Source organism: Bradyrhizobium sp. WSM2793, assembly GCF_000379585.1.
Taxonomy (GTDB): domain Bacteria; phylum Pseudomonadota; class Alphaproteobacteria; order Rhizobiales; family Xanthobacteraceae; genus Bradyrhizobium.
In genome coordinates, this window is record NZ_KB902803.1 from 1 (window position 1) to 57,671 (window position 57,671).

A 57,671-nucleotide genomic window follows, 5' to 3' on the forward strand; every position below is an offset into this window, starting at 1 on the left:
GTCAACAACTATGAAGGCGGCTGGCCACAGGGCAAAACGCATTTCGACGATGGTCGTCTCGGTGGCGTCATCGGTCTGGGCATCGAGCAAGCCGTTACGCCTGCATGGTCGGTGAACGTCGAGTATGACTATCTGCATTTTGGCGGACCGAGTGTCGCGGCCGCTGCGACAGTCCAGTTCCCGTCTGCAATTCTGCCGCCGAACACAACTAACCTGTCCAGCAACTATCACATCGGAAAGATTGGTCTGAACTACCATTTTGACGCCGACCGGCAGGCGGCGCAATGGTCCGATACGTCGCCATACACGAAGGCACCCGCCAGCGTGCCGCCCATTCCCTACGCGCCCGGCTGGTCCTTCGAAGGCGGCTCGCGGCTCTGGCTGAGCCGGGGACGATTCCAGTGGGATCACAGCGCATTTCCCTATGGCTGGCCTGAAGACCCCAGCGTACTGGGATCGAGGCTCACGTATCATGGACTGGACGGACTTTCGGGAGAGTTATTTGGCCGCCTTGATAGCCCTTGGGGAGTGTTCTTAAAGAGCAATATTGGCCTCGGGCAGTTCAACAAAGGAAACATGAACGATGAAGATTGGGGCGGCTCGTATGTCAACACGGTATCAGGGCAAGCAAATGGAAGGTTCACCTATTACACGGCCGACGTCGGTTACGATTTCCTGCGCGGTACCGACTACAAGGTCGGCGGATTTATAGGCTGGACCTATTACGGCCAAAGCTCGGACTCGAGGGGATGCGTGCAGATGGCAAACCCCCTTGCTTCATGTCTTAGGCCGGGTGACAACAGGGTCATCGGCGGCGAGGATACTCAATGGAATGCGCCCCGGATCGGCATGAGCGCCGAAACCATGTTGACCGAGCGTTGGCGCGTGAGCGCTGATATCGCGTACCTGCCCTGGACCGATTTCAAGGGCCGCGACTATCACCTCTTGCGCGACAAGACCACCTTTGCTGAACAACGCGGCAATGGTGGCGGCGGAATCCAGATTGAAGGCGTGCTGTCCTACTTCATCACCAACAACATCAGCGTCGGCGTCGGTGGCCGCTATTGGGCCATGTGGACCAAAGGGCGGGGCGAGTCTCTGTGCAGGGGTAGCGACAGCAAATGCGTCGAGGCCCCGCCGGCATTTGCGAAGTACAGCATGGACCGCTGGGGTACATTCTTTCAGGCCTCCTATAAGTTTGACTGAAAGGCTCCATCTTGGCCAACTCGAGACTTCCTCTCGAGCAACCAGGCCTGCTGGTGAGGACCGACGCCGGCGCCGGATTTGGCGCCGGCCCCTTAATGCCAGGCTCGCGCTTCGCAGCGTCAACCGCATCAGTGAGGACCCGATTGATCAGCATGGAGTTATTGTTTGAAGGTGCTGCGATCTACGGCGAGACATTGCAACCCGCAATGCGCTGAGCACGGCCAAATCATTCTGCGGCGAAAGGCTGGGCGACTGACGTTGTGAGGCTACAGCGTTCAGATCGATGGCCAGTGGGATACCACTACCAACCAAGCCGGGCTCTCAGCTTCCCAACGAACCGTTGGACCTGTCGCGCCGGCGCCTCGAGATTGGGTGTCACGCGCGAGGATCAGCAAGCGCATCACCGTAAATATCGCGGCCCAGTGATTGTGCTCGTAAGCGCCATCTCGCAACTTAGGACCGGCGGGGTGATCTCTGTGCCGGCATATCAGCCCGATCTGGATCAATTTTTTCTTGCTGGCCAACGCGCCGTTCATAATTGGCCGCCAGCTCCAACAAGCGCTTCTTGATGAACGGGTCAGCTTGCTCAGCAAGTTCTCGCATGGTCCGCGCCCTGTCTTTACAAAGCTCGTCGTCCACGGCAGCCCCTGAAACTGCCTCCAATAGCCGGTTGGGAAGTTGGGCTGCATATGACGCAGGTTACGTAGCAGCAGATTTTTTCCGCGGTTCCTTGGCCCTGGAAGCAAGCGCTCGCGTCACTCAGCAAGAGCATGATGCCTCTTCCTGCCCGTTCCACCCTGACGGCCTTGCACGAGCCGGTCCTGTTCGGCGGATTACAGTGAAGCGGTCAGGAGGAAATGCAGAGTTTCACCATGGCCCGTGATGTCTCACAGTGACAGGCAATCTGATCAGCGCGTTATCTAGCCGCGGATTACGTGCAGATTTTGCCGGTGCGAAAAGAACAATCATTACGAGCCAATCAACAACGAATGTAAGTTTCGTCGATGCTGCGAGAGAACCACCGTATTTTTAACCGACGCTAAGTGCGGCGCGCGCCTCGCACGCGGTCCGGGTGACAGTCAAGGCACCCCTGCTTCACCCCGGACATCGATCGGATCCGTCTTTTCTGCGGCGTCGCCGCGGCTTCTAACGGCGACTGCGCGGGGAAATAAGTGCTTTTGCGGCATGCGTGATCGCTCAGTGCAGCGACTTCGCTGGACGAGAGATCGACGGTTGATCGGGGCCGCTCTCTTTGAGAGAAGGCCTTTTCGAGCGCACAGAGGAATTGCCGCCCGTCTTGTGTAATTTCCCAGCCGAGAGCATCGCGAACACAAACTTCGCCGAAAAGATATTCAGGTCCGGCGCGTGCTCGGCCAACCGCTTCATGCGATCAGGCCAGTCATGGCCGCTGTTCATCAAGATCTCCACGGCGCGTCGGACTTCGGCAACGGAAGCCCGCCGGGCAGGCTGGCCGGCAACACTTTCAGGACGGTCAGCTGGAAGGACACTTGCCGTGTCTCCGATCGGCTGTGTGTTTGTGCAGTTCCCCTGTAGTGGATCAAGGTCAGGCGCGCATCGTCAACAACATGGCGCCTTTACCTCAACTATATTGGCTAACCCCGAGCGCTGGCGCCATGGGATTTTGACCTCGCCGCGCCGCATCAAGCCGATGCGGCTTTGTTTACACCGGCCCTCGAAGGCTCGCGGCATCAGCGTAGCAGAAATAGACCTGCAGCCGCAGCGCAGCCGGCCAGTATGGTCCATAACGGATGAACCCGATTGTGCGAGCACCTTCATGAGCTACATGCATCACGCCTGGACAGGGGAGCACCAGCCCGTCCATTGTTAGCTGCGACAAGGTGTGCGCGCACTTCCCGGGTTGGTCACGAGCGTGCGATTCGGACCGTTCGTGGCCCGCTGGCAGGAATATCTTGCCACGCTCACACTGCGAGCGGGCTGGCAACTCCTGTAACTCTGGCGGCGGTGATCGGTCGACGCTTCAGGAGATCAAGGCTGTCCTGCGGTTTGCGAGACAGTCTCATGGCTGCAAGAGACGGTCGAAAGGCCAAACGGTTCGGCGCGCCGTGACAAGGCATCGCCGGACAGGTGCGAGAACACGCTTTGCAGAGAGTAGTTTCCGGAGACTAATCGGATCAGCCAACCCGGAGATCCTCAGCTGACACCTTGCCCGAACGCCCGGCCTTGGGCTGATAACTTACCCGGGCCCCCTCTTCGAGGGTGGTGTAGCCAGCCTTTTCGACGGCACTGATGTGCACGAAAACATCGGGACCTCCGTCCTCAGGCCTGATGAACCCATAACCCTTGGTCGAATTGAACCACTTCACAATACCCATTGCCACGGCGGCATCTCCATAGTGAACCGTTGTGATCTAGCGAAGAGTCTCCCGTCTATCAAGACGGACGGCAAGAGACGCCCCGCGTCGCTGCGCAGATCACGTGCCTTTTTTATCGCGTGGCTCTAGCTGCCGCCGCATTGTGCAAACGACAGAAAGTGCCCTGACCTCGACGACACTTCTCTTCAAGGCTTCAGGATCCGGATGACGTTTTCACCTTTCGCTTCATTCGTCGCGCGCTACCGGCTTACAGAACAGTTGCGGAGCCTCGAACACGCCGCACTCATCCGGAGCCGAGCTAGAGCAGATGGGTCTGACCGACGTTGAACAACAGGACGGCCGTGAACTCCTTCGCGCAGCCTGGAGGCAGGATCATCAATCCGCTGCATGCCTGCATTGAAGATACGTGACATGCTTCCTCAAGCACGAAGACACTCGAAGGGCCGCGCTTTAGCTGTTCGCCTTTGGATGTCAGCCGCACGCCGGGGCCATTCTCGGACGACAGGGGTCTGCCGAGACAATCCTCAAGGAAGCGCATCTGACAACTTACCATCCGCTCGTCATGTTGTGTTTGGGAAGCCAGGAAACCCGCTCGCCACCGCTGGAGGCTGTTGAAACCGGTAACTTGCGCATCTGACGAGCTTCATCGCGCCGCCGGCGGCTCGTCAGCTCTCTCGCCTTGGGTTCGATGAATTCAGCTGAGCAACGTGAAGACGTTTGAGATAACCAATGGTCTCGATTTCATCTGCTTCGATCAGCCCGGCCATCGAATTTACTCAAAACAAAGCCGCCTCGATGCATAGGTGAATTCAAGGGCCAGTTCACGTGCATATTCCATGAGATTGGCCGCGGCGCTGTGTCCCCCGTCGATGTTCTCGTAATAGAAGTAAGGCTGGCCCAGCGCGGCGAGCTTCGCGGCAGCCTTGCGGCCGTGCGCTGGATGCACGCGGTCGTCCTTCGTGGAGGTCAGAATTAAGGGAACGGGATAAGTCTTGCCCGCCACCAGCTTCTGGTAGGGCGAGTAGCCTTTGATCCACGCACGCTGCTCGGCGATGGCGGGGTCACCGTACTCGCCGATCCAGGAGGCGCCCGCGCCCAGTTTGGTGTATCGAATCATATCAAACAGCGGCACCTGGATGATCGCCGCGTTGAAGAGTTCGGGGCGTTGGGTAATTGCGGCGCCAACGAGCAGGCCGCCCTGGCTGCCGCCAACCGCGCCTAGCCGGCGCGGACTTGTGATCTTCCGACGGATCAGGTCCTCGACAACGGCAATGAAATCATCCCATGTCGTCTGCTTCGTTGCCCCCTGGGCCGCTTGATGCCATTGTGGGCCAAACTCGCCGCCCCCACGCAGGTTTGCAACGACATAGGCATTGCCTTGTTCAAGCCAGAGCCGCCCCACCGGTCCCAGATAAGAGGGCAGAAGCGAAGCCTGGAACCCGCCATAACCATAAAGAAGTGTCGGAATGGCGCCGTCAAACCTTGCGTTCTTCGGTCGCACCAGGAAGTAAGGAATTGACGTGCCATCACGCGAAGTCGCTTCGAACTGCTCTACGACATGATTGGACGCATCAAAGGCAGTAGGTGTCGTCTTCAATTCCTCAAGGCTTTTGGTTTCGGCATCAAGATACCAGACTGACGTTGGTCTGAGATAGCTCGAGACGGTGAACATGGCCTGGTCCGCTTCATCGGAGGCGGCTGACACGCTGACATTTGTATGTTCCGGCAGCGGGATTGGCGTCGCCGACCAAGCTCCCTGATCGTACTTATAAACGAACGCTTTGCTCTGAACGTTCTCAAGCATCGTCAGGATCAACAAATTCTTTGTGGCGGCCAACTCGCTCAGGGCCTGGCGGGGCCCAGGTTGGAAGACAAGCGAGGCCTTGGCGCGCAGCGGATTCTGTTTCCATTCGGCCAGGTCATACGAAATCAGCGATCCGGCGGCGAAGCTGATATCGCCGGGCGTCGTCCATTCTTCGTCAAGCTTCACAAGCAGGCGACCACCCACTAGTCCTATCATCGCGGCCTTCTTCGGCAGATTGAGCTTGACGGGTCCAGCGGTGCGGAAGACCACATACTCGTACTCGAAAGAGCTGATCATGCGGGTCGCGCCGGTCACATGAATCTGACCCTCGCTGTCACGAAGCACGAAGGGGTGCGTCTGAACGTCGGTGGGTTCGCCACGAAAGATCTCGCGAGCCTCACTGAGCGGCTGAGCGCGTTTGAGCTCCTTCACGACAAAGGGTAGCCGGCTTGCGTCAAAGTCCCCTCGCCCCAGTCCCGTGCAACAAGGAGTGTGTCATCATCGACCCAGCTGACGTGCTGCTTGCCCTCTGGAAGATAAAAGCCGTCCGCAACGAAGGTCTTGGCGTCGCGGTCGAACTCTCGTATGGACGCGGCATCCTTGCCGCCATCGGAAAGACTAATGAGGCAGAGGCGCTCTTCAGGCGGAAGGCAGCTGGCACCTTGAAAGACCCAATTCCTCTTCTCGGCGACGGCCAAGGCGTCCACGTCAAGGATAGTCTCCCAGTCTGGGTCTTGGCTACGATAGCTCTCGAGCGTGGTGCGCCGCCAGACGCCGCGCACCTGGTTCTCGTCTTGCCAGAAATTCTCCAAACCGCGCCGTTCTAATGAAACATACGCGATCCGATCCTTGGCCTGCAGGATGGAGAGCGCCTGTTCGTAGAAGTGCCGATAGCGAGGATCTGACTGGAGCACCCCGAGCGTCTTCTCGTTCTCGGCGCGAACCCAAGCCAATGCGCCTTGTCCTTCGATGTCCTCGAGCCAGAGGAATGGATCATCAGTGGCGTATCCAGCCGTTTGCTCCTGTGAAAGCGCCGTGGAGGTGGCGCGGGCAGTCGAAGGCCGCGCGGCGGAGCGGGGTGACGTGTTCATGGACTTTCTCCCGAAGAGGTCGAAGGGCTGCGCTCGCAGGCCTGGCGCGTCAAGCACAAGCGGCGGAAAGCACGCAAGCGCATGACATAGCGCTTGCGCTATCTCGCGGACCACTCATTGCAAACTGCGTGCCGGCTAAAGTCGCAAGTTTCAGCCGCTCCGGCTGCAGCACCATGTCCGCTTCCCGACACTGGTTGCCGAGCAGATATCGACAGCGTGTCGGCCGGACAGTCCGTCAGACGGCACCGGTTTTTCGGTTTCAGCTGCCAAGAACGGAATGCGCCCCCGCCTCCAATCGCAATGCTTTTCGAGCGAGTTCATTTGGCAGACTTGTCCACGGGGTCGTCATGACAAAGAGCAGCGCGTTTCTCAGAGGATTGCACTCAAGACGATGAGGGCAAAAGCACCGACTACGGCTCTAAGTTCTTGAGCTCGAGCCTCTAGCCAAACGGGTTCAAGCGCCGGGTCAGGTTCTATGTTTCGATAAGATGACGAAACGAAGCTGTCATCAGCAGTTCTTATGGTCGCTAGGGTCAGGCTCAAATGATCCTGAATCCACCGGCGGCAACAGGCGCTCGAGCCCGTGGTCCTTCATCGAAGGCGTACCACGCGAAGGACGAAGAGGCGAGATGTCGATCGAGAATGCCCGCTGCTGGCGGAGCAGCTTGGCAGGCGCGAGGCGAGTGCGAGCCATGCTGCTCTGTTTTAACGGTGCTGTTGCGGCCCTCCATTGCAACAGGCAGCCGCCACTTTCCGGCGCGGAACGACCAAAGCTCGCTGATGCCGACGCCACTTGCAGAAGCGTCGTTTACGGGTACGGAACAACGCGTTGGCTGCACACCTCCCGTTCCATTATGGATCACTCGCGTGATACCTTGATGCAGCTCGTTCAACGTTCCCGGTCATCATCCAGGCTTGCGCAACCTGCAAGAACCGCGTCAGCGCTAAAGATCTGGATTGTTCCTCTGTGCTGCTGCAGAACAGCGTAATCTGCCGTGCTGCGCTCCTCGTCTGCTCAGTCCTCCCCGGCACCGGGCTCTTGTTCGGGACGACCGCTGAGCGAAGCTGTGGGTATCGGCAGATCCCAGAGTCTGCCCTGTGTATGCATCAGTCGGGCCTCTAACGCCTCATAGGCCTTCTTCTCGTCTGCATAGGCAGCCTCCTTCAGGACGACATCCGCGGGGTCGATCTCGTTATAGGTGGCCAGCGCCTCGGCATGGTTCCGGAACAGCGGCATCGAAGCCACGTTGGTCCAGCCGCGACCGAGAATAAGGCACTGATCAGCCGGAACGGTGACACGGCTTTTGTCCAGCTCCCGGACGTAGTCCGCCGACCAGTCGTGGATGGTATAGGATTCAATCTTATCCATCATCGACCGCCAGCGCCTGACACGCTCCTCAAGCGGCATGTTGGCCGCTCTTGAAATAGCGTCTGCGATTTCTTTGGGATCGTTTGGATCCACCAGCAGCGCCTCGTCCTCGTTGAAGTCTTCAGCCGCCCCCGCAAACTTCGATAGTACCAGAACGCCGGGATCCTTCGGGTCTTGGGCAGCAACATATTCTTTCGCTACCAAATTCATGCCGTCCCGCAGCGGCGTGACCACACCTATCTTTGCCGCGCGGTAAAGACGTACGAGCGCAGCCTGGCTGAACGAATCGTTCGTGTAGTGGATCGGCCTCCACTCGCCTGTGCCATGCTCGTCATTGACGTGGCTGATCGCATTCTCTACGTCCTCCTTGTACTTCTGATACTCGTCGACGTCGGCGCGCGAGGACGGGGCGATCTGTAACAGCGAGATGCTCTGCGGCTCCTTCGTTAAAAGCTGATTGAACGCTTCGACCCGTTTATCGATGCCTTTCGTGTAGTCGAGCCGGTCTACGCCGATGGCAAACTTGGCGCCTTGGAAGTTTTCCAATAATGACGAGACTTTTTCTTGCTCTGCAGGAGAGAGGTCTGCCGCAAGATACGCTGCGAACTGCTCGGGATCGATACCGATTGGGAACTTTTGAAGTCGCGTCTGGCCACGTTCCGTGGTTACAATGCCATCCTTGCTCTCCAGCCCGAAATGGGTTCGCAGGCAGGCCAGGAAATTGTTCAGATCCCGGTTCGTCTGAAAGCCGAGCAGATCGTACTTCAGCATCGATTTCATCAGTTCGCGATGGTTGGGTACGCACTCTATCATGTCGGGCGTGGGCCATGGCGTATGGAGGAAAAAGCCGGTTGGCCGCTCAATGCCGAGGTCATTCAGCTCGGCCCCAAGCGGGAGCAGATGATAATCATGCACCCAGAATGCGTCTCGATCTCGCACGTCGAAAGCCGCGCGCGCGATGAAGTCGTTGATCCTTCGATAGCTGCCATAATCCTCTTCCGAGCCCGACATCCGGTCCGGTAGGGAGTGCAATGCTGGCCACAGCGTTGAATTCGAATAACCTCGATAGTAGCCAGGATGGTCCGCGGCCGGCAGATCAAGCCTGGCGACGTGGCCTGCACCAGTCGGCACCAGTGGCAGGGGCCGCTCGATCCCGTCGCCGCGGGTCTCCGAAGAGCCTATCCAAACCGCGCCGGAACGTTCCACCACCGGCTCGAGAGCCGCGGCGAGCCCGCCGGTCTGGGGTTTATTGGGGTCGAAGGGTGCAACGCGGTTCGAAATGACGACAAGCTTCAAATCGGGTTGCTGGTTGACAGCATCAAGGCGATCCTCCACCTCGTCCGATACACTAGGATCGGAAGGACCTGCACTAGCTTGTTGCTCTTGCGGTCTCTCGTCAAGGCGCTGGTCAAAGGCCGCTTGACCTATGGGTTCATCTTGCCCAGTGGCGGCTGATGTGCTGCCGGAGTCTAACGTTGCCGTATCGAGCGTGTCTTGGATTCGAACCATCTCGCAACTCCGTTTGACGATGTTTACGTTTGGTGCAGTCGCAGATCAGCCCCGAGATATCTCCACTTCGCCAGGATGGTAGGTCTAGCTTTCGAGAAGCTGACCGGTCGAGCAAAATGGAATGAGCTGCGGGTCGGCTGTTATCGAGCTGCAGGACGAAGTCGACCCAAAGGTTCACCTCTCGGAGGCAAAACGGCGCCTTGTCGCGCGCTCGTCAGCGGGCGAGTAGCTGGCTAACCTCAATCAAGATGTCGTTTCCGCACGAATTTATCACGCGGCACGGCTCGGCTGCGCTTCGGTTTCGCTTTGGTTCACATCTTTGTCGAAAACGAAGGCCCGGATCTCATCCGAAAGGCCGGCTTTGCGGCTTCGCTCCCTGCCGCGCCGCAAAATGCCGACGGCAAGGCCCTCCTCCCTACTTTGATAGTGCTATGCGACAACACCCATCAAATTGGGCCTTTGTCACGGAAGATTTCGTCGTATTTTTCACCCTCGAGGATTTTCTGCGCGGAGTGGTCATCTGGCGGCGAAATTCGTCTCATGCTGGAGGTGGTTATGCAGTACGACCGGATAGATGCCCGCATTCTCGAGATCGTGCAAAAGAATAACCGTCTGACTTCAGATGTGATTGGCGAGATGGCCGGGCTTTCTCCTACCGCGTGCCAACGACGGTTGAAGAGACTCCGCTCGGAGGGCATCATCCAGGCCGACGTGTCGGTTGTATCGCCAAGGGCGGTCGGACGACCTATTCAAGTGCTTGCACTGGTAACCTTGGAGCGGGAAAGCGCCGATATCATCGATAGGTTTAAAAAAGCCATCAAATCATCAGTCGACGTCGTCAACGGCTTTTATGTTACGGGCGATGCCGACTTCGTCCTGTATATTACCGCGCGGTCCATGGAGGAGTACGAGGAGTTCACGCGGCGCTTCTTCTACGAAAATCGCGACATCAAGAGCTTCAAGAGCATGGTCATATTGGATCGCGTAAAGATTGGATTTGCTGTTCCGGTTGAGCTTCCCCCAGACGATTGATTGCACCGATGCAGGCGATCGTCTCGCTCCCGCTATCGAGTTGTTGACCTGATCGTTCCACTCTCCGGTGACTTCTTGGGATCTCAATCAGGGATAGCAAGAAAGACGCGCACATAGAGGCTCGGTCATACGGCAATGTCGTGGACGTCATCATCGTATCGCTAACGACAACGTGCAAAAGCAAGAATGTCGCGCGCTGATTCCGAGCCGGCGCGAGCGCCTCCATTCGCTTGGTCGAAATTCGTCGAAGACAGGCCCCTCAACGCGGGATTTGGGCGCCGTTGAGCTACTCGTTGCATCAATCAAGATGAAGATGTTGCTACAGTTGTAATCACGTTCTCGTTACGGTCAGGCGCAGGCTAGCAAAGGCCTCCTGCCGGGAGAGGGACCATGACCGATCGCGTGCCCGCCGTCCTCGAAGTGCTTGACTGCTCTCAAGATAGAGCTCTCAAGCAGCTGCCTGGGGCACGACCGGAGCCTCTGCGTTCTCTTCCGGTCCGTCCTGCGAAACGGCCCTTTGTGAAGAACGTAATCTTGGCGCGTCTTTCTATCCAACAGCTTGCGGCATTAGGGGAGTGCCTCGATCCGGTCGTCTTGAAAGAACGGATGGTTCTGCAAGAGCCAAAAAGACCGGTCGAGCACGTCTACTTTATGGAGAGCGGCCTCGTCTCGCTCAGAGTTGTTGCCGCGGGCAGTATGCTCGAAACGGCAGTCATAGGCTATCGGGGCGCGGTCGGTACTTCTTTCTTGTGGGGAGGACATCTTTCAACCCATCAATCTGTCGTCGTCTTCCCCGGAAGCGCGCACAGAATTCGTGTCGAGGATCTTCGTCGGATCATGAAGGCGCATCCAGAGATCCGCGACCATCTGTTTGAGTTCGTTCAAGCGCTGACATTCCAGTGCGTCCAGACCGGATTATGCGGGGTTCGGCACCATCGTGAACAGCGCCTCGCGAGCTGGATGTGCCTTGCCAGTGAAGCTGTTGACGCCCGCGTGCTGCCAGTCACCCACGATTACCTTTCCTCGGTGCTGGGACTTCGCCGCGCCGGGGTGACCGAAACCTTGATCCGCTTCGAGGAGCAAGGGCTGATTCGCAAGATGCGGGGCGTCTTGCAGATCGATGGACACAGATTGCTCGAAGAGAAAGCATGCTGTTGCTACAAGCTTGTCTCAGCTGCCTATGCCTCCTCATCAGTCCGCACTCTGGGCGAAGAACAGGCGAGCTAGCAACTCGCGACTGGCGTTCTGCGTCCTCTCGGTTCTTGTGGCGCGAAGTTGAGGCAATTCCCCCGGGAAAGGCCACACTGTCACGAATCAATCGTTCCCCTTGCGCCGTGTAGCCGGCGGTGTGTAACCGATCGCCGGCGATACCCGGGTAGGTCAGCTGGCGGTTGTCGTAACGCTGACGCGTCGTCGTTCAGCCGCGCGATGCGGTCCGCGCGGTTAGCGGGGCACGCTCCCACCACGGCCGCAGATTCAACCCGTGCACCGCCTTAATTGAGCAGAATGCCGGCTTCACACAGCGCTTCATTTGATGCGACATTTACCTCTCGATCGACCACGGTAACAAGCCGCGGATGTTGCGGAAAGTCACTGAACACTGTGCGAGGGAGCGCAGCGTGACACAATCATCGTTCGGCTGCACCCCGTTTGCGCCGACGGGGATGCGAGACGGCAGCATTCCGTGAAGGACGCGAGTGACGGCAGTGGATCAGGAACGAGCATCCCGTCATCCCACCCGGCATACCAGCAGTTGTCGTGATCAAGGTCAGTCGCTTGCCCGACCGCGTATCCTCGGGGCCGCCCGCTCTCCATCTCGCGCAGCGTTGCCGTATGTATCAACTATACGCCGAAGGTGAACATCTTCCCTTCCGAATCAATGAAGACCTGCAAGCAGCCGAAGTTGCGAGGGACGTATTAAATCCCTAAGCTTCGACCGCATCGTCTGGCCCCAAATCAACAGCGACACCCCGCAAGCACACACACGGGACTTTTCGCCGCTGGCGCGCTCGGGCAGCGCAAACTCGCGGAACCTTTCTTCTCAGATCTGATAGGAGAACTCCGTTCCCGTTTGAGCTATTCCTTCCAGATTGATGAACATTGCCCCCCCGCGAAGGCCAGAGCCGATTGATGGCTAATAGCCATACTTTGAAGTCGTAGATGCTGGTTCTCAAATGCCGCGATGTGAGTAGCACGAAAGCTCAACAATCGCTTTACGATCCCCAGCCGGAGCACCTCCGAAATGGATTGTTCCACATGAGTGTGAGCTGTCATCTCACCGAAAGGACATGGTGATTCAGGTCCTCGACTCTCATTCAAGTGACTGCGCTTCGCCGATTGTGTTCGTCGGTAGGAATCGGGCCGGCAACTGGGTTGCCCGTGAACAACGGGGCGCGTTTGGCGGGCTTTTTATCAACCGCGCTGAAGCTCTGAAATACGCTCTCTTCAAGAACGGACGCCATCCAGAGAGCATCATCGAAGTGACGCGTGAGATCGAGCTCGATATTCCCAGTCCGTGAACTGCAGAACATTAAGGATGTGACCGTTCTTCTGCACCTGCTGCCCTGTCGAAGCCGGGGCACTCGTTCATCGTCGCAGGATCAACCGCGGCCAGCCCATTTTCTTCAGCGTGCCCACTTCAAGCATTCAATTAGGCACCCCAGAGGCTTATCGAACGACAATCATCGGCCAATCATTGCCTCCGCACGATGAGCGTTACATGGTCATGCACCTGAACATGACCCGCCCTGAGTCGTTCTGTGCGACGACACAAGAGGAGAACACCAAGGACGCGCCATCGACTGTTCCATTTGGAACAGTTTCACTACGTAAGCATAGCGCCAAAGACCTCGTCCGTTTATCTGCATCGGGCTATCTTGAGGTGGAATGCGTTCGCGGGCTAAACGCCATCTCATCCGCAGCGACGTTCCATTGATATCACCTACCAATTCTCGCAATTGATCACAGCGTTGACACTGGGCTCCGACCGGCCGTCAAGCTTTCAAGAGCGTTATGCGCCGATGATCTCACCTTGCCTAGTGGTCCGCGGCGCCCCGCAGTGACGATCGGCGACAAATCGAAGCACGCCCTGTTCATAGTAACAGCAATGTATCATGGCCGTACAGCTGCGGACGCGTAATTCGCTTCGCAGCCCGCCGGAGCAACCCACAGTCGCCCCTTACATTTCGCTAGATCTGCATTAGCGGCAACGGAACCGCGGCCGTTACTCAATAAGACGCAGACGGCGCGCCTTGACGACGCACTGGGTACGGCTGGTCGTTTCCAGCTTTCGCATCGCATTCTTGACGTGAAAGTTGACGGTGTTCTCGCTCACTTTCAAGATGACTCCGATGGCCCAGGATGACTTCCCCTCCTCGACCCATCGCAAGCACTGTCTTTCCCGTTCCGACAGCACAACCTCTTGCACATCCGCCATGAGTTTCTCCTGGAGCCGAGAGGACGTGGAAGGAGATCAGCAAATGCCATACCAGTCAGTGGCACCGGAAACTCTCGCGGCAGGACAAGATCTTGGGAGATTTCCGGTTCACTTCTCCGGAGACTGCCACCCAACTAATCGACGCGATTGCGACATATGTCGCAAACGCAACAGCGGCAACTACGACAACCGTAGCAGTCGATATTTGCTCAACATCTGTGTGACGTGGATATCACCTTTTGGCCAGGCGTTCCTCCCGCCAAGGGTGAATGCTCTGTGAAGGGCCATAGCACCCGGCTTGCGAGCCGAGATCATTCATTTGCACCAAAGCTTTCCTTTCCAACGTGCCGGCTCGGATCCGCCCATCACAACAGCCCCGCGTTCGGCGCCCATCCTATGGCGATCATGCAAGCTTTTACGTCCCAATCAACTACCAGCGCTGGTCATTGATCGGCATCACAACAAAAAGGTATGAGCAGTGCGGTTTGCGCCAATTGAAGGCCGGCCTCCAGGACTCCTGTATGAAGTATCAACCACAATCCGCTCGGCCCAAGGCAGGTCATCAATGCACTCGGCCATCGCCTGTTGAAATGCTTCGTGCCCAGGTCTGCTCGAATGGTGAGCTCTCGTTTCTGATGGAGGCGCATGACGGCCTGTCCGCTACAATCGCCCAGCGCTCAGGATTCAAGGGGCTCTGGGCGTCCGGTCTGTCGATTGCCTGCTCTCTAGGTTACCGCGACGCGAACGAAGCATCGTGGAGCCAGCTTGTCGACGCCGTTGAGCGGATCGTGGATTCGAGCCAACTTCCTGTCCTGGTCGACGGAGATGGCGGCTTCGGGAATTTCAACAATGCTCGCCTGCTGGCGCGCAAGCTCCTCCAGCGCGGCGCTGCCGGCGTCGCACTGGAGGACAGCTGTTTTCCGAAGATGAACTCGTTTGTTGGGGATCGGCACCCCCTCGCCGATATCGACGAATTCTCGGGCCGCCTCCGGGCAGTGAAGGATACGGCCGCAGACGACTTGGTTTTGGTGGCAAGGATCGAGGCGTTGATCGCTGGGCATGAGATGGACGAAGCACTTTTGCGCGCTCACGCCTACGCCGACGCGGGAGCCGATGCGATCCTCATTCATTCGCGAAGAAGCACCGCGGACGAAATCCTTTCGTTCGCGCGCGCTTGGCAGAACAGATTGCCCGTCGTGATCGTTCCGACGAAATACTACCGAACACCGATCTCTGTATACCGTAAAACCCGCATCTCCACGGTGATCTGGGCCAACCACTCCATGCGAGCGGCAATAGCGGCAATGCGGCAAGTCTGCAGTCGCATCATCGCTGAGGAAAACACCGCGAGCGTTGAGCCGAATATTGCTACTCTCGACGAAGTCTTCGAACTTTTAAAGTACGACGAACTCGCCCGTGCGGAAGCGTTATATCTGCGGCCCCACGCTGAATTGCTCAAATAGGCTTCCTCGACACAGGAGCATATTCGTTGCCGAAGACCTACCGTCCTGGACTTCCTGCTAGCTGGCCAGGTGCGACTTCAACCTCAAATGGCTATCGCTGTACTGAGATGTCCTTAGATGGCGTAGCACGCCTCACTCGGCCGAAATACACATTTTGCCATCTGGGCAGCAGCTCGAGGTACCGGATCCATGGCCTCCCTCCTCTTTGGAAAAGGACCGACGAGGACCATTTGTCTGCCTTCACCCTTGGAGTTGAGTTTCAAGGCTCCGGCAGGCTTGATTTCGCTTCAGCAAGCATACGCTGCGGGCGAAGACACTCGTCGGTGTTTCACCTTAGCGGAGCGACGAAAAGGAACTAAATGGTGATCGATGCTCCCAAGAACGCCGTTATTCTCGCTGCTGGCTGCGGCTCTCGCCTGCGTCCTCTGACAGATCTGAGGCCGAAGCCGCTCATCGAGGTCAATGGCACTTCGATTCTTCACAACGCTCTGCGCAATCTGGAAACTGTCGGCGTGGAAGAGGTGACGATCGTCGTGGGTTACCGCAAAGACGCCATTCAGTATGCCTGCGGCAGCCGCTTTGGCGGACTCAGAATCAAATATGTCGAGTCGACTGTTTTTGACCGCACCGGAAGCGCCTATTCTTTGTGGCTGGCGCGCGACGCTCTTCTCTCTGGAGACTGCTTTCTTCTCGAGGCCGACGTCTTTTTCGAAGAGGATGCGTTGCGATACTTGATTATCTGCCGGGGGACTGACGTGGCTGCAGTCGTTCCCTTCGATGATTCCATGGAAGGATCAGCGGTTCTGTTGTCGCAGAACGGCTTCATCTCAGGCTTTCGAATGAAGCAAACGGCGTCAAATCTTGTTGCGGATGGCCCAAAGCTATTCAAGACGATGAACCTATTACGTCTCTCGGCGCCGACACTCAAGGCAACGATCGTTCCGACGCTGGACGATATCATCGCTGCCGGGGCTAGGCAGACCTACACCGAAGAACTTTTGGGTTATCTGATAGAAAGACGAGGTTTACAGCTCGCAGCGGCGCGATGCGATGGCCTCAGCTGGTACGAAATTGATAATGCTGAGGATTTGCAAATTGCCGAGCGCATTTTCAGGAATCGAATGAACGCCTACACGCCGAGACGTGATTTGCAGACTAGGTGAGAGTCCGATGCTAAAATACCTTTGGGATCCAGCGAACGCCATAACAATCACAGGTCTCCTCTTTTCCTCCACCAGCCTATTTCTTGCTCTCTCTGAGCGCCTCGAGCTATCTGTGGCAGTAGCGCTTTGGGCTGTTCTATCGGACCACCTCGATGGGTTTGTGGCAGGTCGTACGAAGGGGCGCGATCCAGATGTTGCAAAGATGGGAGCGAGCCTCGACGGGTTCGCCGATATTGTCTATGGAGCCGTTCTGCCTGCGGTAATTGTGGTACAAGTCAGCCAAGCCTCGCCGCTCGCCCTTGCGACCGCAACCATGCTACTGGTCGCTGGTGCAATAAGGCTTAGCTACTTTGCGAACTTTGGCCGGTCGTGCGATGGGTGCTTCTTAGGCGTTCCTTTGTCTTACGACGTGCCGTTCCTGGCGCTCTTATTTCTTCTTAAACCTCTCATTCCTGCTGAAGCATTTTCCGACGTCGTGAGCATTGGCTTCGTGCTGCTCGCTATGGCGCATGTCGCGCCTGTTCGTGTGCCACCACTCAGCGCAACAATGTATGCGGCAATAAGCATCTTCGCAGTCGCATCATCGGCGGCTTTGGCCAGTCGGTCCCTTTGATTGCGGATGGAAGTATGATGCAGCGAGTGAGCTGCTGCGTGTTGCAGGCTTCCCTACCATGCAGGTCACGTGATGACGTTTAGTCTCGCCAATCGCAATGTGCGCGCCCCAGTCTTATTGCCGGGCAACTGTCCACGCGAATCGGCGCTGACCGATGGTTGTTCGCCGTGAGCTAATCGAGAGGACGCGATCGTTATAGAATTTTCGTCGGCCCTGAAACATTTCAGCTGGTCTCACTCATGAACAGCACTGCACAAATCAACGTACCGCTTAGGTCGGACGACGTCTCTGACCTCGTCAACCGATTCCCCGGTGGCTATTGGAAATATGACATCAAGGACTTCGTCCTTCTGGTGAATCCTTATTTTCCGCCGCAAGCGTTCCTTGACGAACTTAAGGACGCTCTACCGCGGCTTATCACTTGCTATCCCTCTCCTAATGTGCAGCTGGTTCAGCTTCTTGCGGATGCGGTGAAGATTCCAGCGCATAATCTTGTCATTTGCAATGGCGTGGCTGAACTGATTCCCATCCTTCTTGGTCGACTGGGTATGAGGATTGCGGTCCCGGTCCCAACCTTCAATCCCTATGAAACCACCGCCTTGCCCGGGCGGCTGTCTCGCTTCATCCTGCCACCGCCAGATTTTGAACTCGATGTGCACGGCTATGCAGCGTTTGCGCGTGCAAATGGTGTCGACGGCGCGGTCGTGATATCGCCGAATAATCCAACTTCGCGGGCCGTTCCCTATGCGGATTTGCTATATCTCGCTGCCGCGCTTCGAGCTCAACAGCAACTCCTATTGATCGATGAGTCATTCATCGAGTTTAGTGAGGTCGGGCGAAGTGCGAGCCTGGAAAATCACTTGCTCGAATTTCCCAATGTTATCGTTCTCAAAAGCCTCGGAAAGATTTACGGGACATGCGGTTTGCGGATCGGGTATGCGGCATCGGCAAATGCACAGATGATGAACGAAATGAGAGCTGCCCTGCCCACGTGGAATGTCAACACCTTTGCGGAGTTTTTTCTAAGCAAGCTTCCTCACCTGTCGGACGCGGCAAAACAGAGTTGGATGAGGGTGGGCAGCGACAGGGACAAATTGTACGCAGACCTGCGCAGCATCGACGGAATGAGAGTTCTGAAGCCAGATGCAAATTTCGTGTTCTGCGAACTCCCGCCCCATTTTCCGGATGGGGACGTGATCGCCTCAAGACTTTTAAAAGATAGACGGATATTGATCAGGCACAATGGCGGCAAGACGCTTCAGAATGGCAAACGATTCTTGCGCATCGCAAGCCGCACTGAAGACGACAATAGGCTTTTGGTGGAAGCGCTGAAAGTCATTTCTGATTAGCGCAACCTCCCCCGGTACCGAGCTTTCGAATTCGCCGGGACAGCTCCCCTAGACTTTCTTTGGCACCGCGCGAAAGGCACAGGCCACGGCTCCGCCGGAGCGGGCCAAGCAAACTCCATTACGCTGATCTTCTATTTGGCCGGTCGAGCGGAATCAAAGAAGATCAAGGCACCGCGCAATCAAATCGCGTTTCTCGACGCACGGTCGGCGACCACATCCTCCGGAGCGACTATGTAAAACACGGCGACTGATCTTCATGCCCACGTAATCTGGTATGTTCTGGAGGCCCTGAGCCTGTCGCTGAACAACCTGCGAAGACATCGCTGGTAACCGAGAAGCCTGCGGATCCTGCCTCCTGAGAGCTTCCGGGAATCTTGGAAATGAGTGCGTTGTAGTCGTCAGAGAGCTTGTGGTGAAGAAGAAGCCCGGCAAGCGCCGGGATTCCAAGTCGTGAGATTTCAAATGAGCTTCGTGCGGCGTGAACTACATCTCATACAGGGCTTGCTCAGCGTCGCCGAAGGCGAGCGCCACGCAAGGCTATACGCCGCTCAGGAAGCACTCGCACGGTCGCTAGAGCCATCAGGGTTCATGCCGCCAGTTGAATCTATCGAGGGCATTCCGGAAGATTCAGAAGATTGTTCGGCGCGTAGCCGTCTGCCGTCGTCTTGAGATACTTTCGCCCGTTGTGCTGGGCGACGACGACATCGACTCTTCTGCCGTTCACCATGACAAAAAACGAGTACGTGCCGTTCTCGATGTGACGGATTGCGTCGTCCTCTGTCATCCACCATCGCTGCCCGTTGTGCACGCCTCCAATTCCTTGGATGCGCGCATGCGGATCGTGATGGCTAGGATGTTTCGTGATGCATTGTACTTGTACGTCCGTGGCCATTCTAGCCCCTTTCGAATACGGGGCCGCTGTTGACTGGACACTAAATCGGCCCTACCCGATGGATGGTATTTGTTCGCGCAGGATAGCAAACGTGTGGGTTTGATTTGATGCAGTAACCCTGGAGTCAGTGCATAAATTTCGCGCTCCTTCGACTTTTTCGACGAATTCCACCATCGATCACAGATCGAGATACGCAACGCGACTCCCCCCTGATGAGGTCTGCGGATCGACGCTCATTTTACGTCAGGTTGCTGGGACCGGCTACGACGTCAGCAGAATCAAGATAGACGGCCTCGCCGACCTGCACGCGACGAAGGTGCTGCCGGTATGCGCCGCTGCTCGTCTCGTATATCTTCTCAATCGTACTAGGCAGGTCCTCTCCATCATGGATAAAGACCTCTGCGAGGGCACGACCCGTCATCGTTGCCGGCCGCGAGAGGCCCAGAAGACCGAGCACTGTCGGCGCAAAGTCGCAAATACTCGAGGGGACTTGTGAGACGAAGTCGCCTTTGATCAGCGGTCCCGCCAAAATGCCGACCGACGACATTTCCTTGGCATGCAACCCGCCGTGCACTCCGAAGCCGACAGGCCCATCCGCACTCCAAGTGCGGCCGCTAAGGCCAAATGGATCGAGTCGGTCGTCCGACCGGAATGAGAACAGGATGTCTGCCGATCGGGCATGATCGGCGAACACCAAATGGCGGGCAAAGCTGCCCGGTGCAATGCCATCGACCGCGCCACCCGCGGTGAACACCGGTCCACACCAGGGCCTTTCGATCATCGCCCCGACCGCGCGGCGGATAACGGGTTCCAATGGCTCGGTGAGGTAAATTGCTCCGACCTGCCCAGGTATGACCATCGCATCGATCCCGGCCGCCGGCGTCAGGCCGCAGCGCAGCCCCGCAGCCTCAAGCGTCTCAAATAGATCGGCCCTCGCATGTACTGTCACGTGTCCATGATCGGACGCGGCGATCAGGTGCACGCCTTGGGACAAGCCCTCAGCCTCCCACCAATCTAGCACGCGGCCAAACTGCCGATCGACAAAGCTGATTGCTTCAAGCGTTTTTGGCGCGCCAGTTCCACAATCGTGCGAGGAGATATCGGGCTCGCTGAAGGAGAGGATTGTAACGTCGGGACGAAGCCGAGGCCAGATTAGGTCGAGAAACGCTGAAGTCAGAAAGGCTTGAGAGGCAAGATCTGGGGTGCCCGTGGGCGGGGGCGCCGGGGTCGGCCCCAGCAGAGTCTCCACTTCTCTGAGCGTCTCGGCCGAGGTCGCGATGCAAGGGAAGTGACCGGAGAGCGTCACTTGGCCGAACTTTCGAGCCTTATGATTCAGCAGGCGCGTTGCCCCCGCCGAGTTGGAAGCCAGCACCGCGAAGGTCCTGCCGTTCGCCGCTAGGATCTCGCCAAGTGACGGCACACCTAGTAGATGGCCGCCGCTCGCGGCATCAAGATCCTCTATCAGGCGCGCGTCACTCGTGTCGACAGAGTGCGGAATGGACGACTGCCGGTCGAGATATGAGTTTCCAACGATGCCGTGGCGATCCGGCGTCGCGCCCGTGACGAGGCTCGTGAGCGCTATTCGTGTTTCGCTGGGATAGACGGTGCGCTGCCGGGCCAGCACCGCACCGCGGCGCTGAAGCCTGACCAGATTCGGCGTTAGTGATGGCTTGACGAGATCGGGTCGAAGCCCGTCGAACAGCACGATGAGAACCCGATTCCGGTGCGGTCGTTCGAACATGATCGTAAAGCTTTCGTCTAGCTGGGAGGTAGCGGATCGGGAGCGCCCAGGACTTGGCTGACGCGCCAGCGCCATCGACTTGGAGCCGACGCTGATCGCTCACGCTAGCGCAATGCGGGTACGGAGCTCCCGGCTATGCTGACCAACGCCCGGCCAGCGTGTCGACCGGCCCCGAGCCGGCTTTAGCGGCTCGCGAGCGCCAGCAGCTCTCCTCAGCCGTGGTCTGGGCCGAGTTGGATTGGACAGCGGCTGCAGTGTCAGCAATTTGGTCTGAGCATGGTCGCCTGATGCACGTCTCCGGGCGCAGCGCAAAGCCTCGGAATTCATCACAGGCCCCGAGGGCCGCCCAACCCCGGCGGGACGTTAGGCAGGACATCGAACAAGCCGAGGGTCGCCTTGGCCTCGCAAGCAAGATTGGCAAATGCCGCGTCCAAGCGGATCTGCTCGCCGCCGTAGCCAATCCTGATCTGGTCGCCACCGCGATTGAGCCAGGAATCGTGGCTGATGTGGGTCGTTTCGCGTGGCGGCTTAATGCATCTCGTGCGCTTGGGAGGAATTCCGCAGCTGTGGAGCTTGCAGATACCGGTCGGCGTGTTGAAAATTGATATCCCTGACTAACGGTGATTCCATCGACGCCCGGTGCGCGCCGCTGGGCCGCACGATTTGCGGGCTTTGCTCTCGAAGGGAGGGACCCGTTGAGCCATTCTGCCAATAGTGACAAGTTTGAAAGCCTGCAAGTCATCAAAGGACACTTTGAGGTTCCTACTCGCACTCAAACGAGCTAACCACTTTGGTTATCGTTTTTTGAAATGAAACGATCGAAGAATACGATGCTAGTTGCTATCTCTTCTTACCTATCTTCGCAGTCGCGCCATGAAGAGCAACGTTCAATTTTCAGCCAGTCTTGCGTTCGACCTCGTCGCATTGGCAAGCAAGCTGGCGTATCGTCGCCGTTTGGCATCAGTGATGCGCGCGCATCAGTGAGCGCGGCTTGTCAAGTGGCGAAACCGCAGGACGAGGAGCGCCGCATAGATGGTCGTTCCGATCGACAAGCCAATCCATATACCAATGGCGCCTAAACCGACCTTCAGACCGAGCCAATAGCTAAGGGAAAAGCCGATCAGCCACCAAGCAATGGCCGCAAACAGAAGCGGCACCCGCGTGTCCTTCAGTCCGCGCAGGCCGCCTGCCGCAATGCACTGGGCGGCGTCAGTGATAAAGAGGGTTGCGCCGACGATGAGGAGCTTTGCAGCGAGACCGATCGTTGCCTCGGAATCGCCGGCCGATCTGCCCAGGAACAGCTCGACGATCTCAAAACGCGCGGCGATCAGCGCGAGGGTTAGCGTTGCAGCTATGACAATACCGATCAGCATCGCGGCCAGATTTGCCCGCTTGACGCCTGCACTGTCGTCGCGGCCAGCTGCATGGCCAACGCGCACGGCTGCGGCCGTGCCAACGCCGACATAAATCATGAACAGGATCGCGGCGATCTGAACCACGATCTGATGAGCGACCAGTGCACTGGTGCTGATCAAGCCGGCCAGCAGCGACGTGGCCCAAAATAGTCCCGACTCGATCAATGACGCGATGGAGATCGGCGTTCCAATTGCGATGAGCTGCCGCATTGCGCGCCAATCGAAACGCCAGAGTTGCGCAAGCACATGGTAGTCACGGAACGGCTGGCGCAGTGCAGCGAACCACAAACCGGCCAAAAACATGCCGCAGTTCACCACCGTGGTCGCAAGCCCTGCCCCGAACAGCTCCAGCCGGGGCAGCCCAAGCTTCCCATAGGCCAGCATATAGACCAGCAAGGCATTGAGGGGGATGGCTGATAGCGTAATCCAGAAGACAGGCTGTGGCCGATTGACCGCCCCCATGAAACTGCGGATAGCCAAAAACGCCAGTGCCGGAGCCGCGCTAAAGCCTAATCCGCAGAGGTATTGCTGGGCAAGCCGCGCCACATCCGGGGCCTGGCCTAACGCAAGCAATATTTGCTCTGCTCGCAGCGCCACAGCTATGATCGGCAACGACAGGACCAGGGCTGTCCATAAGCCCATGCGCAGCGTACGCCGCACCGCGGCTAGATTATTCGCCCCAAACGCCTGCGCTGCCAAAGGCGCGATGGCACTTAGTAGCCCCACGGCGAAGGTGACGCTGATGAGATAGAACCGGCCTGCCAGCGCTGCCGCGGCGAGCGCCTCAGCGCTGATGCGCCCGATGAAGGCAAGATCAGTCGTCATCATTGCGATCTGCCCAACCTGCGTCAGCACCATTGGCCACGCGAGTTTCGCGGTTTCGCTGAGCTCGACAGCGAAACGATGGATGGCCGTCCGTCCAGTCACTTCTGGTCGCCAGATTGATACCGGCCTTGTCTTGGCTATCTTGTCCATAATCATGCCGCCGTTTGCGTCGGCGAACGACGTGCCGCCTCATTCACGGGCCGGTTCCTGACCGGAATTCGCGCTCAGCCCGCGATGCAGGCTCACCGGCAGCCTCCCGCGGCCGCACGTTTTAGGCGCGAAAATGGACCACGGCTTGGACGCAGGGCTACGACCAGCGCGGTCTCGATTTTCGCACGATAAGCGCCAAGGAGAGGCTGCAGGTGCCGCCGCAGAGTTGGACAATCGCCGCAATCGCGCAACGGTGACGGCGCGCATCGGGCTCGAGCGAGGCCGATCACAGAGGCAAATTCATACGCGAGCCGTTATGCGAAGATTGGAGCACCCGAACTCGGACCCGATCCACACCATGAACTGAGAGCCCATCATCCCGTAAGCCATACCTGCACTCCCGAGCAATCGATGAGATTCTCCCCTTCAAGGCACATGCCAACTGCGACAGCTTGATTATATGCTTGCTCATCCAAGCGGCCTCTCGCGGGATCGACAGCATGTCGCAAATAGGACAATCGGCATTGCACGCTCGAGCCCTGAGGGCGGCGATGCGACCACGCGATGAGTGGCGATTTCATCGGTTATGAAGATCTGGGCTTATGAAGATCTGACGGGATGATTCGTCACGAGCTCTGTACACTCGCGCCTGCTCGCGACTGAATCACAACCGGCCCCACAGGTCCCTCCCGCGCGCGCCGCTGCGTCGCTCGTGGGGCCACTCCGCGCCGCGCGCGGGGCCCTCCCATGGATCGCCGGAGCGATCTCCAAGCCCTTCCGCCAGTCTTGACCAGGAAGACTATTTCCAGCACACATTAACGCGTCAGTCGTGTTCGCCTCCGCAAGTGATCACCATCGTCTGGAATCCGTGATCGCGATCGCCTGGAATCGCTGATCACCATCCCTGGAATACGCAGATGGTTCATGAGCGCGAGCGAACGCGCTAATCCTGAATTGTATGAACTGTTCCGGCACTGGCTCGGCAATGGCGCCATGTTTGCGCAGCAGGCTGCCTCCCATCGTGGGGCGTCACCGAGTTTGGCAAGCGGATCACGGAACGGCAGGCAAAGGGGCTTGCTAGGCGACGGGTCCCTCTTCTGCCGGCATGCCAGACGGCCCAAGCGCCCCGGAAAAGCTTTAACCGCTCAGACAAAAAGCTGGGTTTGGTCGACGACTAGAGAGGCGATTCTCCCGGGAGAGGGCGGCCACGGCATTCACTTTTTCCATATTTCAACGATTATTGAATTCGCCGCCGATGCCACCCGGCACGATCATGTGGATGTGCGGATGGTGGGTCATCGCCGAACCCGAGGTATGCAGCAGCGCGGTGATGCGGATACGTGCGCCGAGAGGCTCGGGGATTTGCAACGATGATCGTCATCGCCTCGGAAGCCGCGTGGAACAGCAGGAATAAGTGCCGATCGCACCCGATAATCGGCAACACTAGCGAACCTGAACCCGCGGTAAGCGCGCCGCAGGCAAGGGGACGATGATCTTGCAGTCCGTGATGTCGACGACTTCCTTGCGCTTCCTCCCGTCATCGTACCGCAATTCGAACGTCACTCCCGATGCAGATGGGGCAAACGGCTCTGGCGTAAGGCTGATCCACCCCTCCCCCAAATTCAGAATGATCGGTCCGTCCGCCCGGAATCGGGCGTCAAGCAGCACCAAGTCCAATCGGAGAGACTGGAGCCGCACGTTGAGCCGACGCCGCACGCCATCACGTGGCCAGATACGCAGGGTGTGAGCGAACGTCTCCATGATGCCACCGTGACAAACCTGCCCAAAGATGGGATCGTCGGCAACGATCGTCGCAGCAGCGCGGACCGCCCCACAAAATCCCAGGTCGATCTCGCACGAGTAATACCACGTTCCACGGTGATGCGGCTGACCGAGCCATGTGGTCCCGCTCGGCGCCGGCTCGAAGCCGCCACCGGCCGCGCCGTCATTCTCCTCGTCCGGATACCAATAGCCATAACCGGCGGACGCAGGGCCGCTGTTCAGCAAAGCCCACGCGCTGAGTTGTGACGCATAGCCGAGACGAAGGAGCGGATGCGGGTCGTCTGCATCGTTCAGCGCATGATCAAGCAGCGCCCAGCCGCCCATCTGCGCCATGTAAGTCAACGTATAGGCGTCGCCCGCAGTGCGGCGATAATCGCTGCCCAGGTAGTAATAAGAAGGTTCCAGCCAGCCACGGCAGAACAGATTTGCAGCCATCTGACGCTCCGCGAAGGCACGCGCTGCCGCCTTCGAAACCCCCATGGCGACAGGGTCGTCAAGGGCCGAGCGCGCCAGTGCCTGCGTTGATTCGAAGGCTGTGGAATCGAACGGATATTCCGATTTGAACAGGTCCGCCTTCGGATCGACGAAGGCGCGCACCTTACGCGCCCAGTGCGCCTCCAACGTCGCCGCCTCGCGCATCAAGCCCGCCGTCGCGAGCGCCGAAACCAGTTCGGGGATCACACATTCGTTGTAGAAGCCGGTGCAGTAGGCAGACCACATCACCACGCACATCGGCACCGTGAACATGGCCAGCGCCGTACCGTAGGCGCGTACCAAATAATCTCGTGCGCTCTGGCGGGTGGGTATCGTGGGATGGTCACGCGCGATGCGGTGCATGGCCAAATACATCGCGAAGATGTGCGGATAGTCATAAGGCCGCCAGATATGCAGGCGGCCCTTTGGGCCGGGATCGCTGCTTTCCCGGTTCTGCTTCCAATCGGGTATGCCGTAGAGGCCGTAGGCGTATGCCTCTTGTGTGGTTCGTTGCAGCCCGCCCCAGACGAACGTATCGATATACCGGTCCAGCGCCGCCACTTCCGCCGCATCAGGATGCTCGGCATTCTTGGTCGCGAGGTAAGCGGGCTTGCTCAGCCCGGGATCGTCGCACGTCACCTCGTAGATGCGCCAGCCCTTGATCCGCTCGTAATTGTCCGGGCCAAGCAGGACCTGCGTCTCCATGTTCCACTCGCCAAACAAACCATCGTACCATTTGGACGGGTCACGATGCTGCCGTTTCACGATGAAGGCTGCGCGCTTCTTCATCATCGTCTCGACGGGCTCGGTAGCGAAGAATTCAAGAAAGGTCTGGCGCGCACCCGGCTGGTGCAGGGTCAGCCGGTTCTCGCCCAATCGCGAAAACCGGACCCGCCACAGTCGCCTGCCAGCCCGATCCGGCAACCGTTGCACCACCGTGTCGCCGGTAAATTCCGCTTCGATCCGCTCCACCGGAATGGAGGACGCGAGCGCGATGTCGACATGCAGGTCGTTGGGAACCGTCATGCCCGGCATTACTTCCACGTCCACCAGACCGGCGTCCGCGATAGCCCTGCGCGCCGCCTCATAGTCGGCAACCCACTGGAAGCGGAGACGGTAACGCCGTTCCTCGGCCGGCGACAGGGACAGGGAATGGGTCGGCTGTCGCCAGCGAGTCCCTCCCGCCACTGCCTCGCCGGCGGCCGCCCCGCCCAAGATGTAGGCGCACCACGTCCCACTGGCTTCGGCCGAATCCTTGTGGACATCCCAATATTCCAGTGACGTGTCCGCTTCCGGTAAGAGCATGAGGAAGGGACCGGTGCTGTTGCCGCGAATCCAGAAGATGTGCGATCCATGCCCCGAGACGAAGCTGTGCTTCAAAACAGCCACCGACACCGGTTGCCCTGCCCGAAATTCGGTGTTCATCGGCATGGGCAAATAGAGATCGCCGACCTCCACGCTCGCCATGCCGTCGTTCCGCAGCATGATCTCCCACGTCAATCCAGCCTCGTCGACTGCGAGACGGGTCGTGAGAAGGACGCCGGCATCGCGGGCTGCTAGTTCAAGGGCCGCGCTATGCATCGGCTTCGTTGCATCAACGCCGGTTCGAAGCGTATGCCACTCGGATCCGGCACGCCGAACTCTAGCGTGAGCTGTCCCCAGCACGGCTCCAGGCAGGACATAATCCGTGTCATACGTATCGTTACGATAACGCAACGAGGTAATGCCGTCTTGTGTGCACCCAACGAGGAAGGGAGAGTCGGCCGCCTTCAACACCATGGCAACCTTGCGCTGCGGCCGATTGGGTGTAGGCACCGTAACGCTCCCGAACAACGCGCTAGCCAAGAAGCTACTGCCCAACAGCATCGTACGACGCGTATACGTCCAGACTTTGGACATGCCTTTGGTCTTCGTCATCAACCGTATCCGGTATTGCCCCATCCGGATCATCAAGGCATGCCGTTTCGCGCCGTAAACGTCAACGCGACAAAGCGACAGGCCTGCAATAGCTAGATGCGGAGTGAATTGATCGTCGCCAGACAAAATGACCTCTAGAAGGCGCTGAAGAAGAATTTGGCAAGGGCAACTAGCCGGCCTTGGGTAGCGCCGGTATTGTTGTGCTTTCATTGAATCTTTGCGTGCGCATGTGAGCTTTCAGCTGTCCATACTGAAGATGCTTGCCGGGCAATCGGACGGCCGAGCCAGTCTTGAGCTCGTCAAACAGCAATTGGCCATCTTTTACACAAGCGGGCCCGAGTGGCCGGCGCGCATGAAGCGCATCGAAAGCCGCGGGCCCAACCTCGATATCTTCGGACAAAACCCCATCCACCGAGAGGTGGAATACTGGACCATCACCGAGGAGGCACGGAATTTCCTTGACGCCCTCGAGAAGCTCGATCGATGTGTGACACAAAGCCAGCCCGAGGCACAGGCCGAGGAGCCAGCTGGCGATGAGCGACCGCCATTGCCGGCTGCTCCGCCACGACCAATCGCCCGCAGGAACCGTCCTCGGCGAAAACGATTGTGGACGCGTGAGGGGCGCTCAGCGTGAGATGTACCTATCGCGCGGACATCCTTATTGGTCAGGCACCCCTTCGATGAGATCGCGGACGTTCAGTTTGGAGATATGCAATGGCAATGGGGACTGTGAAGTGGTTCAACGCGGCCAAGGGTTACGGCTTCATCCACCCCGAAGACGGAGGAGCTGACGTCTTCGTTCACATCAGCGCGGTCGAGAAGGCCGGCTACACCAATCTCGCGGAAGGCCTCCGGGTCAGCTATGAGCTGATGGCAGATCGTTCGGGCAAGATGAGCGCCGAAAATCTGCGCATCAGCTGATCGACTTGCCCTGAGGAACCTGCCGGCTTCGTTCTGAAGTCGCTTCTGGCTTGCGCGGGAAGCATCGACACGGCTTCAGCACATTCCCGGTGCCGCTGCGGGCGTTTCCTGTCCGACGAACGATCAGCGCTGTCGTCCGCATCGGAGCGCCGTGCAAGGTGCCTATCGGGATCGCATTCTCAAACAGACATTGCAACGAGGGAACGCGACAAATCTCTCGGCTGCTTCAACGCGCGAGCACTGGATCCGCTCGTTCACTTCGTTGCACGAGCGAAGATCGATCTCACCATAGAGGCAGATGGTAGCTCGGTTGTTGTTGAAGCGCCGGTCCCTTCACGTAGCGCTGGTGTAGGAGGCCCTCGGCGGGCATGCCGAAGGCCTCCTTGGAGGTTAACGTGGATCCATAGAGCCTTTTCTTTCTCCTTATCGTTGGGGTTTGGCAGAGACTCACCAGTTGCGCTGAGCTCGGAGCAGCAGTGTCAGCGTGTTCTGGTCCTTTAACGCGTAGGTCGCAGCTGGTTTGGCGACAGCCGAAAGCAGCGGTAATGTTACCGTGCTTCCGCTCGCGTATTTTTGGTCGAGCATGGTGTAAACGAGATCGGCCGTAAAGGTCAGATTCCTGATCGGGGTCCAGCGCGTGACGAGGCCAACGACCCCGTAATTGAAATCGGGATTACAGCCAGCCATGCCGCTCGAAAGCGCAAGTCCCGCAACGAACGCACCGCAGATATAGCCCTTGGCAGTGCTTCCATGCCGAACGGCGGCCCACGCGCCATAAACGGCCGTATTCCACTGTGGATCCCAGTTATGAGTGTAGCCACCACGGAAGCCGTAGGTCGTGGTCAACTCCTGACCGGCACCCGTAACGAACACGGAGTCGGACAGACCGGCCAGGCCGACGCTCTGGTAACCGCCAGCCAGGCCCGTACCGCCGTACATCGCGTAGGTGGTCGCCACGAGGTCGTTGAAGTTGTAGCGGGTCGCACCATTCGTATAGGCGGCGGACAAGTTGATTGTGTCACCTATCCCTGTCGGGATGTTTTTGAGTGATAAGGCCAACTGAGCAGCCCAGCCCCATTTGTCGCCTGGATGGCCGGTGGTTTCGTCAACACCGTAATAGGCCGCATGGTTCTCATGCGCAGCAAATGACGCCTGAAACAGGCCCCAGGCCTGATCGATGCGGGCCATCGCGATAAGGTCAGGCGAGCGCGAAGCGCCGATGTCGTTGGTGCCGTAAGCCCCCGTCGCGAGGCCTGCAGCCGTGGCGCCGCTCACGTTCCAGATGTTGGTTGTACCATAAACGACTTGATCCTGGGCCGAGAGCGAAGCTGTGATGCCTTGGCCGAAGTCGGCAGTATAGGTCAACTGGTTCACGCCAGTGACCCAGCCACCGCCACCAGGTAGATCGTCATATTCGTTCGCCGGATAGTTGGTCCAAGGCGCGGAGAACTGCGAGACCGCCTTTCCCATGGTAAGGCCGGCGAACTGGATAAACGCGGAGTAGACGCCGAGCCGATCCCTGTGCGATCGCTCCACTGCCCTGCCCTCCGGACACAGCAGCGTTATAGATGGTTGCGCCGCCACCCTCGCCTGTACCGGCACCGATATAGCCACCCGAGGTCCAGCTGAACACGCCTTGGAAGAAGGTGCGAACCGCGCCGTACTCGGTCGCAGTGCGCGTGTCGATACTCAAGCCCTCCCGGGACCGCCAGGTGTAGAAATTGCTCAGGCGATTTCGAGCTCCCGCAACACCATTAGCTGCAGGGTCAAAGTCGCTGTTGCTGTTCAACACCAAGTCAGCGCGCAGATAACCACCCAGCTTGATGCACGTGTCCGTGCCGGGAATGTAGTAGAAGCCGGCGCCATATAGCGCGCAGACCCTCACGTACTCGATCGCTTTGGACTTGGCGGGAAGATCGGCTGCTTGTGCAGCTTCCAACGCGAATAAGCTTGCCGCGGACGTCAGTACAAGCCGTTTGATCGTTTGATGTGAAGAGCTCAAATTTGAGAATGTCATTGCCCTATCCTCTTGGTCAGAACTTGTGCGGGCGAGGCTGTATCGTCGTCACGCAAACCTTCGGTGACAGACATCAAATCGTGCGATGGGACGTTCTGATTTGATGATGGCATTCCAAGAAAACGTGACCGGCTCGAAAACAGGCGCAATATCGATCGCGGGTGGATGCCCAAAGTGACCCAAGAAACTCCGTTGAGAGCTTGACGGAGCTTTCTGTCTCCTCCTGTTGCATGTTCGTGATGCAGCACCTCAGCTGATAGAATGTGGGCACACTGCATTTGCAGCTGAAACTCTCAGCCGCCTTTGTCGCGTTTGCGCGCCAAGCCAGGGTGGCTTGGTCAGAGCTAAGGTTGCGTTGGCCGATACTTAATGTGGGTGCCAGGGGGTCGGCGTGGAGCTTCATTACTGCCGGTCGTGCTGAATGCCAAAGGAACGAGACCTTGAAGCAGCGTCGATCGTCGATCAGGTGACGCAGAGTGAGCGTCGCAGGTGGCTGTCACCGGAAATCGGCTCACCAAATACAGACGGAAAGTTCGTAAAGCTCGACTCTTTCTGCCAGACCGACTTCCGGCCAAAAATGAGCTTGAGGCGGGCAGGTACTCGGCCAGATCGCCAAACGCGACCTTTTGGTCGTTGAGTATCAGGTCCAAACGCCGACGTAGACTCCGTCGAACATGCCCCCGCGGGACTCGATATAAGTTCACGCCCACGAGCACCGATCGGAAGTCGCGCCACAAGCCTAGTGTCCTGGCTCGGGTCAACTTCCCGATCCCGCGGCCAGCGCGATCCGTATCCTCTCTCGTTTTCCGACCAGAGAGAGAAGCTCCACCACTGCCCCAGATTCAAGATCAGGAATCCAAAGGTGATGCTCGCGCGGAGCGCACCAGCGCCACCTGCAGATATTGTCCTTGAGCTCATCATCAAGCCCGCATGTAGCAAGACAGCAGACTATACCTGTTCTGAAGTTTCGCCTTCACGCCCAAGATGATGGTGCGCGTGTACGTCACCGCATGATTAGCTCATGCAGTCGATTGGTGATATCGGCCATGCTCGCGGAACGCTGGCACACAGCTTGATGTCTCGACCAGCAACAGCTCACATGCCCCGCTTGTCCATCGAAGCCAGCCGCTCGGGCCTCCCTGCGGATGCTGGCTCCGGGCAACGAAGTGCCCTTCTTTATTCGAATGCGGCGGCCGCGGGATCGCTGCAGCTAGTCGAGAGGCAGGATGTCGCGGGGCTGACGGATCGACAGCAGGGTTCTGGAGGCCTCACGATAATGTCTTGTCGATCCGGTCGCGCAGCCAATCGCCGACGAGCGAAATTGACAAAGTCGTGAGCGAGATGACGAGCGAAGGGAGCACAAGGATCCAGGGAGCACGGGTCAGATAGTCACGACCGTAGCCGACCATATTGCCAAGCGAGGTAAGTGGCGGCTGCACTCCAAGTCCAAGAAAGCTAAGACCGCTCTCGAGCAGAATGATGTCCGGAAACGCGAGCGTCATGGTGACGATCAAGGTCGACGCGATGTTCGGCATGATGTGGCGCAGGTAGACGCGCCATGGCCTTGCGCCAAGCTGGCGTACGGCGATCACATAGGCTTGCTCGTTGGAACTCATCGCAAGCGCGCGGGTGACGCGGGCGTAGCGTTCCCATCCGTGCAGACCAATGAGCCCCACGAAGAGGAGCAGAGAGTTGCCGAAGAAGGCAAGCACCGCGAGTGCCAAAACGAGAAACGGCATGCTTGCCTGGAAATCAACACAACCGAGGATGACCTGCTCTACCCAGCCGCGGAAGTGAGCGGCCAAAACGCCAAGCGTGATGCCAAGGACGGCGCCGATCAACGTCGCCCCGAAGGCAATAAGTAGGCTGATGCGGATCGATATGGCCAGGCGCGACAGCACGTCCCGGCCGAGCTCATCCGAACCGAAGGGATGCGCGATGGTTCCGCCGAGGCCGACAGGTGCAGCGAGGCGATGATGAAGGTCGAGGGCTGCATAGTCATAAGGGGCGAGGCGATCAGCAAAGATTGCGACAAGAAGCATGAGGCCTAGCCAGACAACCGCTATTGCGACCCCGCGGTCGCGCCACCACCACAGCCTGCGCATCCTCGAAGACGGCAGAACTTTTCCTGCGGAAATGCTCGACACTTATCGCCTCCCAGAGCGCAAGTCGCGCAAACGTGGATCGAGCATGCCATAGAGCAGATCGATCGTGACATTGGTGGTAATCATGGCGGCGGCTACGACCAGCATGATGCACTGGATGACAGCCAAATCACGACTCGCAACTGAGACGACCAGGAGGCTGCCAATGCCTGGCCACGAAAAAACGCTTTCGACGAGCACCGTTCCTGCGATGAGATTGCCAACCATGAAGCCGACGATGGTCAGCACCGCTATTGCCGCGTTCGGCAGAGCGTGGCCGGTCACGACGCGGGGCCAAGGCACACCCTTGGCGCTGGCGGCACGAATATACGGCTGCCCAAGTACCTCGAGCATGGCACTGCGGCTGAAACGCGCCAAAACGGCCGCGCCCCCCAGACCGAGTGTGATGACAGGCAGCACCAAATGCTGCCAGCCGCCGGCGCCGCCCGAGGGGAACCAGGGAAGCTCGACTGCGAAAGCCAGTACCAGCACGAGGCCAAGCACGAAAGATGGCATGGTGAAGCCCACGACCGCGACCATCATCACCAATCGATCCGCGATGCTATCTCGTTTGAGAGCCGCGTAGATGCCGGCCGGAATGCCGATCAACAGATTGAGGATCAGCGCCGGCGCCGTCAGCATCAGCGTGACAGGAATGCGCTCGGCGACGACGGTGATCGCGGAACGCCCATCACGCATCGATTGGCCGAGATCTCCATGAACGACCGCAAAGAGGTATCTGGCGTATTGCACCCAGAGTGGCGCATCGAGCCCCCAGGCCTTTCGGAAGGCCTCGACCGCTTCCGCCGGGGCTTCCGGCGACAGCAACGCGCGGGCGGGATCGCCAGAGGCGCGCAGCACCACGAATGCGAATGTGACCACAACTCCGATGGTCAGCAATGCGCGCGCCAAGCGGACCGCTATGAAGCGAGCCATCATGCCTCCTTGTTGAGTTCGCTACCATGATCGCCGATCAGATGGCAGGCGACGCGGCGCCCGTCAGGAGCGGATCTGAGCTCTGGGGCAAAGCGCGCGCAACGTGGAAGCGCTACCGGGCAGCGAGGATGGAATGCGCAGCCGCCCGGTCGCGCAGCCGGATCGGGCGGATCTCCTTGCAGGATCGTGCGAGAGCGATGTCTCCCTGGCCTGGGCACCGCTGAAACGAGCGCCCGCGAGTAAGGATGCAAAGGATCCAGAAGAACCGCCTCAGAGGCGCCTTCCTCGACGATGGCGCCGAGATACATCACAGCAATCCGATCGCTGATCAGCCGGACTACTCGCAAATCATGGCTGATGAAGATCATCGCCATGTGCCGCCGCTCCTGCAGGTCGCGTAGAAGATTGATCACTTGCGCCTGGATCGAGACGTCGAGCGCCGATACTGGCTCGTCGCAGACAATGAGATCTGGATCGGTCGCAAGCGCACGAGCCAGGACGGCACGCTGGCGCTGGCCCCCTGAAAGCTCAAGCGGATAGCGCCTGAGGTGATCGGTCCTGAGCCCCACATCCGCGAGAAGCGCATTGACCCGCCCGTCTTGTTCCGACTTGCTGCCGAGCCGATGAATTTCCAGCGGCTCAGCCATTTGCGCGCCGATCGTCAGGCGGGGATCGAGCGCAGCTAGCGGATCCTGAAACACCATTTGGATTCGCATCCTGAGCCGGCGCCATCGAATATCGCCCATAGCAGGCAAAGCTTCTCCGCCGAAGGATACCGTGCCGGCATCCGGCCGGTCCAGGCCGATCAGGAGCCGGCCCGTAGTGGACTTACCGCAGCCCGATTCGCCAACCAGTCCGAGCGTCTCGCCGCGAGCCAGCCGCAGAGAGAGCCCATTGACCGCGTGGACCATCGCTGGACGGTGGAAAAGGCCCTGTCGCAAGCGATAACGGCGGACAAGCCCATCGGCTTGGAGGATCGGCGGAGCACTCGCGATCATGCAGCCGCGACCTCGCCCGCGGGCGGTTCGCTCGTGACATGCAAGCAGGCAGCCCTGTGTCTGATGTCGCCATCCAGCGAGGCGAGCTCAATCGCCCATTCACTGCAGCGTCCGATCCGACGATCGCAACGAGGGGCGAAAGGACAGCCTGGCGGAAAATCGGCTGCGTTTGGCACGACACCCGGAATGGCGAAGAGGCGTTGCCGCGGCGCATCCAGACTTGGAAGAGCCGCAATAAGCCCTCTCGTATATGGATGAGCGGAATGCTCAAAAAGACGGTAGGCGGGCAATTCTTCGACGATCCGCCCCCCATAAAGGACCATGACGCGTTCACAGATCTCGCTGACGACGCCGAGATCATGCGAGATCAGGACCAGCGCCATGCCTGTCTCGCGCTGGATCTGCCGCAGAAGCTCAATGATCTGCGCTTGAATAGTCACATCCAAGGCGGTGGTAGGTTCATCAGCGATCAAGATGTCGGGCTGCCCTGTGAGAGCCATGGCGATCATGACGCGCTGGTTCTGGCCGCCGGATAATTCGTGGGGATAGGCGCCAAGGCGGCGCGCTGCATCGGGGATGCCGACCTGGTCGAGCAGACGTCGCGCTTCGGCAAGCGCCGTGCGGCGGTCCATGCTGCGATGGAGGCGCAGGGCTTCAGAGATCTGATCGCCCACCGTGCGCACAGGATTAAGCGCGCTCGCCGGGTCCTGGAAGATCATGGCGATCTGCCCGCCGCGCACCTTGTCGAGGCGAGAGGCTGGCGCATGGAGCAGCTCCTCTCCGGCCAGGCGTACGCTGCCCGTTATTTTAGCGCGCTGCGTCAACAGTCCGAGCGCAGCAAGCCATGTCACGGATTTGCCGCAACCGCTTTCGCCGACCATGCCCAGCGACTCGCCACGCCGTAGAGTGAGATCGATTCCGCGCAGCGTCGACACACCGTCGAACGCCACACGCAAACCTGCGATCTGAAGAAGCGCCTCCATGCGAGGTCCCTGCCCTTCCCGCATCATAGGGATCGCATCAGGTCGGTTGGAACGCCGCCCTTGCCGTGGCAGGAGAGAAACGATGCTACAGCGGCATCCTCGGGTGGCAACTCCGCCGACATTCGGCGATCAGCGGCAAGCGTGCCTACCCAGCGGGACAATTGCGCGACAGGTGTGCGCACGCGCCTGGAACTGCTGGCATCGACAACGTCTGCAAAGGAGCACGAATGCTCCCCAGATGAGATCGTACCATGCGCCTCGGAATGGTCGATGTCCGTGCAGCTTTCAAACATGGGCCGGGCACCCCCAACAGTCTTGACCTCGCATCCGATCTCAAGGCGCTCCGTCACTTGCCGGCGCGCTGTCAGATCATCGGCGCAGTTCGGAGCCGGGCTTTGATGAATGCGGCGCAGCGTCCGCGCCTCCCAGGCGGCGCGGCGCTCCCGTCGGATCGTCCGCGAGACTTTGAACAGGATTGGGAGATCGCCAGCGGCAAGGTTGTCGTCAAACCAGGTCATCGCCAAGACCCTCTGGCCGAGGGCTAGCTCCAAGGGGGGATTGCTATCGCACAATGGTCGATTCAAGGTGTGCGTCATCGCGATCAGGTCCGGATCAGAGCTCTGTTGAACGGGCCGAAATTGAGGTCGAGCGTTAGCCCCGGCAGCCACGGCACGTCGCGACGCTTGCCATAGAACTGGCCCGACACGTGCAGGATCACGCAAGGCGGATCGATCTCGTTGATGATCTCAAGCATGCGACGGATGATCGGCCGGCGCTGTTCGCCCTGGACGGTGTCCTGGAGCTTTGCGCCGAGCGCGAAATATTCCTTGTTCTTCCAGATTCCAATTGACTTTGGCAGGGTGCCGCTCGGGCCGTATTCACGCCAGGGATGGCCGAGATGATCCAGAAAGAGTGCCGTATTGGACGTATCAAAGATGGCACGCACCGGCTGGCGCTGAATTTGCGCGAAGTTTTCCATCATCTGAAGTTTGACGTTCAGGCCAACCGCACGCCACATCTCGATCATGGTCTGCGCGCCAGAGACCTGATTGGGGTAGTAGTTGTTGAGCAGACGATAGGTGATCTGCTCTCCCTTGTAGCCCGCTTCGGCCAGCAGCTCCTTGGCTTTGCCCGGATCATAGGCAAGCGAGGGGAACTCGTGGATGTAGCCTTCGCCGTAGCTCGGCAACTGGTAACCGTTCGGAATCGGGAGCCGGTCCTCCCACAAGCTCCGCACGATCAGCTTGCGGTCGAGCGCAAGGCTCATCGCACGGCGAACACGTGCATCCTTCAGAAGGGGATCGGTCTGATCGAAGACGAGCGAGCGGATATTCTGCACGGCACCACCCACGACCTCGAGATCAGCACGCTTCTGGATGGCCGCAAACTGGTCCGGCGGAATGTCAGTGGCAATGTCGAGCTCGCTGGCGAGGAGGCCGTTCACGCGCGCGGAAAGTTCGGGAATGATGCGGTATTCGATGCCATCGAACGGCGGCCGCCCGCCCCAATACGCATCGTGGGCGGTCAACGAGACACGAATATCCAGCTTGTGATCGACGAGCTTGTAGGGACCGCTTCCGACAGGGGCTGTGGTCCAGCGCTCCCACGAGCCCGCCGCCACGAAGGCGCGCTGGCTGACGATCTCCGATCCCCAAGCAGCCAGACGCTGCTCGAGGAGCGCGTCACCGCCCTTTGCATGCACAATGACGGTGTAAGGATCGACAATTTCGACCTTCTCGAGCCGATCAAGCGACTGAAGCGCCTCGGACATTCCGCTGCGTCCGGGTCCCAGCAGGTGGTCAGGACCAAGGCTAAAGGCAACATCTTCGGCCGTCAAAGGCGTTCCGTCATGGAAAGCCACTCCCTTGCGCAAGAACAGCCGCAGCGACTGCGCATTGATCCGCTCCCAACGCTCGGCCAGGCTGGGCCGGAGCGCCATGTCGTGGGCGTGGTCGAACGTGATCAGCGTATCGAAAAACTGCGGCATGATCCGGCGAATGGCAGTATCGGTCGCGATGACTGGATCGAAGGATCGCGGAAATCCAGACATGCCGACCCGAAGGCGCCGACGCGTCAATGTCTTCGGCTCGCCCTCCGCAGCGCCGACGCCTGTGCTGGCTAACACGCTTGCGGCAACGGCGCCTGCGATGGCTTGCCGTCGCGTCAGATCAATACGGGTCATCACCGCCTCCGGTTCACTTCCATTGATACGAATGTCACGACCGTGAATTCTTAAGATTGGCACGGACTTTGGCAGACCACCCAAATTGGGCGCTTGTGTCATTCAGGCATATCCGCGATTGTGCGCGACCTTAAAAACCTGAACTGCTACGGCAGGATGACGTTCATCGAATAAGTCGATGTAAGCTTGCGAACATGCGATGGTCGACGTTCCTGGCGCAGGCTGATGAAGAGGAAGAGCTGAGACGCAAAGCACTGCGCGAGCGCCCAACAGAGCCGCACGAAGAAGGTACAGTTATCGTAATCTTCGATGATTTTATCCAAAGCCGCGACACCCGGTTAGATTGGTCGTCCGCGTTCGGATAGATCCCCATGAAACCGCTCATTCGAACTCGTAGGATATTGTGGCTTGTCTCTCGTTTCAGAACGGCTCAAGGTCGTCCGTCCCTCTCAAACCGAGGTCATGACGGCTCGCGCCGCCGAGCTGCGCGATTAGGACGCCGATGTGATTACGCTCAGCCAGGGTGAGCCGGACTTCGACACGCCGTCCGCTATCTGTGAAGCTGGCATCCGGGCAATCCGTGACGGGCAGACGAAATACACGGCGGTCGCCGGAATCAAGCCACTGCGGCAAGCAATTCGCGAGAGCCTGCGTCGCGATCATGGGCTCGACTACGGTATTGACCAGATCGCGGTGGGCTGCGGCGCCAAGCAGGTTGTGTTCAACGCACTATTCGCCAGCCTCGATCCGGGCGACGAGGTTGTGATCCCGACGCCGTGCTCGGTCTCCTATCCCGACATGGCGGCCCTGGCCGGCGGCAAGCCGGTGCTCGTCGCCTGCGATGAACTCCATGGCTTCAAGCTGCGCTCCGAGGCGTTGGAGAAGGCGATCACGCCGCGCACCAAATGGTTGATGTTGAATTCGCCATGCAATCCGACCGGTGCGGTCTACAGCCGAAGTGATTTGCTCGCGCTTGCCGCGGTGTTGCGCAAGCATGCCCAAGTGCACCTGCTATCCGACGACATCTATGAAACGCTCACCTATGAGGCCGACTTCGCAACGATAGCCGCAGTCGCGCCGGACCTCTACGAGCGCACCTTAACAGTCAACGGCGTATCCAAGGCAGACGCAATGACGGGCTGGCGCGTCGGTTACGGTGCAGGACCTCTGGCGCTGATCAAGGCCATGAATCTCATCCAGGGCCAGACCTCCTCGCACACCAGCTCGATTTCTCAATATGCCGCGCTCGAGTCACTGTCAGGAAGGCGGGACCATATCAAAGAGTTCGCGTGCGTTTTTGGAGCGCCGCGACCTTGTCGTCGCCAAGCTGAATCAGGCCAAGGGGCTTTCCTGCCGTGTGCCGGACGGCGCTTTTATGTTTTCCCCTCCTGCGCGTGTGTCATCGGCAAGCGCACGCCAGACGGCAAGGTGATCGAAAGCGACACCGATTTTGCCATGTATTTTCTTGATGCTTTCGCCGTCGCTGTCGTGCCGGGCAGCGGCTTCATGGCATCGCCCTATATCCGGATTTCCTATGCTTCCTCGCTCGAGGAGCTCACCCGGGCTTGCGACCGTATCATTGCCGCCTGCGCGACCCTTTCCTGAAAGATCTTCTGATGCCCCCCAAAAGCCTGCGCGCCCGCATGGCCGAGACTGGCCTGGTCCACATCATAGCCGCCCACAGCCCGTTTTCAGCGATTCTCGCGGAAGAAGCCGGATTTGACGGACTGTGGGCGTCCGGCTTCGAGCTATCAGCGCTTTATGGGCTGCCGGACATGAGCCTGATTTCGATGACACAGCATCTCGACATGCTGCGGGCGATCGCCGGACGCACGAGGCTGCCGATCGTTGCCGATACCGATACGGGCTATGGCAATGCGATTCAACGTCATCCACGCTATCACGGAATATGAGCGGGCCGGCGCCAGCGCCGTTGTCATCGAGGACAAGACTTTTCCAAAAGTGACGAGCCTTGTTGCCGACGGCCGTCAGGACCTGTTGCGCATTGAAGAATTCCAGGGAAAGATCGAGGCTGCCATCACGGCAAGACCGGATGCTGATTTCCTCGTCATTGCCCGCACCGAAGCTTTGATCGCCAGCCTCGGCGAAGCGGAGGCCCTGCATCGGGCACACGCTTATGCGGAGGCTGGCGCGGACATGATCCTGATCCATTCGAAAAGGAAGACTCCTTGCGAGATCGATTTTCGCGCGCGTGGACCGGATCGGTTCCGCTGGTGATCGTACCAAACGCCTACCCTGACCTCGACGCCAAGCGGGTCAAAGCGCTGGGCAATGTTTGCATGATGATCTACGGCAATTACGGCATCCGTGCTGCTGCAACCGCCATGCAGGAGACTTTCCGCCGGATCATCGCTGACGGCGGCGTCCAGAACGTCTACAAGGATATTGTGCCGGTGGATGAGATTTTCAGGATCCAGAATATGCACGAGGTTAAGGCGGCTGAAGCTCGCTTCCTTCGCTGAACGCTGCGATTGATACCTACTGTCGAGATCTTTGAGACGGCACTCAGCACCGAGCCCTGCCCGTCGCGCAATCCTGGCGCTGTTGAGAGGTAGCGGACCTGTCATGTAGACGGCCCTCGATGTCGATTGCGACATCAGCGATCGGTCACCCTCGCTGACACTGGAGATCCACCTCTTAAAAAGCCGTCGAACGCAATCGAAGTTCGCGAGCCAGACGCGCGAACCGTACCGAGAAGGCGGATTTTGTGCGTGAGATATCGTTTATACGCGATACACATCGAATAATGTGATGGAGCATTCATGACTGGCAATGGGGCCGCCGTGACATTCAGCGGACAATCCAGAAGCTACCGGAGCAGAAGATGGCTGCCGAACACGATGACGTGCCTCTCAATGCTATCCGGGCGTTTGTGACCATTGCACGCGAGGGAAGCGTAACGCGTGCAGCGAGCACATTGGGAACGACACAGAGCTCGGTCAGTCGTTATTTGGCTGTGTTACAAGTCTACTTTGGTACGGATCTCGTACAACGGCGAGCCCGGCGGAGCGAATTGACAGAATTCGGAAGGCTCTTCGCGAACGCCGTTGCCGAACCGCTTGACACAGTATGTTTCACCGCGAAGAGAATGCGGCGTAGAAGCCGAATGCACGCTAATCGAATCGTGGTCCGCACGTCTCTGTCCACCATCGCATACTCCTTTCTGATACCGAATCTCCAGGCGTTCTCTGCTGAGATGGGCGGCGTAGTCGTCGACGTGATCAGTTCATTGTCTCCGCCGAGATCCTCCGACAATTTCGACATCTTGCTTACTCGCGATCTTTGTATCGTTGAACCGGCCGACGATTGGGCGATCCACAATGAGACGCTCGTATGCGTAGGCTCCCCAAATCATGTCATGGGAAAAACGCTCGCAACTGCCGGTTCGATGCCAATTCTGAACATCACATCGCGGCCCGACATACTGCCCACATGGCTCAGGGCCATGAACCTGACCGCAAAGGACATCAATTCGGGGGCGCGATACGATCATAATTACCTTGCTTTTCCGGCCGTCATAACAGGAAAATGCCTGCTGGTAGCGCCTGAAATCATTGTCAGCGATCTCGTGCGCACGGGGGCGCTCCATGTGATACCGGGATCGCGTACTCCAAGCGGAATGCAATATCGGGCCTATGCGGTGGACCGAAGTGACAATCCCGAAGTCGCTCGTGCCTTTTGCCGATGGGTCGCTCTGCTCTGTAAAAAGGCCGCAATTCCGGAAGCTGCCTAACCGCGTATTCGGTAATAGCAGAAGTTCGATCGATGCTTTGAATAATGCTAGCGCGTCCATTTGCACATGCAGACCGTTCCCGATCGACGGCGAGGCTCGTTTTTTGGCGAGTGCCGCGGCCAACCCGTAGTCCAGAACGCTAACCGCGCCCCGCCAGAACCCTTTCCGCCTTCAAACCGGCCGACTACAATCGTCTTGAGATATCCGGACCGCACCATCAACCAAAAGCTCAGGACCCCTCGCCCCTGTCCTTGCGGTTACGGCAGAGCAATGCGCGATAGCCGCCTCGCATGAGACGCAATCCCGTCCGGACCAGGCGAATGGTCCGGCTGGGAAGATGGTCTGTTTTCCAGCCGCGATCGGAAATACGATGCTTACCGAATAGGCCTTGCGCGATCTCGCGATAGCTATTTCCTTCCAGCGACCCATCGACTGCACGCAGGGCGAGGATGAGCCGATGACGGGTCAAGATTGGCCGCGCCAGAGGAGGTGGTCCAAGGGGCCGCCGTTCGAGCGCCAGCCAAAGTCGATGAGCTGCCCGCAAACGAACCTCGAAATGCGATCAAGCGGCAGGTCGACAGCAACCGATGAGGCGCCCGATGGAAGTTCGCTTAGCCACAGGCGATGCTTCGCTCCTCCCAGCGCCACGATGGCATGCCATCCATCCGGCGCGCAACGAAGCTCGCTGCCCGCTAGCTTGCTGAAATCCAGATCATACCGTTTGGACGCCGTCGTGCGGACAGCCGCGCGCACGGACAGCACGGTCGACAGCACTTCAGGCGCCCAGAAAATGGCTTGTTGGTCGAACGTCTTTTGCGGATCAGCTGCGAAAAGACAGCCCCCACTGCTGTCGGAAGTGGTCCGCCATCGCGCTGGATCGTTCGCTGGCGGCCAGGGCCATATAGTCCCTTTGGTACCCGCAATTGCGGCGCAGCCACTTCCAAGCTATGTCCGCAGCTTCTGCTTTCTTGGCGTCAGGATAGGCTTGCTCTGATTTCCAGTCTGCCCCGGCATCGTACTACTTTCCCCGTATATTTTTAACGCATGCAAGGGATTACAAATGTGACTATTTATGGTTGTTCCGATGCAGATGTTCGCTTTTAATGCAATTACGCGATGGGACGATCACATTTTGCGATCGGACATCAACAGAAGTGACGCCCTTTTCAAACGCATTCATTCCTCACTCTTCGGCCAACCGCGCTGCAGGAGATACCGAAAGCCCTGACGCGCCGCCCACTTGGCGCGAGCCAGATGACTTTCAAAAGTACGGCGGGCGCGATCCGGATCAAGGGCGGGATCAATACCAAGCACAATGCGCACAACTTTCGCGCCAATCAGCGTTATCGGCCTCGGCATCCAGGAGACGCATATAGGTGACGGCATGTTGCTCGTCTACGGCGTGAGCTGGGGCGCGTTAGGCGCGGAATCTGCGATCTTGGGATCGGGCGGCACTGCCTGAAAGTCCTACCGGATTGAGAAGCCTCGATTTAAGCGAAGGTAGCCGTATTCAGAGTCTCTTCGTAGCGAACCGATTGTCGCGGTCTGGCAGGAACATTCCTTGCCGAAGTCAATTAGTGGCTGGCAGCGGTTATTCCCGTCGTTCCCTTCGATTTCGTTCGCTCCGACTACAGCCAGAATGCATTTGATCGCAATCCGTTACGCTCAGAGCGCGATCAGCAGAACTGCCGTCCTGCGTGCGGCGCCGTCGGCCCGAATCAAGAGGTCGACATCGGATGCTGCTCCTCATAACTCGTCAGCATTGGCTCACTCGTCGCGACATCTTGATACAGTACCTGCTCTTTCATTTAGCTTACGCGCAGACTCTGCTCATCTGCATTCTGGGGCGAACCTACCGCAATAGCATGGTTATAGCCAGTGGTTTGATGACCGTCGGAATGGCTGCTTTAGCGCATGAAAGCTCGTGCGCTTGTCGCCTGGAATGTGCGTCGGATCGCGTAGATCGCGGCATTTCGCAAGAGGGATTGGCGTACGATGCCCGGATTGACCGCTCCTATATAGGCGGTATCGAGCAGCAATCGGAGAATCCGACAATCGATATTCTCGAGCGCGTCGCAGAAACGCTTGATGTTCATTTGTCTGAATTCTTTCTTCAGCCACCCAAAGGTGCGGCGCCGCCAAAGACCTTGCGTAAGGGTCGCAAGCCGGCTCGTTCACGTCGAAAAACGAAATAGCACTCCTAGATGACCGGGTTTGTGCTGCTGCCCTAGCGGCAAACAGGACATCAATGTCACAATTGCCGCAAATGGCGGCAGGGCGCGTTTCCTCGTTTCCAGCGAAGCCGAAAGCGATCTTTCTTACTAGAATTGGTAGCGGGAGTCGCTTCGTGTTTGCTGTAGACTTCGCCATCGAGATCGACGATCGGTGCGCGTCTCTAAAGCGCCGCAAATAGTGACCGCGATCAGCAACGATCGTGCCAGATGACTACAGTCCTGAGGGCACTCTAAAAGAGGGAACGAATTCCGCCATTCATTAATCGCGATCTAAGAACGGAGCTGCAGATGTCAAGTTCGATAGATAATCCATTTATCCCACCAGCACTCACAAATACCACGACGGTGCGTCGCGGAACCGGTGCGGTCGTACCTGGAGGCGCCCGCCGACGAGCTTGGCTGACAATCCCGGGACGCCGTTTGCGCTTGGCAGCGCTGCGGCGGCGAACGTTCGGCGTAGTGCTCGTTGCGCATTTCATGAGCCCAAGGAAAGTGCAGCAGCTTCAATTAGAAATGGCACCATAGCGCGATGCTGCTAGAAGCTAGCGGACAACTCATAGACGGGCAGGCTAAGCGAGCCGTTCCAGCTCATCTATCTCAGCCGAAACCGCGATGGTCTCGCGGCACCAAAACACGTAGGTGATCGGTCCGCTTGTGCTCTGCAGCGAACCGATTTCAGTGCGGTGATTTCCAAACGATGAAGCTGCAAACTCATGGACATATGGTCATGAAGCTTGTCGAATATCCTTCCGGACGCTCCACGAGCTCGACCGTCTTTGTTGGCAAGAATCGTTTTGGCAACTGGGTCCTCCGCGAACAGAATGGTATTTTTGGTGGTCTGTTCGCGAGCCGCGCGCAAGCGCTCAAATACGCACTCTGTGAGAATGGCCAACATCCAGAAGCTATCCTCGAGTACCTCGCGGATCGAACTCGTTTTTTCCCACAGTCAGCACGAGGGGCGGGGTCTAATAAATCGGCGCCTTCGACTATTGAGAGCGCTCTCGCTACGGAGCTAAATTTCCGTCATCACGCCAACGCTTGGCCCGGATGGAAGTATGAGATCGCAAGGCCGCGTTGCCTGCCGCGCGGCGCGAAACCGTATTCGCCGCTTGTCGCCTTGGTGATCGCGCATCGGCCACACGGCAGTCGGAAGCGGGCCCGGATTCGCTCTTTCCGGCACACGCACGAGCAAGCGTATTCGTTTTAAGGAGCGTAACAAGTCTGAATTTGACGCAAACTCGCCCGGCAATGACCGATGCGGCACGCGCCCTGACGCTTGGTGTAGCTGCACCGCACGCAGCTCAGCACACGGCTCGTACTGTTGCCTAAGTGTGCACCGCGGTTTGTTGCCATCAAGCGGCCCGGGCGATATCAGCGCAAGGACGGCCAATGATCAGCGTTGTTCGCGCCGATGAAGTCCATGCAGTGGAGTCGTGTTCGGAACTGCTGCGGAACACTGAACAGTGCGCCACGATGAATCTCAAACCCGCGGGCTGCGCCGGTCTGCCAAGCCTGAGAGTTCGTCAATCTGATGTAGGGTTAATTTATCGGCCTGGCGATACCGTCTTTGTTTCAGCGAGCTCCCGTTCCGAAAGCATTGCCGTACCGATGATACCGTCCCTAGCCAAGTGCGCGATCTCTGTGTCGGAAAGCTCAAGAAGCCCTGATAGAATCTCTCTGTTATGTTGTCCAAGCGTCGGTGCCGGCGTGCGGATTGCATAGGGTCCTTCACCTTCCCGAATCGGCATTGACGGCTGCGGATGCGAGCCAATGAATGCGCGGTCGATTTCTTGCAGATACCCGCGCACCCTGAGATGCCGATCGGTGAGCAGATCAATCGGCAGGCGGGCCACGCCGGCCGCAATCCTTGCGGCCTGCAACTCGGACATCGCCTGGTCCGCGTCGCGGGTGATCGTCCAGGCTTCAATCGCCCTCTCGATTAACTCCTCGATATCGCGGCGCGCTTCCGCGGATTTCAGCGACACGTCTGTGGCCCAATCTGGTCGACCAATAAGAACAGCAAGCCTCTGCCACATGTGCTCGTTGGTCGCGGCTACCACGATCCAGTTGTCCTCACCGGCACACCGGAAGCAGCCATGCGGCACGAACTCTGGATGTCGACTGCCGTATTTTACCGGTGGCGCACCGTCGATCGAATGGACAGTGATCCATGGAGCTGCAAAGGGCATCATGCATTCGATCTGCGCAAGATCAATGAACTGGCCCAGCCCGCTGGTGCGCGCGTGAATCAGCGCAACTAGAACTGCGGCGCAGCCGTTCAACCCGCCGACGGCATCCCCGAAGGCGATGTGACTCATCGCGGGTGGCCCATTGTGGCTTCCAATCACACTCGGCAACCCCGAGCCCTGTTCGAGAGTCGAGCCGTAGGCTCGGCAACTGCGCCGGACGCTGTTCGTGCCAAAGGCTGACATCGACATCATGACAAGGCGAGGATTGAGCATGCTGAGCACGTCGTAGCCAAGCCCGAACTTCGGCAGCACATCGGCCGAATAATTGTCTACGACAATGTCGGCTCCCGCTGCAAGCCGCTTGGCGAGAGTGCGCCCCTCCAGCCGCGTCAGGTCGAGTGTGATACCGCGCTTGTTGCGGTTCGCCATGCAGAAGCGCGCCGTCTTCTCATACATCTGGTCCTCAATGTAAGCAGGTCGTCGGTCAACGCCACGCCACCAGTCCGGATACTGGATGCCTTCTATCTTGATGACGTCCGCACCGAGATCAGCCAGAGTGCGCGTACATAGCGGACCCGCCCACCCCATCGAGAAATCGACAACGCGAATTCCCTGCAGTGGCGGCGCGCTCGAATCGATGCGGCCGGACGCCGGCGCAGCGCCAGTGAGACGTCTCCGCGCATTCGGGAAGCGCTGCTGCTCGCCGGGAGCCGGAACCTTGCCGCCCCGGCGCGGCGGCGTCGATGTCAGCCGCTGCATCGAGCCGGCCGTCGAGCCCTCTTCTCTGCCAAGCAGGACGGGCACGATTGCGCCGCGCTCCCTCTTCTCCGCATCCCGCAGCAGATCGGACATTTGCGGCACCGGCACGATCGGGATCTTGCGTTTCAGTCCTTCCGTAAACCACTCGTGCGCTGTCCGCGTTTTCAGCCTCGGGATGAACTGTCGTTCGATCCGTTCCATGTGTTGCAGACGATCGGCGCCGAGAAGGAGAGCCGGATCGTCACACAATTCGGTCAGATCGAGCATTTCGCAGAACGCGCGCCATTGTGCCGGAGTGATCGTCGTGACGCCGAGCCAACCATTTTTGGTCTCGTAAATGCCGACCGGAAAGTTCGGCCAGAAGCGGTTGATGCCAATCCGTCGCATCACGTCCCCGCGCTCATACGCCTCGAACATCTGATACTCGCTCAGAACGAGGCTCGATTCAAAAACACTGAGCGACCACGACCATCTTCTCCCACCGCCTTGTTCTTCCGGAATCGTTGAAGAAACCGCGGCGATGAAGCCCCACAGACCGGCCAGGATACCAGTCTGGAAATCCGGTGCGTGCAATGGCGGGCCCTCGACAGGTCCAGCCAGCTTGATGAGGCCGGCGAGCGCGCGGACCGTCGAATCGGTTGCGGCGAAACCTGCATAGGGTCCCTGGCGGCTAAACCAACTTGCTTCGAGGTAAATCAACCTGGGACGTCTCTGCCGAATCGCGGCAATATCAATGGAAGGGCAATCTGCGGGATCAATATCGCGACCATCGATCAAAATGTTGCAATCTTCGATCAGTGCCGTCAGCTGCGGAATCGCGTCCGGGTTTGTGGTATCGATGACCACACTTGACTTGTTGAAGTTCAGGAATGTAAACCACGCGCTCTGGCAAGAAGGCGTGAGTGGCGCACTACTGCGGAGTGGATCTCCACCTGGCGGCTCGACCTTCTGAACATCGGCGCCGAAGTCGGCAAACAACCGCGCGCAATAGCTGGTCGCGGCCGAGCTACCGATCTCGACGACTCGCAGATGCGAAAACACTTCCATCGAGGGCTCCATTTTCTCTGCCATCTGATACTCCGCGATGTCACTTGCCCGCGACGGAAGCCTGTTAGGCGCGGCAAGCGCGGCACGTCTTACCAGGCGATTAGCGGAGGGGCCGGCACGCGATCCAGCGCACACAAGCATTGATCGAACATTGGCATCTTCCGGGAACTGATGACCTCGTTGATCTTTCGCGAACAGCGATACTGACGTGCCGTCAGCCTAGAGCCCCGCAACTTCTCACCTCGAAATAGACTGAGGGGACAGATCGGTGACTTCTTCTGTCTCCTCCTTGCGGAGGGCAAGCCGCACGGAGGCCTTCTCCACGCCGCCGAATTCGCTGCTCGGCGCCCCCGCGGCAAAGAAGAAGGCATCAAAGCCGAACCACGAGGGGACCCGCCACCGATTGGCCTATCAACTCCGGTCGCATCCATGTTCTTCATGTTCACGCGCGACTGAATGCCGTTTTGGCGCTGCGTGGCATTCGAGGATTCCGTGAGCCTGAGCGAGGCCGTCATGTTGTGCTGTCGGCGATCAAATGCGATATGCATTGGCTTACGCGGCGAACTCGCCGCCTGTGATATCGATGGTTGCGCCGGTTATAAAGCCCGCCATCGGCGAGGCCAGAAAGGTCACAACGTGCGCCACCTCTTCAGCAGTTCCAAAACGGCCGACCGGAATCCTGCTGAGAGCGGAGCGGTTGACCGCGGCCTCAGGTGGTCCAGTCAGATCGCTGAGAACCCGTCCAGGAGAGATACAATTGACCGTAATACCGTATGGAGCGAGATCCCGCGCAGCAGCGCGGGTTAATCCGACCAGTCCCGCCTTCGACGCGGCATAATGCGGCCCTGCGATCATCGGCATGGCACGCCCAGCGAGTGACCCGATATTGATGATGCGTCCGTAGCCTTTCGCGATCATTGCTGGCGCCAAGAGCCGTATGAGAATGAACGGGCCGTAGAGATTGACATCGATGACCCGCGCCCATTCATCTAGGGACGTCTGCGAAAGCCAAGGTGCATTTTGGTCCACGCGCTTGGGGGAGATGCCCGCATTGTTCACCAAAATCGCTATTTCGCCCCAACGTTCCCGGATGTGGTCAACAAATCCCTGCACATCGTTGTGTCGCGTTACGTCAATCCTCTCAGCATAGAGCCGATCTTCCGGGCAACCGAGAAGATTAAGCGCCCGCTCCACGTGTTCCGCTTTTGTCGCCACAAAAGCGACGCGATAGCCATCGACCAAGAGCCGGCGCACGATCTCCAATCCAATCCCGCGCGCTCCTCCGGTCACAAGCGCAACGCGCCGGTCGCTGTGGTCGCCGAGCTCTCCCGGTTTCAGCATGATCGTCGAACCAACGGCGCAATGAGCGAGACAACAGGGCCGGAAAAGCACATTCCGCACAAATCAAGAGGAACTTTCATTTTTGTCGTTTCCTTATGCTACAAACAACGCAGGGCTTTCGCGCGCGTGGGCCGCGCAAGCCATTGCGTAGAGGGCTGTGATTGGGCGCGGCTCTCGAACACGGAATAAATTTTGTTTGCGATAAAGGAGATCCAACATATAATCCCAGGTTGCGCATTCGCAGTGTAGTCAGCATCGGTACAAGCTTTCCCGCTCGTCGACCGGCACGTAGCGCCTCGACGGAAACGAGCGGCGCAACCGCATCTTGCAGGGCGATATACTGGCGCCGGGCATCGCGCCAACGTTTCGAATACAGGATCTACACTTAGGGCAAACTGACCAAAAATGAGCGCATATTCTCGTCGAGCATAGGAGCACACTGTCTGATTGGTTGTCACGTAAGAACGTGCCGTGAGCGCCGGCCTAAAAGAACCGGAGATATCTCGGAAGTTGCGCATAGACCCAGGGTTGACGAGCTTTCAGCGTCGTTGCCCGAATAGAGTGAGAGCAGCTTGGTCCTACCGGGCAGTTCTATCACTTTGTTCCTCTGAATCGCCGTCCGCGAACTCAAGAGGGGCCGGGGCACTCGGTGGCTTCGCAGCTTTGCCTGGTATCCTTTCCAAGATGCAGTCGGACAGCCGTTCTATATCGCACTCTTCATGATCAGCCGTGATGCAGACCCGAATCCCTGCCTTTCCTTGCGCGACCGTCGGGAAGAACGTCACCGAAGTATAGAAGCCGGCAGCGAAAAGTTCTCTTGCAATTGCAATGGCCTTGGCTTCGGATCCTATTGCGATCATTCTGATCGGAAATGAATTGCCTTGCTCAGCGGTTGCGATATGGCGATCAAAGACTTCGATCCGTTGCGCCAGCCGCCTCTGCCGTTCACCAAGTTCTGGCGAGCGATGAATCTTGCACGAACCAATCGCCGCGCCAACCGCCGCTAGATTGGGTGGCACCGAAAACGCATATGGAATGGAGTACCGTCGAAACAGCGCCTCGTGATCGGCGGTTCCGAGCATAATCATGCCGCCCGATGCGCCGAAGCCCTTGGCCAGCGAGGCTATTATGATCGTACGGTCTCCTAGCATTTGTGGAAACTGAGAACGGGCAAATCCTTCGCCTTGGCGTCCGAAGATCGATATGCCGTGAGCATCGTCGATATAGAGAAAGAGCCCGTACCGTTCCTGGAGATGGCGCAGTTCCTTGATGGGCGAGTTCCCTCCCATGGAGTAAATACCATCGCATACGTAGGCGACCACTGGATGTTCTCGGCACAAGCGCTCGAGAGCATCGATATCGTTGTGCGCGATCGTTTCCACTCGCGTTTCATCAGCGACTACGGGCTTATGGTAAGCGAGCGATATATGCGCGATACGGTCGAACACGACGACCGGCTTCCTTCCGCCCGTCAATAGGCCCGAAGCAAGGAGAGGCATCACTCCTAGATTAGCGAGCATGACTGTAGAACATGCGATTACGCGTGAGCAGAACATCTCCGACAGGGTTGCTTCAAGCTCTGCCAAAAGATCGAAATTGAGCCGCGTTCGTGCGCACGACCAGTGCAACGAATGGTGCGCCTCGATCGCGTCGATCGCACCAGCGACGATCACGGGATGGTTGTCCAGCCCAAGGTATGAGCATCGCACGAAATCAATTAGCTCCGATCGACCGTCAAGTGGACCGGTGCCCAAAACAAAGGTGCGTCCGATCGTGGAACGCCCCTGGACGGCCATGAGACCAGCCTCGTGAGCTGCATCGAAATAGGGGCGACTCTTATTGACCATGTAGGCGGTGTTCCGGAACCGTCCATTGGAGAGCGGAGTCCGCTGTCGCATTTCATTCTCCATTGCACCTGCCAAGATACCCAGCCGCTCTTAAGATAAATCGTCATGATGCGCCGCTTGACGCATCGTCGAACTGGAGGTTCTCTACAAGAGTACGTACGGGCAGTCGATCGGCCCCAAGTTTCAAACAACTTACCCAATGGCGAACTCGCTTGGCAGCTACCAAATCGGATAGCCGGAATCGCTGCAGAGTGGACAGAGACGCATTAATGTGCGCGTGCATTGATGTGACGGCTGATGTATCTGCAGTCAACTATCTGCTTAGTCGGCCAAAGAATTCTCACGCCCCTGATCTGGGCTAGCGTGCAGTAGACGCTCGAAGTAGGGATGACGGAAGGGCCGAGGCGGGGGCGCACGGAGGAACAGTTATCCTCGCCCACGATGGTTATCTTTTGGATTTTGGGTCAATGAAGAGAACTGATGTCGGCGCAACGGACTGCCCTGTTCAAGTCGTCGGGAATTGCTGCAGCGTGTGCCCCGCCGAAGCAGCTGCCACGAGCGGCCGAACCAGAAGTGGATCGCCGACTTTACGTATCTCTGGACGGCCGAGGGCTGGCTCTACGTCGCAGCGGTGATCGACCTGTTCTCACGCCGGGTGGTGGGTTGGTCGATGAGCGCCGCCATGACAGCTCAGTTGGTAACCGATGCCCTGCTGATGGCCGTCTGGCGACGCGGCAAGCCGGACGCCCTGTTGCATCACTCCGACCAGGGCAGTCAGTACACCAGCGAGCAGTTCCAGCGCTTGATGGCCGATCACGGCATTCTCTGCAGCATGAGCCGTTCCGGCAACGTCTGGGACAACGCAGCGATGGAGAGCTTCTTCTCGTCGCTCAAGACCGAACGGACCGCCAACAAGATCTACCGAACCAGAGACGAGGCACGAGCCGATGCGTTCGACTATATCGAAAGATTTTACAACACGATCCGCAGGCACTCGACCATCGGGTATCTCAGCCCGGTTGAGTTCGAGCGCAAGGTGGGATTAGCTTAACCTGGTGTCCATCAAACCGGCAGCAGCTCAAGTCGAAGGTACGAGCAAATTCGGACATGCCGCTCCTCAGCCGAGCGGTCCGATCATTAGAGTTCGGCTCGGCGGCCGAGGTACGCCCCCCGTTCGCCCAGTTAATTGCGAACCCGCATTTGCACACCCCAGCTCTGCCATAATACGCACTAACCTCGACTTCGGCGCGATGACCTAAACTGTCAGGAACTCGCGACTCTCCATCGAAGATGATACGCCGTGCGAGATTAATTCGACACTTGTTGACCATCCGATCACGTCGGGCGCGCCCTCAAAGCTGATGCGGAAAACTCACTTCTTCAACGCCCTGGCTCCCGTTTTGACCGGATGCTCACGAGTGCGAACGAAAGCGTGCTTCCTGTTGCGCAGACGGCTAGAGATGCCAATGCAACCACGATGCCATAGTGGTTTTGGATAACACTGAAGAAGAAGTGCGCAAAAGACGCCGTCGACAATCGGAAACCTGTGATCAACCCGAGCCGCCTTCCATACCCGTCCTGCCCGAATGCTGAGAGCGGCAAGCTTGCACGACGGATGCTGTTTAGACCAGAGCTAAACCCAAGCAAAGCAATGAAGATTGCAATTCCGAGGAGAGAGTGAGACGTCAATATGATGATGAATGTAGCCGCCGAGAGCATAATGCATGAGAATGGTGAGTTCGATCAATATGTCCGGTACCGCCGACGCCCTGGCGGCCGGACGAGGCACCCGTGACAAGCCTCGGCAGGCGTCGTTCCATATCGCGATGGAGCCGCAACGCCTCTGCCGGAGCCGACCGTCGATTTGAGTTTTGAGTCGCAGGCTTTCGGGAGCTGACGACTCGAGCGCTTGCGAATAGGGATGCTGGACGTTCTGAACGCCTCCATCGGCCATAATTCAAAGAGTTGCTGCATGCCCGCCCTTGCAGCGCGAATGCCGTAGTTGCCGTGGATCATCATGCGGATGTTGCCCAATGCCCTATCCCGGACGGCGTCGAGTTCCGGATACGCGTTGGGCACGATCACCAGTGGCGCCGATGCGGCAAATCAAAACTGGCCGAGGCGATCCGCTGTGCAGTCTCGCGCCGCGCCGTCTTCGAACGCTTCCTCACCGACGGCCGCATTGAGCTCGACTCCAACATCGCCCATCAGACCACCAACAATTACGAGAAAGAATAGCCTCTTCGCGGGCAGCGACGGCGCCGGGCGAACCTGGGCGACCATCGCAACACTGCTCGAGACAGCGAAAATGAACAACGTCGATCCGTTCGCCCGGGTTGCCCTAACACTTCAACCTATCGCCAACAGTTGGCCGAGCAGCGAACTCGATGCGCTCATGCCACGGAACAACGCTGCCTGACGGCCTCAGCTTGCTGCTTACTCCACAGCACCTCGGGATGCTGGATACCAATATAAGTAAGCGGCGTGCCAAGCTTGCACGAAGAGCGGCGCGCATACTGTCCAATCAGGTCGTAAGACTGCGTTGTACTGGCGCGGCGCCATTTGGCGCAACGAGCGCCCGTCCGATTGCAGAGCAACTTGAGCTCGATCGCCGCACCAACCATACGATCCGCTGCACGGCGCCCATTCGGATCACGGTATGAACGAGGGGCTTGTCGATCAGCCAGTCAAGGCCAAGTCCAAGCGCCGCGCGAACGTAGCTCAGATGGGCTTTTGCAGTGAGGGCATCCTCACCATGTCCAGAATACCAGATCCCCTGCGCTCAGAGATCGGACATCCAAGAGACACTCACCGGCTTGCATGTACGGGTCCGGAAGAAGGCATGCACATCCCTTCGCGCTCTCGAGCTCAACGACAAGTGTATCCTACTATCGAAAGCGACGCGAGATCCGCTTAGTCCTGCCCTCACATTCATATTCAATGGCGCAGAAATTCGAGGCATTAAGTCAGGTCTCTTGGAAGCCTGCATATGTGAATGACGTGGCAGGTGCCAGCTGAGGAACATACTCTTTAAGTCAAGGAAGGATTCTGAGCGTGAAGTCCTTCTAGTCTCCTTTGAGCGGCACCGCAGCTTGGCAGGAATTGTCGTGGCGAGTGGGTTGCCCGCGAACAGAACGTTATTTTTGGCGGTGTACTATGAACCGCACTCAAGGCTCAAATACGCGCTTTTCGAGAGTGGCTATCACCCAGAAACCATCGTCGATGTGTAGCGCGAATCCGAACTCGATGTATCAGCCTTCGAAAGGCCTGCAGGCCTCCAGCTTGGAAAGCAGCTTTAATCATCTCACAGATTGTCCTTTCGACCTAATCAGCTCGGCGAATGCCCTGGTCACGCACGTAATTGGATGCGGCAACTTGCTTATTGAGCCGGAAATCAGGCACCCTTGCACATGCCTAGATTTACGGCCGACCAGAGTCGCTTCACGCGGTGCATATTTGCATCGACCTCACCCACGGCACACTCCAGCACGGACCTTGGCTTGCGGTTGCGAGATCACGTCATCATGGAATCTCTCACGAGCGGACTGTCATCTGCCGAACTTGAGAGCTCGTCACTGGGATGCACCGTCGGTTTGTCGATCTGAGGACATTTTCGTTTATCTTGCGAGCTCCCCTTCGGAGAGCATCTTCGTGCCGATGATGCCCTCCCTCTCCAATTGCGCGATCTCGGCATCGGAGAGCCCGAGAAGGCCCGATAGGATCTCTCTGTTGTGTTGTCCCAGCGTCGGTGCCACTGTGCGGACTGCATAGGGCTCTTCACCTTCACGAATCGGAATCGAGGGCTGCGGATGCGAGCCAATGAATGCGCGTTCGACGTTCTGCAGGAACCCGCGCGAGCCGAGATGCCGATCCCTGAGCAGGTCGATCGGCAGGCGGGCCACACCGGCCGCAACACTTGCAGCTTGCAACTCGGACATAGCCTGATCTGCATCGCGGGTATGCGTCCAGGCTTCGATGCCTCTTTCTATGACATCTTCGATGCCGCGGCGAGCTTCCGTAGATTTCAGCGATGCGTCCTTGGCCCAGTCTGGTCGCCCAATAAGAAGCGCAAGCCTCTGCCACATGTAGGCATCCGTCGCGGCTATCATGATCCAGTTGTCCTCGCCCACACACCGAAAGCAGCCATGCGGCACGAACTGCGGATGTCGATTGCCGTATCTAGTCGGCAGCATACCGCCGAGCGAGTGGATGGTGATCCATGGCGCTGCGAACGGTATCATGCATTCAATCTGCGCCAGATCAATGAACTGTCCCTGCCCGGTAGTGCGGGCGTGAATCAGCGCAACCAGAACTGCAGCGCAGCCATTCAACCCGCCGACGGCATCCCCGAACGCAATGTGGCTCATCACAGGTGGCCCGTCAGCGTTTCCGATCACATTCGGTAGCCCTGAGCCCTGCTCGAGAGTTGAACCGTAGGCTCGGCAATCGCGATGGATGCTGTTCGCGCCGAAGGCTGACATCGACATCATCACGAGCCGAGGATTGAGCGTTCCGAGCACGTCGTAGCCAAGCCCAAGCTTTGGCAGCACGTCGACCGAATAATTGTCGACGACAATATCAGCTCCCGCCACAAGCCGTTTGGCGAGAGCGAGGCCCCGTGGCCGCTTCAGATCGAGGGTGATACCGCGCTTGTTGCGGTTCATCATGCAGAAGCGCATGGTCTTTTCGTACATCTGGCCGTCCACATAAGTAGGCCGCCGATCAACGCCACGCCACCAGTCAGGATACTGGATAGCCTCGATCTTGATGACGTCCGCACCGAGATCAGCCAGTGTGCGCGTACACAACGGACCCGCCCAGCCCATCGAAAAGTCGATGACGCGAACTCCGTGCAATGGCAGCCCGGCGGCCTCGATGCGGCCGGACGCCGCCGCGGTGCCGCTCGCGTGTCTTCGAATATTCGCGAAACCCTGCTGCTCGCCGGGAGCTGGAACCTTGCCGCCGCGACGCGGCGGCGTCGATGTCAATCGTTGCATCGAGCCGGCGGTGAGGCCCTCTTCCTCGCTAAGCAGGACGGGCACGATGGCACCACGCTCCTTTCTCTCCATATCCTGGAGCAGATCGGACATTTTTGGTACCGGCACGATCGGGATCTTGCGCTTCAGTCCCTCCGCAAACCAATCCTGCGCTGTCCGCGTCTTTAGCCTCGGGATGAACTGTCGTTCGATCCGTTCCATATAGTGCAGACGATCGACGCCGAGGACTAGAGCCGGATCATCACGCAATTCGGATAGATCGAGCATGTCGCAGAACCCGCGCCATTGTGCCGGGGTGATTGTCGTAATGCCGAGCCAACCCTTCTTCGTTTCGTAGATGCCGACCGGAAAGGTCAGGCAGAAGCGGTTAATGCCAATCCGGCGCATCACATCGCCCCGCGCAAACGCCTCGAACATCAGATCCTCGCTAAGAGCGAGGCTCGATTCGAAAATACTGAGTGACCACGACCGCCCTGCCCCACCGCGCATTCGAGCAACCGCCGAAGAAGCCGCGGCGATGAAGCCCCACAGGCCGGCAAGAATACCCGTCTGAAAATCCGGTGCGTGCAGCGGCGGCCCTTCGACCGGTCCAACTAGCTTGATGAGGCCGGCGAGCGCTCGGACGGTCGAATCGGTTGCGGCAAATCCCGCGTACGGCCCCTGGTGGCCGAACCAGCTCGCTTCGAGGTAGATCAACCCGGAGCGTCGCCGCCGGATGGCGGTTATATCAATGGAAGGGCAATCCGCGGCATCAACATCCCGCCCATCGATTAGGACGTCGCAACCCTCGACTAAAGCCGTCAGACATGCAACCGCATCCGGGTCGGCGGGATCGATAATAATGCTTGACTTGTTGAAGTTCAGGAATGCAAACCACGCGCTCTGGCCATTGGGCGTCAGTGGTGCGCTGCGGCGGAGTGGATCTCCTGCTGGTGGCTCGACCTTCTGCACATCGGCTCCGAAATCGGCAAACAACCGCGCGCAATAGCTGGTAGCGGCCGAGCTACCGATCTCGATGACCCGCAGACGCGATAACACTCCCATCGACCGCTCCTTTCCCAATAACGCTGATACTTCTGAGTATCGGCCACAAGATTCATCAGAGCAATTCCCAAGTCACGAATACCGCGTCCTGCACAATTGAGATTCGCGATCGATCGTGAATTCATAATCATGCTGGCTATGCACGGCAATCCTAAGCATTGCTTCTGCGGCGAGCTTTGGTTTCTTATGCACTACCGCGGACCGAGGCGGCGCACTGTTGGAAGCTTTCCGCTAAGAATGAGCAAGAACCGTGCCGGCTCAGACCGGAATAACGAGCGCGCTCGGGTGCGCTCCCAGAGCGTCGTAACCAGATTCTATGTCACAGCCGACCTACAGAAGCGCGTTTGGCCTTGTTGGAAACAATACAAACGTAGAGTGCGCAACCGCTTACAGTCTCGAAGTTACACCGCAACGTGGAGTCGGGCCGCCACGCCCTTACGACCAGCGTTGCGATATCCAGTGGGCAAACCCTCCGTTTGGATGAAGTGAGAACCCAATGGCCAACTTCTCAAGCACAGTCTCGAAGTGCTTCGCCACTGCAGCTGGCCGTCTGGCCACGCAGCACGATGGGATCGCCGTCAACAAACATTATCAGACGGCACAAACTCTGTGTCCAAAAGTGCGTGCTGAGAACAAAACAGGCTTCCGTCGTCCGCAACGAGAGGGTTCAACTTCACGACGAGAGGCGACCGG

At 58.4% G+C, this 57,671-nt stretch carries 38 protein-coding genes and 6 pseudogenes (1 of these 44 running past the window's edge); 18 read left to right on the forward strand and 26 right to left on the reverse strand.

Going from position 1 to position 57,671, the window contains the following annotated elements; translation table 11 throughout:
- Positions 1 to 1,206, forward strand: a 1,206-nt coding sequence (locus tag A3AS_RS44065; protein WP_018321435.1) for an omptin family outer membrane protease, incomplete at its 5' end; no start/stop codon positions are given.
- A gap of 1,197 nt (positions 1,207 to 2,403) precedes the next feature.
- Here the strand turns inward: A3AS_RS44065 and A3AS_RS0131285 are convergent.
- The 5 genes from A3AS_RS0131285 to A3AS_RS0131305 form a co-directional block, all read right to left on the reverse strand.
- On the reverse strand, positions 2,404 to 2,622 hold the full coding sequence (locus A3AS_RS0131285; protein ID WP_026202553.1) for a hypothetical protein: 219 nt from the start codon (positions 2,620 to 2,622) through the stop codon (positions 2,404 to 2,406).
- Positions 2,623 to 3,359: 737 nt separating this feature from the next.
- Complete coding sequence (locus A3AS_RS0131290) at positions 3,360 to 3,566, reverse strand: cold-shock protein (protein WP_018321436.1); 207 nt, start codon at positions 3,564 to 3,566, stop codon at positions 3,360 to 3,362.
- Between the two features lie 766 nt (positions 3,567 to 4,332).
- Positions 4,333 to 5,796 carry a prolyl oligopeptidase family serine peptidase gene (locus A3AS_RS0131300; protein WP_245283323.1) on the reverse strand — a complete coding sequence of 488 codons (1,464 nt, stop codon included), beginning with the start codon at positions 5,794 to 5,796 and terminating at the stop codon, positions 4,333 to 4,335.
- A complete protein-coding gene (locus A3AS_RS49365) occupies positions 5,793 to 6,455 on the reverse strand; it encodes a hypothetical protein (protein ID WP_245283324.1) in 663 nt (220 codons plus the stop codon). Before A3AS_RS49365 ends, A3AS_RS0131300 begins: the two co-directional genes overlap by 4 nt.
- A 1,015-nt stretch (positions 6,456 to 7,470) precedes the next feature.
- A complete protein-coding gene (locus A3AS_RS0131305) occupies positions 7,471 to 9,333 on the reverse strand; it encodes a trehalose-6-phosphate synthase (protein ID WP_063707622.1) in 1,863 nt (620 codons plus the stop codon).
- A gap of 555 nt (positions 9,334 to 9,888) precedes the next feature.
- Here A3AS_RS0131305 and A3AS_RS0131315 point away from each other — a divergent pair.
- The 3 genes from A3AS_RS0131315 to A3AS_RS0131325 all read left to right on the forward strand — a co-directional run bounded on the left by A3AS_RS0131315 (position 9,889) and on the right by A3AS_RS0131325 (position 12,884).
- The gene (locus A3AS_RS0131315; RefSeq protein WP_026202554.1) at positions 9,889 to 10,365 is read left to right on the forward strand and encodes an Lrp/AsnC family transcriptional regulator; all 477 of its coding nucleotides are present in this window, start codon (positions 9,889 to 9,891) and stop codon (positions 10,363 to 10,365) included.
- A gap of 390 nt (positions 10,366 to 10,755) precedes the next feature.
- A complete protein-coding gene (locus A3AS_RS0131320) occupies positions 10,756 to 11,592 on the forward strand; it encodes a Crp/Fnr family transcriptional regulator (RefSeq protein ID WP_018321441.1) in 837 nt (278 codons plus the stop codon).
- Positions 11,593 to 12,653: 1,061 nt separating this feature from the next.
- Positions 12,654 to 12,884 carry a hypothetical protein gene (locus A3AS_RS0131325; protein ID WP_018321442.1) on the forward strand — a complete coding sequence of 77 codons (231 nt, stop codon included), beginning with the start codon at positions 12,654 to 12,656 and terminating at the stop codon, positions 12,882 to 12,884.
- Positions 12,885 to 13,588: 704 nt separating this feature from the next.
- On the opposite strand, the gene A3AS_RS0131330 is transcribed toward A3AS_RS0131325, so the two are convergent.
- Positions 13,589 to 13,801, reverse strand: a complete 213-nt coding sequence (locus tag A3AS_RS0131330; RefSeq protein WP_018321443.1) for a response regulator transcription factor — start codon at positions 13,799 to 13,801, stop codon at positions 13,589 to 13,591.
- 590 nt (positions 13,802 to 14,391) lie between these two features.
- Between A3AS_RS0131330 and aepX the strand changes: the two genes are divergently transcribed.
- The 4 genes from aepX (at position 14,392) to A3AS_RS0131350 (ending at position 18,389) form a co-directional block, all read left to right on the forward strand.
- Positions 14,392 to 15,264 carry a phosphoenolpyruvate mutase gene (aepX, locus tag A3AS_RS0131335; RefSeq protein WP_018321444.1) on the forward strand — a complete coding sequence of 291 codons (873 nt, stop codon included), beginning with the start codon at positions 14,392 to 14,394 and terminating at the stop codon, positions 15,262 to 15,264.
- A 359-nt stretch (positions 15,265 to 15,623) separates the two neighbouring features.
- A complete protein-coding gene (locus A3AS_RS0131340) occupies positions 15,624 to 16,427 on the forward strand; it encodes a phosphocholine cytidylyltransferase family protein (protein WP_018321445.1) in 804 nt (267 codons plus the stop codon).
- A gap of 7 nt (positions 16,428 to 16,434) precedes the next feature.
- Entirely contained in the window at positions 16,435 to 17,040 is a 606-nt protein-coding gene (locus tag A3AS_RS0131345; protein WP_018321446.1) for a CDP-alcohol phosphatidyltransferase family protein, read from the forward strand.
- Between the two features lie 239 nt (positions 17,041 to 17,279).
- Positions 17,280 to 18,389, forward strand: coding sequence for a histidinol-phosphate transaminase (locus A3AS_RS0131350; protein ID WP_018321447.1), 1,110 nt, complete (start codon positions 17,280 to 17,282; stop codon positions 18,387 to 18,389).
- Between the two features lie 604 nt (positions 18,390 to 18,993).
- On the opposite strand, the gene A3AS_RS0131355 is transcribed toward A3AS_RS0131350, so the two are convergent.
- From A3AS_RS0131355 to A3AS_RS0131385, 5 genes and pseudogenes are all read right to left on the reverse strand, one after another.
- The gene (locus tag A3AS_RS0131355; RefSeq protein WP_018321448.1) at positions 18,994 to 19,281 is read right to left on the reverse strand and encodes a DUF3892 domain-containing protein; all 288 of its coding nucleotides are present in this window, start codon (positions 19,279 to 19,281) and stop codon (positions 18,994 to 18,996) included.
- Positions 19,282 to 19,519: 238 nt separating this feature from the next.
- The gene (locus A3AS_RS0131360; protein WP_157644436.1) at positions 19,520 to 21,022 is read right to left on the reverse strand and encodes an alkaline phosphatase family protein; all 1,503 of its coding nucleotides are present in this window, start codon (positions 21,020 to 21,022) and stop codon (positions 19,520 to 19,522) included.
- A 977-nt stretch (positions 21,023 to 21,999) separates the two neighbouring features.
- Entirely contained in the window at positions 22,000 to 23,418 is a 1,419-nt protein-coding gene (locus A3AS_RS0131370; RefSeq protein WP_018321451.1) for an MATE family efflux transporter, read from the reverse strand.
- Between the two features lie 1,251 nt (positions 23,419 to 24,669).
- Positions 24,670 to 24,771, reverse strand: a pseudogene (locus A3AS_RS45780) (transposase); the annotation flags it as partial.
- A gap of 84 nt (positions 24,772 to 24,855) precedes the next feature.
- A complete protein-coding gene (locus A3AS_RS0131385; RefSeq protein WP_245283325.1) occupies positions 24,856 to 27,585 on the reverse strand; it encodes a DUF5695 domain-containing protein in 2,730 nt (909 codons plus the stop codon).
- A 714-nt stretch (positions 27,586 to 28,299) separates the two neighbouring features.
- Between A3AS_RS0131385 and A3AS_RS0131395 the strand changes: the two genes are divergently transcribed.
- The gene (locus A3AS_RS0131395) at positions 28,300 to 28,506 is read left to right on the forward strand and encodes a cold-shock protein (RefSeq protein ID WP_018321456.1); all 207 of its coding nucleotides are present in this window, start codon (positions 28,300 to 28,302) and stop codon (positions 28,504 to 28,506) included.
- Positions 28,507 to 28,953: 447 nt separating this feature from the next.
- On the opposite strand, the pseudogene A3AS_RS0131400 reads toward A3AS_RS0131395, so the two are convergent.
- The 7 genes and pseudogenes from A3AS_RS0131400 to A3AS_RS0131430 all read right to left on the reverse strand — a co-directional run bounded on the left by A3AS_RS0131400 (position 28,954) and on the right by A3AS_RS0131430 (position 37,766).
- Positions 28,954 to 30,523 (reverse strand): annotated as a pseudogene (locus A3AS_RS0131400) (porin).
- Positions 30,524 to 31,791: 1,268 nt separating this feature from the next.
- Positions 31,792 to 32,628, reverse strand: coding sequence for an ABC transporter permease (locus tag A3AS_RS0131405; protein WP_018321457.1), 837 nt, complete (start codon positions 32,626 to 32,628; stop codon positions 31,792 to 31,794).
- A gap of 42 nt (positions 32,629 to 32,670) precedes the next feature.
- Positions 32,671 to 33,603, reverse strand: a complete 933-nt coding sequence (locus tag A3AS_RS0131410) for an ABC transporter permease (RefSeq protein WP_018321458.1) — start codon at positions 33,601 to 33,603, stop codon at positions 32,671 to 32,673.
- On the reverse strand, positions 33,603 to 34,601 hold the full coding sequence (locus A3AS_RS0131415) for an ABC transporter ATP-binding protein (protein WP_026202557.1): 999 nt from the start codon (positions 34,599 to 34,601) through the stop codon (positions 33,603 to 33,605). The genes A3AS_RS0131410 and A3AS_RS0131415 overlap by 1 nt, the downstream gene beginning before the upstream one ends.
- Positions 34,598 to 35,584: an ABC transporter ATP-binding protein gene (locus A3AS_RS0131420; protein WP_026202558.1), complete on the reverse strand. Its 987-nt coding sequence runs from the start codon at positions 35,582 to 35,584 to the stop codon at positions 34,598 to 34,600. The genes A3AS_RS0131415 and A3AS_RS0131420 overlap by 4 nt, the downstream gene beginning before the upstream one ends.
- Positions 35,585 to 35,607: 23 nt before the next feature.
- The gene (locus A3AS_RS0131425) at positions 35,608 to 36,102 is read right to left on the reverse strand and encodes a hypothetical protein (protein WP_157644437.1); all 495 of its coding nucleotides are present in this window, start codon (positions 36,100 to 36,102) and stop codon (positions 35,608 to 35,610) included.
- An 83-nt stretch (positions 36,103 to 36,185) separates the two neighbouring features.
- Positions 36,186 to 37,766 (reverse strand): ABC transporter substrate-binding protein, encoded by a 1,581-nt coding sequence (locus A3AS_RS0131430; protein WP_018321460.1) that lies wholly within the window; start codon positions 37,764 to 37,766, stop codon positions 36,186 to 36,188.
- Between the two features lie 504 nt (positions 37,767 to 38,270).
- Between A3AS_RS0131430 and A3AS_RS0131440 the strand changes: the two genes are divergently transcribed.
- From A3AS_RS0131440 to A3AS_RS45785, 5 genes are all read left to right on the forward strand, one after another.
- Positions 38,271 to 39,371 carry a pyridoxal phosphate-dependent aminotransferase gene (locus tag A3AS_RS0131440; protein WP_245283326.1) on the forward strand — a complete coding sequence of 367 codons (1,101 nt, stop codon included), beginning with the start codon at positions 38,271 to 38,273 and terminating at the stop codon, positions 39,369 to 39,371.
- An 11-nt stretch (positions 39,372 to 39,382) separates the two neighbouring features.
- Entirely contained in the window at positions 39,383 to 39,679 is a 297-nt protein-coding gene (locus A3AS_RS50165; RefSeq protein ID WP_371260731.1) for an isocitrate lyase/phosphoenolpyruvate mutase family protein, read from the forward strand.
- Complete coding sequence (locus tag A3AS_RS50170) at positions 39,642 to 40,004, forward strand: isocitrate lyase/phosphoenolpyruvate mutase family protein (protein ID WP_371260732.1); 363 nt, start codon at positions 39,642 to 39,644, stop codon at positions 40,002 to 40,004. Before A3AS_RS50165 ends, A3AS_RS50170 begins: the two co-directional genes overlap by 38 nt.
- A complete protein-coding gene (locus A3AS_RS49370; RefSeq protein WP_245283327.1) occupies positions 40,001 to 40,249 on the forward strand; it encodes a hypothetical protein in 249 nt (82 codons plus the stop codon). Before A3AS_RS50170 ends, A3AS_RS49370 begins: the two co-directional genes overlap by 4 nt.
- A gap of 362 nt (positions 40,250 to 40,611) precedes the next feature.
- A complete protein-coding gene (locus A3AS_RS45785; protein ID WP_084674950.1) occupies positions 40,612 to 41,520 on the forward strand; it encodes a LysR family transcriptional regulator in 909 nt (302 codons plus the stop codon).
- Between the two features lie 229 nt (positions 41,521 to 41,749).
- On the opposite strand, the gene A3AS_RS49375 is transcribed toward A3AS_RS45785, so the two are convergent.
- The 4 genes and pseudogenes from A3AS_RS49375 to A3AS_RS49385 all read right to left on the reverse strand — a co-directional run bounded on the left by A3AS_RS49375 (position 41,750) and on the right by A3AS_RS49385 (position 42,975).
- Positions 41,750 to 42,064, reverse strand: coding sequence for a DUF2285 domain-containing protein (locus A3AS_RS49375; RefSeq protein WP_245283328.1), 315 nt, complete (start codon positions 42,062 to 42,064; stop codon positions 41,750 to 41,752).
- The gene (locus A3AS_RS49380) at positions 41,986 to 42,294 is read right to left on the reverse strand and encodes a hypothetical protein (protein WP_245283331.1); all 309 of its coding nucleotides are present in this window, start codon (positions 42,292 to 42,294) and stop codon (positions 41,986 to 41,988) included. Before A3AS_RS49380 ends, A3AS_RS49375 begins: the two co-directional genes overlap by 79 nt.
- A 46-nt stretch (positions 42,295 to 42,340) precedes the next feature.
- A pseudogene (locus tag A3AS_RS50175) lies at positions 42,341 to 42,511 on the reverse strand (transcriptional regulator domain-containing protein); the annotation flags it as partial.
- A 185-nt stretch (positions 42,512 to 42,696) separates the two neighbouring features.
- Positions 42,697 to 42,975, reverse strand: a pseudogene (locus A3AS_RS49385) (DUF2285 domain-containing protein).
- A gap of 281 nt (positions 42,976 to 43,256) precedes the next feature.
- On the opposite strand from A3AS_RS49385, the gene A3AS_RS49390 reads away from it, so the two are divergent.
- The gene (locus A3AS_RS49390; protein ID WP_245283329.1) at positions 43,257 to 43,715 is read left to right on the forward strand and encodes a helix-turn-helix domain-containing protein; all 459 of its coding nucleotides are present in this window, start codon (positions 43,257 to 43,259) and stop codon (positions 43,713 to 43,715) included.
- Between the two features lie 1,583 nt (positions 43,716 to 45,298).
- On the opposite strand, the gene A3AS_RS0131470 is transcribed toward A3AS_RS49390, so the two are convergent.
- The 3 genes from A3AS_RS0131470 to A3AS_RS0131480 form a co-directional block, all read right to left on the reverse strand.
- Entirely contained in the window at positions 45,299 to 47,773 is a 2,475-nt protein-coding gene (locus A3AS_RS0131470; RefSeq protein ID WP_018321464.1) for a CoA transferase, read from the reverse strand.
- Between the two features lie 528 nt (positions 47,774 to 48,301).
- The gene (locus A3AS_RS0131475) at positions 48,302 to 49,090 is read right to left on the reverse strand and encodes an SDR family NAD(P)-dependent oxidoreductase (RefSeq protein ID WP_018321465.1); all 789 of its coding nucleotides are present in this window, start codon (positions 49,088 to 49,090) and stop codon (positions 48,302 to 48,304) included.
- Between the two features lie 578 nt (positions 49,091 to 49,668).
- Positions 49,669 to 50,988, reverse strand: coding sequence for an aminotransferase class I/II-fold pyridoxal phosphate-dependent enzyme (locus tag A3AS_RS0131480; RefSeq protein ID WP_245283330.1), 1,320 nt, complete (start codon positions 50,986 to 50,988; stop codon positions 49,669 to 49,671).
- A 433-nt stretch (positions 50,989 to 51,421) separates the two neighbouring features.
- On the opposite strand from A3AS_RS0131480, the pseudogene A3AS_RS44070 reads away from it, so the two are divergent.
- A pseudogene (locus tag A3AS_RS44070) lies at positions 51,422 to 51,988 on the forward strand (IS3 family transposase); the annotation flags it as partial.
- A 1,040-nt stretch (positions 51,989 to 53,028) separates the two neighbouring features.
- Positions 53,029 to 53,356, forward strand: a pseudogene (locus A3AS_RS45810) (transposase); the annotation flags it as partial.
- Between the two features lie 1,198 nt (positions 53,357 to 54,554).
- Here the strand turns inward: A3AS_RS45810 and A3AS_RS0131495 are convergent.
- On the reverse strand, positions 54,555 to 56,978 hold the full coding sequence (locus A3AS_RS0131495) for a CaiB/BaiF CoA-transferase family protein (protein ID WP_018321468.1): 2,424 nt from the start codon (positions 56,976 to 56,978) through the stop codon (positions 54,555 to 54,557).
- A 496-nt stretch (positions 56,979 to 57,474) separates the two neighbouring features.
- Between A3AS_RS0131495 and A3AS_RS47790 the strand changes: the two genes are divergently transcribed.
- Positions 57,475 to 57,671, forward strand: partial view of a hypothetical protein gene (locus A3AS_RS47790; RefSeq protein WP_157644438.1) — the 5' portion only. The gene runs 43 nt beyond the window's last position; the window shows 197 of its 240 coding nt (coding positions 1–197); the start codon lies at positions 57,475 to 57,477; its stop codon lies beyond the right edge, outside the window.

Bases quoted from the DNA above. Each gene is read 5' to 3' on its own strand.
- A3AS_RS0131360 (WP_157644436.1), bottom strand. From the start codon at position 21,022: ATGTTCGAACGACCGCACCGGAATCGGGTTCTCATCGTGCTGTTCGAC.
- A3AS_RS0131470 (WP_018321464.1), bottom strand. From the start codon at position 47,773: ATGGCAGAGAAAATGGAGCCCTCGATGGAAGTGTTTTCGCATCTGCGA.
- A3AS_RS0131415 (WP_026202557.1), bottom strand. From the start codon at position 34,601: ATGATCGCGAGTGCTCCGCCGATCCTCCAAGCCGATGGGCTTGTCCGC.
- A3AS_RS0131405 (WP_018321457.1), bottom strand. From the start codon at position 32,628: ATGCGCAGGCTGTGGTGGTGGCGCGACCGCGGGGTCGCAATAGCGGTT.
- A3AS_RS0131395 (WP_018321456.1), top strand. From the start codon at position 28,300: ATGGCAATGGGGACTGTGAAGTGGTTCAACGCGGCCAAGGGTTACGGC.
- A3AS_RS0131480 (WP_245283330.1), bottom strand. From the start codon at position 50,988: ATGCGACAGCGGACTCCGCTCTCCAATGGACGGTTCCGGAACACCGCC.
- A3AS_RS0131325 (WP_018321442.1), top strand. From the start codon at position 12,654: ATGGTGATTCAGGTCCTCGACTCTCATTCAAGTGACTGCGCTTCGCCG.
- A3AS_RS0131370 (WP_018321451.1), bottom strand. From the start codon at position 23,418: ATGATTATGGACAAGATAGCCAAGACAAGGCCGGTATCAATCTGGCGA.
- A3AS_RS0131345 (WP_018321446.1), top strand. From the start codon at position 16,435: ATGCTAAAATACCTTTGGGATCCAGCGAACGCCATAACAATCACAGGT.
- A3AS_RS0131315 (WP_026202554.1), top strand. From the start codon at position 9,889: ATGCAGTACGACCGGATAGATGCCCGCATTCTCGAGATCGTGCAAAAG.
- A3AS_RS0131425 (WP_157644437.1), bottom strand. From the start codon at position 36,102: ATGACCTGGTTTGACGACAACCTTGCCGCTGGCGATCTCCCAATCCTG.
- A3AS_RS0131305 (WP_063707622.1), bottom strand. From the start codon at position 9,333: ATGGTTCGAATCCAAGACACGCTCGATACGGCAACGTTAGACTCCGGC.
- A3AS_RS0131340 (WP_018321445.1), top strand. From the start codon at position 15,624: ATGGTGATCGATGCTCCCAAGAACGCCGTTATTCTCGCTGCTGGCTGC.
- A3AS_RS49365 (WP_245283324.1), bottom strand. From the start codon at position 6,455: ATGAACACGTCACCCCGCTCCGCCGCGCGGCCTTCGACTGCCCGCGCC.
- aepX (WP_018321444.1), top strand. From the start codon at position 14,392: ATGCTTCGTGCCCAGGTCTGCTCGAATGGTGAGCTCTCGTTTCTGATG.
- A3AS_RS0131330 (WP_018321443.1), bottom strand. From the start codon at position 13,801: ATGGCGGATGTGCAAGAGGTTGTGCTGTCGGAACGGGAAAGACAGTGC.
- A3AS_RS45785 (WP_084674950.1), top strand. From the start codon at position 40,612: ATGGCTGCCGAACACGATGACGTGCCTCTCAATGCTATCCGGGCGTTT.
- A3AS_RS50165 (WP_371260731.1), top strand. From the start codon at position 39,383: ATGCCCCCCAAAAGCCTGCGCGCCCGCATGGCCGAGACTGGCCTGGTC.
- A3AS_RS0131320 (WP_018321441.1), top strand. From the start codon at position 10,756: ATGACCGATCGCGTGCCCGCCGTCCTCGAAGTGCTTGACTGCTCTCAA.
- A3AS_RS0131430 (WP_018321460.1), bottom strand. From the start codon at position 37,766: ATGACCCGTATTGATCTGACGCGACGGCAAGCCATCGCAGGCGCCGTT.
- A3AS_RS0131350 (WP_018321447.1), top strand. From the start codon at position 17,280: ATGAACAGCACTGCACAAATCAACGTACCGCTTAGGTCGGACGACGTC.
- A3AS_RS50170 (WP_371260732.1), top strand. From the start codon at position 39,642: ATGCGATTCAACGTCATCCACGCTATCACGGAATATGAGCGGGCCGGC.
- A3AS_RS0131475 (WP_018321465.1), bottom strand. From the start codon at position 49,090: ATGCTGAAACCGGGAGAGCTCGGCGACCACAGCGACCGGCGCGTTGCG.
- A3AS_RS0131420 (WP_026202558.1), bottom strand. From the start codon at position 35,584: ATGGAGGCGCTTCTTCAGATCGCAGGTTTGCGTGTGGCGTTCGACGGT.
- A3AS_RS0131385 (WP_245283325.1), bottom strand. From the start codon at position 27,585: ATGACGAAGACCAAAGGCATGTCCAAAGTCTGGACGTATACGCGTCGT.
- A3AS_RS0131410 (WP_018321458.1), bottom strand. From the start codon at position 33,603: ATGGCTCGCTTCATAGCGGTCCGCTTGGCGCGCGCATTGCTGACCATC.
- A3AS_RS0131495 (WP_018321468.1), bottom strand. From the start codon at position 56,978: ATGGGAGTGTTATCGCGTCTGCGGGTCATCGAGATCGGTAGCTCGGCC.
- A3AS_RS0131355 (WP_018321448.1), bottom strand. From the start codon at position 19,281: ATGGCCACGGACGTACAAGTACAATGCATCACGAAACATCCTAGCCAT.
- A3AS_RS0131285 (WP_026202553.1), bottom strand. From the start codon at position 2,622: ATGAACAGCGGCCATGACTGGCCTGATCGCATGAAGCGGTTGGCCGAG.
- A3AS_RS49390 (WP_245283329.1), top strand. From the start codon at position 43,257: ATGCTGCTCCTCATAACTCGTCAGCATTGGCTCACTCGTCGCGACATC.